Source organism: Acidimicrobiia bacterium, assembly GCA_041394025.1.
Classification (GTDB): Bacteria; Actinomycetota; Acidimicrobiia; order IMCC26256; family JAOSJL01; genus JAOSJL01.
The window spans coordinates 1,553,958-1,605,800 of the sequence record JAWKJA010000002.1 but is presented as its reverse complement, the minus strand read 5'-3'; the positions used below and the strand labels follow the sequence as shown (position 1 = coordinate 1,605,800).

At 69.5% G+C, this 51,843-nt stretch carries 49 protein-coding genes, 1 tRNA gene and 2 pseudogenes (1 of these 52 cut by a window edge); 21 read left to right on the top strand and 31 right to left on the bottom strand.

Annotated elements, in window-relative coordinates:
* The 5 genes from R3A49_07455 to R3A49_07435 all read left to right on the top strand — a co-directional run.
* The coding region (locus R3A49_07455; GenBank protein ID MEZ5170566.1) for an ABC transporter permease at positions 1-290 on the top strand (290 nt) is incomplete at its 5' end.
* Between the two features lie 182 nt (positions 291-472).
* Positions 473-544, top strand: a tRNA-Val gene (locus tag R3A49_07450).
* A 286-nt stretch (positions 545-830) separates the two neighbouring features.
* A complete protein-coding gene (locus tag R3A49_07445) occupies positions 831-2,258 on the top strand; it encodes an IS481 family transposase (GenBank protein ID MEZ5170565.1) in 1,428 nt (475 codons plus the stop codon).
* Between the two features lie 89 nt (positions 2,259-2,347).
* On the top strand, positions 2,348-2,851 hold the full coding sequence (locus R3A49_07440) for a helix-turn-helix domain-containing protein (protein ID MEZ5170564.1): 504 nt from the start codon (positions 2,348-2,350) through the stop codon (positions 2,849-2,851).
* Positions 2,852-2,910: 59 nt separating this feature from the next.
* Positions 2,911-3,387, top strand: a complete 477-nt coding sequence (locus R3A49_07435) for a DUF6036 family nucleotidyltransferase (protein ID MEZ5170563.1) — start codon at positions 2,911-2,913, stop codon at positions 3,385-3,387.
* 158 nt (positions 3,388-3,545) lie between these two features.
* On the opposite strand, the gene R3A49_07430 is transcribed toward R3A49_07435, so the two are convergent.
* The 5 genes from R3A49_07430 to R3A49_07410 form a co-directional block, all read right to left on the bottom strand.
* Positions 3,546-4,472: an LLM class F420-dependent oxidoreductase gene (locus tag R3A49_07430; GenBank protein ID MEZ5170562.1), complete on the bottom strand. Its 927-nt coding sequence runs from the start codon at positions 4,470-4,472 to the stop codon at positions 3,546-3,548.
* A gap of 63 nt (positions 4,473-4,535) precedes the next feature.
* Positions 4,536-5,339: an SDR family oxidoreductase gene (locus R3A49_07425; GenBank protein ID MEZ5170561.1), complete on the bottom strand. Its 804-nt coding sequence runs from the start codon at positions 5,337-5,339 to the stop codon at positions 4,536-4,538.
* A gap of 20 nt (positions 5,340-5,359) precedes the next feature.
* Positions 5,360-6,589 carry a hypothetical protein gene (locus R3A49_07420; protein ID MEZ5170560.1) on the bottom strand — a complete coding sequence of 410 codons (1,230 nt, stop codon included), beginning with the start codon at positions 6,587-6,589 and terminating at the stop codon, positions 5,360-5,362.
* Positions 6,590-6,591: 2 nt separating this feature from the next.
* Entirely contained in the window at positions 6,592-7,737 is a 1,146-nt protein-coding gene (locus R3A49_07415; protein ID MEZ5170559.1) for a sulfotransferase, read from the bottom strand.
* Positions 7,738-7,775: 38 nt separating this feature from the next.
* Complete coding sequence (locus R3A49_07410) at positions 7,776-8,363, bottom strand: helix-turn-helix domain-containing protein (protein ID MEZ5170558.1); 588 nt, start codon at positions 8,361-8,363, stop codon at positions 7,776-7,778.
* 102 nt (positions 8,364-8,465) lie between these two features.
* Between R3A49_07410 and R3A49_07405 the strand changes: the two genes are divergently transcribed.
* The 4 genes from R3A49_07405 (at position 8,466) to R3A49_07390 (ending at position 11,683) form a co-directional block, all read left to right on the top strand.
* Positions 8,466-9,665: a cytochrome P450 gene (locus R3A49_07405; protein ID MEZ5170557.1), complete on the top strand. Its 1,200-nt coding sequence runs from the start codon at positions 8,466-8,468 to the stop codon at positions 9,663-9,665.
* 366 nt (positions 9,666-10,031) lie between these two features.
* The gene (locus tag R3A49_07400; GenBank protein ID MEZ5170556.1) at positions 10,032-10,664 is read left to right on the top strand and encodes a hypothetical protein; all 633 of its coding nucleotides are present in this window, start codon (positions 10,032-10,034) and stop codon (positions 10,662-10,664) included.
* 100 nt (positions 10,665-10,764) lie between these two features.
* Positions 10,765-11,115, top strand: coding sequence for an extradiol dioxygenase (locus R3A49_07395; protein MEZ5170555.1), 351 nt, complete (start codon positions 10,765-10,767; stop codon positions 11,113-11,115).
* A gap of 115 nt (positions 11,116-11,230) precedes the next feature.
* Positions 11,231-11,683: a nuclear transport factor 2 family protein gene (locus R3A49_07390; protein MEZ5170554.1), complete on the top strand. Its 453-nt coding sequence runs from the start codon at positions 11,231-11,233 to the stop codon at positions 11,681-11,683.
* 121 nt (positions 11,684-11,804) lie between these two features.
* Here the strand turns inward: R3A49_07390 and R3A49_07385 are convergent, their stop codons facing one another.
* From R3A49_07385 to R3A49_07375, 3 genes are all read right to left on the bottom strand, one after another.
* On the bottom strand, positions 11,805-13,766 hold the full coding sequence (locus R3A49_07385; protein ID MEZ5170553.1) for a hypothetical protein: 1,962 nt from the start codon (positions 13,764-13,766) through the stop codon (positions 11,805-11,807).
* Positions 13,767-13,988: 222 nt separating this feature from the next.
* Positions 13,989-16,097, bottom strand: a complete 2,109-nt coding sequence (locus tag R3A49_07380) for a CocE/NonD family hydrolase (GenBank protein ID MEZ5170552.1) — start codon at positions 16,095-16,097, stop codon at positions 13,989-13,991.
* 341 nt (positions 16,098-16,438) lie between these two features.
* On the bottom strand, positions 16,439-16,993 hold the full coding sequence (locus R3A49_07375) for a DUF1697 domain-containing protein (protein ID MEZ5170551.1): 555 nt from the start codon (positions 16,991-16,993) through the stop codon (positions 16,439-16,441).
* 163 nt (positions 16,994-17,156) lie between these two features.
* Here R3A49_07375 and R3A49_07370 point away from each other — a divergent pair, with 163 nt between their 5' ends.
* The 5 genes and pseudogenes from R3A49_07370 (at position 17,157) to R3A49_07350 (ending at position 19,583) form a co-directional block, all read left to right on the top strand.
* Complete coding sequence (locus R3A49_07370; GenBank protein ID MEZ5170550.1) at positions 17,157-17,567, top strand: ferritin-like domain-containing protein; 411 nt, start codon at positions 17,157-17,159, stop codon at positions 17,565-17,567.
* On the top strand, positions 17,564-18,373 hold the full coding sequence (locus R3A49_07365; protein MEZ5170549.1) for a family 1 encapsulin nanocompartment shell protein: 810 nt from the start codon (positions 17,564-17,566) through the stop codon (positions 18,371-18,373). The genes R3A49_07370 and R3A49_07365 overlap by 4 nt, the downstream gene beginning before the upstream one ends.
* Before the next feature lie 38 nt (positions 18,374-18,411).
* Positions 18,412-18,684, top strand: a complete 273-nt coding sequence (locus R3A49_07360) for a dihydrofolate reductase family protein (GenBank protein MEZ5170548.1) — start codon at positions 18,412-18,414, stop codon at positions 18,682-18,684.
* 55 nt (positions 18,685-18,739) lie between these two features.
* Entirely contained in the window at positions 18,740-19,093 is a 354-nt protein-coding gene (locus R3A49_07355; protein ID MEZ5170547.1) for a metalloregulator ArsR/SmtB family transcription factor, read from the top strand.
* Positions 19,090-19,583 (top strand): annotated as a pseudogene (locus R3A49_07350) (SRPBCC family protein). The gene R3A49_07355 and the pseudogene R3A49_07350 overlap by 4 nt, the downstream one beginning before the upstream one ends.
* On the opposite strand, the gene R3A49_07345 reads toward R3A49_07350, so the two are convergent.
* From R3A49_07345 to R3A49_07330, 4 genes are all read right to left on the bottom strand, one after another.
* Entirely contained in the window at positions 19,577-20,392 is an 816-nt protein-coding gene (locus R3A49_07345) for an enoyl-CoA hydratase/isomerase family protein (protein ID MEZ5170546.1), read from the bottom strand. The pseudogene R3A49_07350 and the gene R3A49_07345 sit on opposite strands and share 7 nt — an antisense overlap.
* Before the next feature lie 28 nt (positions 20,393-20,420).
* Positions 20,421-20,723 carry a GNAT family N-acetyltransferase gene (locus R3A49_07340; protein MEZ5170545.1) on the bottom strand — a complete coding sequence of 101 codons (303 nt, stop codon included), beginning with the start codon at positions 20,721-20,723 and terminating at the stop codon, positions 20,421-20,423.
* A 112-nt stretch (positions 20,724-20,835) separates the two neighbouring features.
* On the bottom strand, positions 20,836-21,177 hold the full coding sequence (locus R3A49_07335) for a metal-sulfur cluster assembly factor (protein MEZ5170544.1): 342 nt from the start codon (positions 21,175-21,177) through the stop codon (positions 20,836-20,838).
* A gap of 82 nt (positions 21,178-21,259) precedes the next feature.
* On the bottom strand, positions 21,260-22,609 hold the full coding sequence (locus R3A49_07330) for a hypothetical protein (protein ID MEZ5170543.1): 1,350 nt from the start codon (positions 22,607-22,609) through the stop codon (positions 21,260-21,262).
* Positions 22,610-22,688: 79 nt separating this feature from the next.
* On the opposite strand from R3A49_07330, the gene R3A49_07325 reads away from it, so the two are divergent.
* Positions 22,689-23,126 carry a DUF2249 domain-containing protein gene (locus R3A49_07325; GenBank protein ID MEZ5170542.1) on the top strand — a complete coding sequence of 146 codons (438 nt, stop codon included), beginning with the start codon at positions 22,689-22,691 and terminating at the stop codon, positions 23,124-23,126.
* 2 nt (positions 23,127-23,128) lie between these two features.
* Positions 23,129-23,785: a helix-turn-helix domain-containing protein gene (locus R3A49_07320; GenBank protein ID MEZ5170541.1), complete on the top strand. Its 657-nt coding sequence runs from the start codon at positions 23,129-23,131 to the stop codon at positions 23,783-23,785.
* A 185-nt stretch (positions 23,786-23,970) separates the two neighbouring features.
* Here the strand turns inward: R3A49_07320 and R3A49_07315 are convergent, their stop codons facing one another.
* Genes R3A49_07315 through R3A49_07305 form a run of 3 tightly spaced genes read right to left on the bottom strand, consistent with a single transcriptional unit; the run spans position 23,971 to position 27,914 of the window.
* Complete coding sequence (locus R3A49_07315) at positions 23,971-25,380, bottom strand: FAD-binding oxidoreductase (protein ID MEZ5170540.1); 1,410 nt, start codon at positions 25,378-25,380, stop codon at positions 23,971-23,973.
* Between the two features lie 33 nt (positions 25,381-25,413).
* On the bottom strand, positions 25,414-26,784 hold the full coding sequence (locus R3A49_07310) for an FAD-binding oxidoreductase (protein MEZ5170539.1): 1,371 nt from the start codon (positions 26,782-26,784) through the stop codon (positions 25,414-25,416).
* A 41-nt stretch (positions 26,785-26,825) separates the two neighbouring features.
* Positions 26,826-27,914: an alpha/beta hydrolase gene (locus tag R3A49_07305; protein MEZ5170538.1), complete on the bottom strand. Its 1,089-nt coding sequence runs from the start codon at positions 27,912-27,914 to the stop codon at positions 26,826-26,828.
* A gap of 170 nt (positions 27,915-28,084) precedes the next feature.
* Here R3A49_07305 and R3A49_07300 point away from each other — a divergent pair, with 170 nt between their 5' ends.
* Entirely contained in the window at positions 28,085-28,891 is an 807-nt protein-coding gene (locus R3A49_07300; GenBank protein ID MEZ5170537.1) for an SDR family oxidoreductase, read from the top strand.
* Here the strand turns inward: R3A49_07300 and R3A49_07295 are convergent.
* Positions 28,881-29,759: a TIGR03619 family F420-dependent LLM class oxidoreductase gene (locus tag R3A49_07295; protein MEZ5170536.1), complete on the bottom strand. Its 879-nt coding sequence runs from the start codon at positions 29,757-29,759 to the stop codon at positions 28,881-28,883. The two genes, R3A49_07300 and R3A49_07295, sit on opposite strands and share 11 nt — an antisense overlap.
* A 3-nt stretch (positions 29,760-29,762) precedes the next feature.
* On the bottom strand, positions 29,763-30,197 hold the full coding sequence (locus R3A49_07290) for a nuclear transport factor 2 family protein (GenBank protein ID MEZ5170535.1): 435 nt from the start codon (positions 30,195-30,197) through the stop codon (positions 29,763-29,765).
* A gap of 191 nt (positions 30,198-30,388) precedes the next feature.
* Between R3A49_07290 and R3A49_07285 the strand changes: the two genes are divergently transcribed.
* The 3 genes from R3A49_07285 to R3A49_07275 all read left to right on the top strand — a co-directional run bounded on the left by R3A49_07285 (position 30,389) and on the right by R3A49_07275 (position 35,467).
* Positions 30,389-33,007, top strand: a complete 2,619-nt coding sequence (locus R3A49_07285) for a glycoside hydrolase family 38 C-terminal domain-containing protein (protein ID MEZ5170534.1) — start codon at positions 30,389-30,391, stop codon at positions 33,005-33,007.
* Between the two features lie 92 nt (positions 33,008-33,099).
* Complete coding sequence (locus R3A49_07280; protein MEZ5170533.1) at positions 33,100-33,888, top strand: MOSC domain-containing protein; 789 nt, start codon at positions 33,100-33,102, stop codon at positions 33,886-33,888.
* A 100-nt stretch (positions 33,889-33,988) separates the two neighbouring features.
* The gene (locus tag R3A49_07275) at positions 33,989-35,467 is read left to right on the top strand and encodes an MmgE/PrpD family protein (GenBank protein ID MEZ5170532.1); all 1,479 of its coding nucleotides are present in this window, start codon (positions 33,989-33,991) and stop codon (positions 35,465-35,467) included.
* A 26-nt stretch (positions 35,468-35,493) separates the two neighbouring features.
* Here the strand turns inward: R3A49_07275 and R3A49_07270 are convergent, their stop codons facing one another.
* The 12 genes and pseudogenes from R3A49_07270 to R3A49_07215 form a co-directional block, all read right to left on the bottom strand.
* Complete coding sequence (locus R3A49_07270) at positions 35,494-36,459, bottom strand: diacylglycerol kinase family protein (protein MEZ5170531.1); 966 nt, start codon at positions 36,457-36,459, stop codon at positions 35,494-35,496.
* A gap of 1 nt (position 36,460) precedes the next feature.
* Complete coding sequence (locus R3A49_07265) at positions 36,461-38,416, bottom strand: GMC family oxidoreductase N-terminal domain-containing protein (protein MEZ5170530.1); 1,956 nt, start codon at positions 38,414-38,416, stop codon at positions 36,461-36,463.
* Between the two features lie 14 nt (positions 38,417-38,430).
* Positions 38,431-40,314: a GMC family oxidoreductase gene (locus tag R3A49_07260; GenBank protein MEZ5170529.1), complete on the bottom strand. Its 1,884-nt coding sequence runs from the start codon at positions 40,312-40,314 to the stop codon at positions 38,431-38,433.
* An 83-nt stretch (positions 40,315-40,397) separates the two neighbouring features.
* Positions 40,398-40,721 (bottom strand): annotated as a pseudogene (locus tag R3A49_07255) (hypothetical protein).
* A complete protein-coding gene (locus R3A49_07250) occupies positions 40,718-41,650 on the bottom strand; it encodes a hypothetical protein (GenBank protein ID MEZ5170528.1) in 933 nt (310 codons plus the stop codon). Before R3A49_07250 ends, R3A49_07255 begins: the two are co-directional and overlap by 4 nt.
* A gap of 74 nt (positions 41,651-41,724) precedes the next feature.
* Positions 41,725-42,567: a DUF6777 domain-containing protein gene (locus R3A49_07245; protein ID MEZ5170527.1), complete on the bottom strand. Its 843-nt coding sequence runs from the start codon at positions 42,565-42,567 to the stop codon at positions 41,725-41,727.
* Between the two features lie 105 nt (positions 42,568-42,672).
* Positions 42,673-43,821 carry an acyl-CoA dehydrogenase family protein gene (locus R3A49_07240; protein MEZ5170526.1) on the bottom strand — a complete coding sequence of 383 codons (1,149 nt, stop codon included), beginning with the start codon at positions 43,819-43,821 and terminating at the stop codon, positions 42,673-42,675.
* The gene (locus R3A49_07235) at positions 43,814-44,593 is read right to left on the bottom strand and encodes an enoyl-CoA hydratase-related protein (protein ID MEZ5170525.1); all 780 of its coding nucleotides are present in this window, start codon (positions 44,591-44,593) and stop codon (positions 43,814-43,816) included. The genes R3A49_07240 and R3A49_07235 overlap by 8 nt, the downstream gene beginning before the upstream one ends.
* A complete protein-coding gene (locus tag R3A49_07230; GenBank protein ID MEZ5170524.1) occupies positions 44,586-45,635 on the bottom strand; it encodes an alcohol dehydrogenase catalytic domain-containing protein in 1,050 nt (349 codons plus the stop codon). The genes R3A49_07235 and R3A49_07230 overlap by 8 nt, the downstream gene beginning before the upstream one ends.
* A 46-nt stretch (positions 45,636-45,681) precedes the next feature.
* Positions 45,682-46,833, bottom strand: a complete 1,152-nt coding sequence (locus tag R3A49_07225) for an acyl-CoA dehydrogenase family protein (GenBank protein ID MEZ5170523.1) — start codon at positions 46,831-46,833, stop codon at positions 45,682-45,684.
* An 88-nt stretch (positions 46,834-46,921) separates the two neighbouring features.
* Positions 46,922-47,776 carry an amidohydrolase family protein gene (locus R3A49_07220; GenBank protein ID MEZ5170522.1) on the bottom strand — a complete coding sequence of 285 codons (855 nt, stop codon included), beginning with the start codon at positions 47,774-47,776 and terminating at the stop codon, positions 46,922-46,924.
* Positions 47,777-47,795: 19 nt separating this feature from the next.
* Positions 47,796-48,956 carry an acyl-CoA dehydrogenase family protein gene (locus R3A49_07215; GenBank protein MEZ5170521.1) on the bottom strand — a complete coding sequence of 387 codons (1,161 nt, stop codon included), beginning with the start codon at positions 48,954-48,956 and terminating at the stop codon, positions 47,796-47,798.
* A 154-nt stretch (positions 48,957-49,110) separates the two neighbouring features.
* On the opposite strand from R3A49_07215, the gene R3A49_07210 reads away from it, so the two are divergent.
* Positions 49,111-49,719, top strand: a complete 609-nt coding sequence (locus tag R3A49_07210) for a TetR/AcrR family transcriptional regulator (GenBank protein ID MEZ5170520.1) — start codon at positions 49,111-49,113, stop codon at positions 49,717-49,719.
* 72 nt (positions 49,720-49,791) lie between these two features.
* On the opposite strand, the gene R3A49_07205 is transcribed toward R3A49_07210, so the two are convergent.
* Both R3A49_07205 and R3A49_07200 read right to left on the bottom strand, forming a co-directional pair.
* Positions 49,792-50,265 carry an SRPBCC family protein gene (locus tag R3A49_07205; protein ID MEZ5170519.1) on the bottom strand — a complete coding sequence of 158 codons (474 nt, stop codon included), beginning with the start codon at positions 50,263-50,265 and terminating at the stop codon, positions 49,792-49,794.
* Between the two features lie 142 nt (positions 50,266-50,407).
* Positions 50,408-51,843, bottom strand: the 3' portion of a protein-coding gene (locus tag R3A49_07200) for an NAD(P)/FAD-dependent oxidoreductase (GenBank protein MEZ5170518.1). 520 nt of this gene lie beyond the right edge of the window; only the last 1,436 of its 1,956 coding nucleotides appear in the window; the start codon falls outside the window, past its right edge; the stop codon is at positions 50,408-50,410.

Genomic DNA, 51,843 nt, shown 5'->3' with positions numbered 1-51,843 from the left:
GCCTCCTCCGGACGGTGGGGATGTCGCGCCGCCAGGTCGGGGCCATGGTGCGCCGGGAGTCCCTCCTCGTCGCCGTGATCGGAGCCGTCACGGGGATCGTGACCGGCGTGATCGTGGCGTGGGCGGTGGTGTCGACCCTGGCCGACGACGGCATCGACCGGTTCGCGTTACGGCCGCTGCTCTTGTTCGGCCTGCTCGTCGCCGCCGGCGTCGTCGGTGTGGCTGCCGGCGCCCTGCCCGCCCACCGGGCCGCCCGCGCCGACATCCTCGACGCCATCGCCGAGGAGTAGCCCCTGTCTTCCCGCCGAGATGGTGCGTTCCGTGTCGCTGTGTGACATCAATCGCACCAACCCGGCGGCCCTGTCCCCGAGATGGTGCGATCGGTGTTGCTGGACGACATCAATCGCACCAACCCGGCCGGCTTCCGGGCGGTGTCGGGGCCGGACCAGCGGCGCGGTAGCCTCGTGCGCCCGGGCGATTAGCTCAGGGGGAGAGCGCTTCCTTGACACGGAAGAGGCCGGAGGTTCAAGTCCTCCATCGCCCACCCGGGAAACTGCAGGTCAGAGGGGGTGCAGGCGCACCCCCTCGTCGCGTCGGGCTTTGCTCAGGCCGCGCTCAGGCCGCGAGTCGCGCTTGTGCTGTCCCGGGTCATGGTTGACATGTTGGCTCCGGTAGGTGGGTGACAGTTCTGGGACGGGCTCCGGTTCCTGGGTGACAGTGGCTCCGGTTGCTGTGTTACGCGTGACGGTCCGCGCCTGGTGGTGCTGAGCCTTCTTCGCTGGTGACGGTTCGTCGCCGTTTCGGAGGGGGTCGTCATCGTGTTGGTGGAGCTGGGTGTGGTCGAGCAGCGGCACGCTGCGGTGTTGGCGGTCCTCAACGACGGGGATTCGGTCATCGAGGTCGCTCGAAGACACGGTGTGACGCGTCAGACGGTGCATCGGTGGTTGCGTGAGTACGCGGCGCGTGGTCTGGCCGGGTTGGTGGATCGGTCGCCGCGGCCGGATTCGTGTCCGCATCAGATGCCACCGGAGGTCGAAGCGTTGATCGTGGAGCTGCGCCGGGAGCATCCGGGTTGGGGGCCTCGGACGTTGTTGTTCCAGCTCGAGGCGCGGGGTGTGGATCGGTTGCCGGGCCGGTCGTCGGTGTATCGCTGTCTGGTTCGTCATGGTCTGATCGAACCGAAGACCCGTCGCCGCAAGAAGGCGGATTACAAGCGGTGGGAACGTTCCCGCCCGATGGAGTTGTGGCAGATGGACGTTGTGGGTGGCGTCATGCTCGCTGATGGTTGGAAGGCGTCGATCGTGTCGGGCATCGATGACCACTCGAGGTTCATCATCTCGGCTCATGTGGTGCGTCGAGCGACGGCGCGACCGGTGTGCGACGCGCTGTCCAAGGCGATGCGGGCTCATGGTGTCCCTGCCGAGGTGTTGACCGACAACGGCAAGGTCTTCACGGGGCGGTTCGGGCCGGCCAAGGGCGAGGTGTTGTTCGATCGGATCTGTCGGGAGAACGGGATCCGCCACATTCTGACGGCTCCCGGGTCGCCGACAACGACAGGAAAGGTGGAGCGGTGGCACAAGACGCTGCGACGAGAGTTCTTGAACGGCAAGGTCTTCACGTCGATCGAGGACGCCCAGACCCAGCTCGACGGGTGGGTGCGTGAGTACAACTTCGAGCGGCGGCATCAGGGCATCGGTGATGTCGTGCCGTGGGAACGGTTCCGCCTCGCCGGCGAAGACCACACCGAACCCGCAGCGTCCGACACGTCGGAGGCGGCGTCGACGACTCGCAAGGTCGGGCGGACCGGCAAGATCAGCTTCGCATCCGAGCTCTACAAGGTCGGTGTGTGGCTCGACGGTGAGACTGTCGAGGTCACCGTGGACGACGGTTTGGTCAACATCTCGCATCGAGGTGTGCTCGTCGCCACGCACGCTCAGCGGCATCGACCCGCCAAAGAGCACCAGGCGCTGCGACGCACAGCCACAGTGTCCAAGCCGCGGCCCCGTCAGGCCACGGTCGGCCAAAGCGTGACCCGCAAAGTTGACTCCTCAGGCGGCGTCTCGTTCGCTGCGGCGAACTACAAGGTCGCCAAGCGTCACGCTCGCCGTCAGGTCCAGGTCGCGATCGTCGGCGACACAGTCCAGATCTCCGCCGGTGGGGAGATCCTGCGTGTCCATCCGATCAAACACGATCGGTCGCGTGAACACGGCGCCTTCGCCAACGCCGGTGGCCGCCCATCACGATCCAACGCCGCCTAAACCTCCGCCAGGGTGTAACACGGCTACCGGAGCCAGACTGGAACACGGCTACCGGAGCTTGACAATATTCGATCAGATATACTACGCCCATGTGCAGTGTCAGAGCGATCCGTGAGTGGTCGGGGATGACCCAAGCCGACCTGGCGCGTGCTGCCGGGACGTCCCAGCCGACCATCGCGGCCTACGAGTCGGAGGCCAAGAGTCCGACGCTGCGAACAGTCAAGCGTCTGGCTGAGGCGGCCGGAGGCGAGGCCGTGATCGACGTCGTCGAGCCGATGACTCGTGAAGACCGACGCAGCCTGCTGTTACACCGCGCGATCGCAGAGCGGCTCCGCGCAGATCCGGATGGACTACTGACCCGGGCGACTCGAAACGTCCGGCGGATGCGCCGGGCGAATCCAGCGGCGGGCGCTCTACTCGATGAATGGGGCCGTGTTCTCCGTCGCCCCGTGCCGGAGATCATCGATGTCATGACCGACCCGCGATCACGCTCTCGCGAACTCCGACAGGTCACACCCTTCGCCGGAGTTCTTGATGCGTCCGAGAGGGCAGAGGTGTACCGCCGCTTTCGAGCCGGCGAGCGTCGGCGATGAACAGGTCCGACTTCGACCACGCCATTCGCGCCGCGGGAGGAGTTCTCAACGAGGACGAGGTGCTCGTGATCGGGAGCCAGGCGGTTCATGCGTCTCTGCGCGACGCCATCCCGCCCGAGGCGCAGCGATCGGTCGAGGTCGACGTCGTACCGGTAGACGATTCCGACGGTCTCAAGGCTGATCTGGTCGACGGATCGATTGGAGAGGCGTCGGCGTTTCACGAATCGTTCGGCATCTATGCGCAGGGCGTCTCGGAGACGACGGCCATTCTGCCGCAAGGGTGGCGGGATCGTCTCGTGCGGTACGAGTCGCCGGCGACGAACGGAGTCGTCGCCTGGTGTCTCGACCTCCACGACTTGTGGCTGTCGAAAGCGGTTGCCGGACGCGAGAAGGATCGCGAGTTCTGCCGCGCGATGCTGAGAGCGGAGCATGTGAAGAGGGCCGAGCTCCTGGAGCGCTTGCGGCTGCTGGTCGATCTCGAGCCCGCAGCGGCTGAACGGATTGAGTCACAGATCCAGGCTTGGTCGGGCTCATAACCCGAAGGTCGCGGGTTCAAATCCCGCCCCCGCCACCAACGAGAAGGCCCAGGTCTTTGACCTGGGCCTTCGTCGTCGTCGGGTGGCCGTCCGTGGCGCGCCATGACCGGGTCTTCCGTGACCAGACGGCCGACAGGTTGACGGCCGCGGTCGACCCCTCAGCCGCGGTGTGGCCCGATGACGGTCTCGCCGTAGCGGGCGATGGCGTCGAGAGCGGCGGCGGGTGAGGACCCGGGGAGTCCGACCTGGACCCAGGTGACGCCGAGGTGGGCCAGGTCCTCGAGTCCCGCGAGGTGTGCCTCCGGGGAGAAGTCGTGGGACCACGGTGTCCCACCCGCCGCGTTGGCGAAGGAGATGTCGATCGACGCGGCATCCCGCCCCGCGCGATCGAGGCGTTCTCGTAGGTCGTCGATCGCCGCGGCGAGCCGCTCGGGTGTGTCGAGTGCGGTGGTGCGGGCCGTGCGTGCGAGCGGCGCAGGCGCCGGGAACGGGCACCAGCCGTCGCCGAGGTCGACGACGCGCTGACGGGCCGCTGCGCTGTTGCCGCCGATCCAGATGGGCGGGTGCGGGTCGCTCACCGGCCGGGGATGTCCCGAGATACCCCGCGCACGGAAGTGGCGACCCTCGAAGGTCACGTCGTCGCTGGTCCAGACCGAGACCAGCACCTGCACGGCCTCGTCGAACAGGTCGTTGCGCTCGGCCGGGTCGACCCCGAGGGCGGCGAACTCGGACTTCAGGTAGCCGGCCCCGGCGGCCAGGGTGAACCGGCCGCCGGAGAGAACGTCGACCGTCGCGGCGGCCTTGGCCACGAGGAAAGGATTCCGGTAGGGCAGGACGGCGATGTTGGGAATGAGCCGGATGGTCGTGGTTGCTCCGGCGACGAACCCGAGAGCGACGAAGGGGTCCAGCGTCTCATGACCTCCGGCGTCGAGCCACCGTTGCGAGGGTGCCGGGTGGTCGGTGAACCCGTAGCCGTCGAAGCCGGCCTTCTCGGCGGCGCGGGCCATGGTCGCGATGGTGGCTCCGTCGACGAAGCCCGGGTCCGCCGGATGCGAGAGCAGCGGGTGTGTGATCGAGAATCTCATGGCGTGGCGCCCTCCGATGGTCGGCGGCGGCAGACTCGTGTGACCGTCTGTCGTCGCGAGCTGTCAGGTGAAGTCCGACCCGCCGTCGACGTTGAGGTTGGCGCCGGTCATATAGGTGTTGCGCCTCGAGGCGGCAAAAGCGATGACCGGGCCGATCTCGGCGGGGTCGGCGGCACGATCGAGAAACACGTGGTGACCGAAGCCTTCGCCGATGAAGCGCATGATGTCGGCGAGGTCGTTCTCGTCGACCCCGGGCATCTCGGCGAGGGCAGCCTTGAAGGACTTGGACGCAACCGTTCCCGGGCTGACGGTGTTCACCAGGATCCCATCGGGAGCGAGGGTCTGGGCGAGGTTCTTGGTGAGGCTGGTGAGTGCCGACTTCGATGCCGTGTAGGCGATGAGCGGCGGTGACTGGCGCTTGGTCGACATCGCGGACACGTTGACGATGCGGGCCCAGTCGGCGGCTCGGAGCAGTGGCAGGGCGGCACGGCAGGTGCGGACCGCGCCGACGGTCAGCCCGTCGAACACGCTGTGCCAGTCGTCGTCGGTGTAGGTCTCGAAGCTCTTGAGGCCTCCGGCCATCGGCCCGGCGGCGTTGACGAGCGCGTTGAGGTGGCCCCAGCGATCCGCGACCTCGGCGATGGCGGCATCGACCGATGCGACGTCGAACAGGTCGGTCTCGATGCCGACGGCGTCGGGGGAGCCGAGCGCGGTCAGCGCGTCGGCGGTGGCGTCGAGTTGCTCGCGGGAGCGGGCGAACACGGCCACGCGAGCGCCGTCTGAGGCGAAGCAGTCGGCCGCAGCGCGACCCATGCCGCTTGTGCCGCCACTGACGACGACGGTGGCGTCGTCCAGTCCGAGGTCCATGGTGGTTCTCCTGTGAGGGGTCAGGCGCCGAAGCGGCGTTGGACCGCGCGGCGGCGACGGACGATGGTCTCTTCCCGCTGGTCGGGGGTGACGGTGGGCGTCGACGCCGGGAGGTGATCGCGGATGCTCTCGAAGGGGACGACGGTCGTGGTGGTGGCGGGGCCGTGGTCGGCGACGACCCACCGGAAGAGCAGTGGACCCTTGGTGTGGCCCATGGTGTCAAGCCAGTTGGGGATGCCGGGGTCGCGGTGGGCGACGACGGCTCGGAAGACGCCGTCGTCGTCGAGCACGGCCTGGCTGTCGTTGATGCTGGTGTGTCGGGTGGCGTAGTCGAGGGATTCCCACCAGAAGTTGCCGATGTGGAGACTCCAGTACCGGGCTTCGGCGGGGACCGCCTCGACGATCAGCGCCTCGTCCGGGCCCAGGTCGTAGTGGCCCCAGCCGTTGATGTTCTCCTCGGCGCCTCCCATGTCGGCCTTGACGGTGGCGTCGTCGAAGGCGTTGGGACGATTCATCTGCCCGAGGACCTCGACGTCGATCCAGAACTTTGCGTTGGCCTCGAGCCACGTGGCGAGGGCGTCGAGCTGCCGGGCGACCCGGTCGGGCGTGGCGACCAGGAGGTCGTCGGCTGCACCGGGGGGTCGGGAGGAGGCCAGCTCGATCTCGAAGTGGGCCGGTTCCTCGGTGTCCCAGTCGGAGAAGAACTGCCGGCTGATGAGCATGTCGGTGCCGGCGGAGGTGGCGAGCCAGTTCCCGGGGCGTTCGTCGGGGCCGACCCACAGCTCGAAGTTGCCCGCGCTGTCGCAGTCGAGCTGGTCGTTGCGGATGTTGCCGTGGTTGGCCATCCCCTCGTTGGCCTGGAAGCTCAGGTACCGGACGGTCCCCACGTTGCCGGTGATCCGGTAGGTGAGATCCCCGCGGACGGCGGTCGTTCGGTAGGCGCAGTCCGGGCAGTCGAGGCCCCACTTGAACACGTCGGTGCGGGTGACGGCGCCGAAGGTCGGAGCGAAGGGGTCTGCGGGGAACAGGGCCTGGTTCAACCCGGTTCCGAGCAGGACCATGAGGTGTCGGTATCCGGCGGCGAGGTCGACGTCGGCGCGTGGGATGTCGTCGCGCGCGAGCTGCTCTCCCACGCGACCGACGGCCGCGGCGAACGCGGCCCACGCCGTGCCGTCGGCGATGGTCGGGTTCTCGTACTCGTCGGTGTGGAGGGCCTTGTCGATGTTGCCCGTGAACCAGTCGAACTGCATGCTCAGGGGGCCTCCTCGGCGAAACGGTCGTTGTAGAAGGCGAACTGCCGACGCAGGACCGTGAGGTCGATGCCGTACTGCTCGGGGCTGTAGTCGTGCACTCCCTGTTTGTCAGCCGGGTTCGCGGACCACCACTCGGCCATGCGCTCGGCGACCTCGTCGGTGAGCTCGACGTCGAGCCACCGGTACAGCCGGTCCATCGCGGGGATCGGGTCGGGACGGAGCTCGGAAAAGCCGAGGTCGTAGAAGCGCTCCTCGTTCCCGTCGTCTCGGTACTCGAGAGTTCCTCGCAGGGCGCTCTCCCAGTAGGCGGCCTGGTGGGCCGCGAAGTCGGGCGCAAGCCCGCCGGTCCGCAGGTGCTCGGAGGTTGCGTCGAGCAGGCTCACCACCGACGGGATCGCCTGGGCGATGTCGCGGTGTGTCATCACGAACCGCGCCTCGGGATACACCTCGACGAGCGCGCTGATCGACGCCATGTGGGCAGGCGACTTGAGCCGCCACGGGCGCGGGTCGAACTTCCACTGGAGGAGCTTGAGCACCCGCTCGTGGTACCGGTACGCGGGCACCATGTCGCAGGAGTCGAGCCAGGCGTCGTAACGCCGGTTGTCGCCCAGGGCGCCGAACATCGCCGACCGGAAGTCGAGCGCGAGGATCGGGAGGCACTCGGTGGGGCCCGTCGGCGAGGTCGGGAGCATCGCCTTGAACCTCGGTGCCATCTCGTCGATCAGGGCGATGTTCGCGGCGGCCTGCGCGATTCGGGGGTCGGTGTCGAAGGTGGCCGGATCCGGTGGCGGGGCGGGACTGTTCGTCTCCCACGTGAGCAGCGAGCGGAAGCGATGGTCCTGGGCGAGGAGGAAGCTCAGCGCCGTCGAACCGGTGCGTGGGAGCCCGAGCCCGAACAGGGGCGCCTCGATCTCCTGCTCGTCGATCTCGGGGTGGCGCCGGTACCAGTCCTCGACGGCGAGCCGATTGGCCAGGAACCCGGTCGCCTGGTCCCTCAACACGGCGATGCCGAGGTCGTTGTAGGTTCCTGCCTCCTCCGCCCCGGCGATCAGCTCGACGAGGCCCTCGTGGAACGAGTCCTCCCCGAAGTCGTCGAGACCAGTCCGGGACCGGGCGTCCGCGAGCACCTCATCGACCGTCGACATGTGACCTCCGCCCTGGCACCGGGTGCGTCACGGGACCGTCACCCCGCAGCCGTGGTGATCGAGCGCGTCGACAACCCTGCGAAGCTTCGTAGGTTGGCCAACAGGACCTCGGGCTCGGGGTGGGGGAAGAGGTAGTGGGAGTAGGCCAGGCGCAGGAACAGCTCGGCCGCGTCTTCCCCGCTGAGGTGCCCGCGCCGTACCGCGGGCACCGCGTCGAACGCGTCGCCCAGGAGCCGGACCAGCGATTCGACCTGCGGTTCCAGCGACGCGTCGAGCCACCTGATGGCGTGTCCTGGGTCGACTCCGATGGGGTCGGGACCCATGAGCCCGTCGAGATACGTAACGAGGAGCCGAATCGCCGCGTCGAGCTTCCGGCTCGCCGTGCGCTGGGCCGCGACGACGGCAGCCAGCTCGGCATCGAACCGCTCCTCCTCGTAGACGGAGAAGGCGTCGAGCAGCTGTTCCCTGGTGGGGAACCACTTGTACAGCGTCGGACGTGACACCCCGGCCGCCACGGCGACCGACGACATCGTGAAGCGCTCCGGCCCCCGCTCGGCGATCACGCCCCGCATGGCCGACAGGATCGCCTCGACGCTGGGCGTGGCCTGGGGCGCCCGTTCGCTCATGCCGTCGCATGTTTACAGACCGCGGCATGATCTGTAAACCCCCGTGCCCGCCCGCTTGGTCCGAGCACTTTACAGATTTTCAGGTGTATGTAAGCTCCCCGTGTGCCCAACGTGCCGCTCGGCAGACTCGGGATCGATCCGAGCACGCCCGGCTTCTCCCTGCGCCCCGACTACTTCGACGTCCTGGCCCGACTCCGCGCCGAGGCCCCGGTCTACGAGTACCGCCCGGGGATCAAGGCCGTCTCGCGCTACGACGACATCCGGGAGATCAGCCGGGACCCTGTCCGCTTCTGTTCGAGTCGAGGCGCGCTGGTCAACGACCCCATCCGGGAGGGAGGCTCGATCGAGGGATCGATCCTCCACATGGATCCACCCGAACACAGCGCGTGGCGCGCGGTGCTGAACCGCGAGTTCACCGTCCGGGCGGTGAACAGGATGGAGGACCGGGTCCGGGCCATCACCGGGGACCTGCTCGATGCGATTCCTCGTGAGGAGGTCGTCGACCTCGTGGAGATCCTCACCGCTCGCATCCCGGTCCTCGTGATCTGCGAGCTCCTCGGGGTGCCCGACGCCGACCGGGCGCACTTCCGCCGCTGGTCCGACGCGACGATCGTGGCGTCCGACGGCCGGGCGGCCATGTCTGAATCGGACGCAGAGGCGGTCGCGGAGATGATCGGGTATCTCACCGACCTCGCCGAGAAGAAGCTCGCCGATCCCGCCGCCGACATCATCTCGCTCCTCGTCACCTCCGACATCGACGGCAAGCGGCTCGACCCCGGCGAGCTGCTCACCTTCATCATGTCGTTGGTCGTCGCGGGCAACGAGACGACCCGGCACCTCATGAGCGGCTCGATGATCGAACTGGCGGCCCGACCCGACCAACGCGCCGTGTTGCACTCGACGCCCGAGGTGATCCCCCGGGCCGTCGAGGAGTGCCTCCGGTGGATCACGCCCATCCAGCAGTTCGCGCGCACGGTCACCGAGGACACCGACCTCTCGGGCCACGCGCTCGCGGAGGGTGACTACGTTGTCATGCTCTACGCCTCGGGCAATCGTGACGAGGTTGCGTTCGGTCCCACCGCCGACGTGTTCGACATCACGCGGGACCCACCGACGCCGAACCTGGCGTTCGGGTTCGGCGAGCACTTCTGCCTCGGCGCCGCCCTGGCCCGCCTGGAGGAGCGGGTCCTGCTCGAAGCGCTCGCCGCTCGAGAGGCCGCCTACGAGCAGGCGGGTGACGCCACGTACCTCCCGTCGAGCCTGGTTCGGGGGCCCGACCGCGCTCCGTTCGTCTTTTCCTGAGAGGGACGACCGCAAGGAGCAAGGGGGATGTATCGAATTCGCTACACTGAGGTCCGTGGGCAGAGCGGCTGAGTTGGTCTACGAGGCACGGCGGCGGTCCGGGATGAGCCAGGCCGAGTTGGCGCGCCGCTCCGGGATCGCCCGTCCCATCGTCAATGCGTACGAGCGCGGACGGCGTGAGCCTGGCGTTCGTGCGCTGGAGCGCCTCGTCGAAGCGGCCGGGTTTCGACTCGTCATGGCGCCGGCAGTCCGGTACCCGGACGCGCGGGCCGCAGGCCGAGATCTGGAGGAGTTGCTCGACTTGGCAGACGCGATTCCTCGCGGGAGGAAGCGCCGGTCCCTGTCGTTTCCTTCCTTGGCACATCGATGAACGAGCCCACGCTCGTCGTGAAGGTCCTCGCGATCCACAACGAGCTGGATACCGCCGGTGTTGGGCACGCGTTCGGTGGGGCCCTCGCACTCGCCTACTACGTCGAAGACGTTCGCGCGACCAAGGACGTCGACGTCAACATCTTCGCCCCACCGGCGGACGTCGAGAGCGTTTTCGCGGCGTTGCCGGAGGGAGTGGCCCGGAATCCCGCAGATACCGAGGCCGTCCGACGCGACGGTCAGATCCGCTTGTGGTGGGGGCACACTCCGGTCGATCTCTTCTTCGATATCGACGAGATCCATCAGCAGGCTTCGGCGCATGCGCGTATCGTGCCGTTCGCAGAGACCACGATCCCTGTACTGGGGAGCACAGAGCTGACGGTCTTCAAGTTGATGTACTCGCGCCCGAAGGACTGGGTCGACATCGCGTCGATGGTCCACGCAGGATCGGTGGACACCGAGGCGGTGTCTACTGCGTTCGCGCGCATCATGGGTCCTGAACACGAGGCCCTCACCCGTCTGGACGAACTCGTGGGGAGGACACCGCGTCCCGGCAATCGACCCGAGCCGACGTTCCGGGAGTTGCGCGACAACGGGCCGGACGCACGAGGCCACGAACGCCCGGACTGACAGGGACTCGACGAGGCCCCACCAACGGCGCGACCTCGCTGCCAGCGGTTGGCGGCTGTGATAACGACTGTCCGGATCGACCGACGGAGGAGCTGTTTCCATGCCGATCACAGGCGTTCACGCTTTGCTGTACTCAACGGAGCCCGAAGCGCTCAGAATCCTGCTGGACGACGTTCTCGGCCTCGGGCATGTCGATGACGGCCAGGATGCCGGCTGGCTGATCTTCAGACTCCCGCCTGCGGAGCTCGGTGTCCATCCCGGCGACGGGCCGGCCCACGAGCTCTGCCTGATGTGTGATGACCTCGACGTGACGATCGAGGAACTCGAAACCAAGGGTGTCGTCTTCGACGGCGACCCCGTGGATGAGGGCTGGGGTGTCGCCATCAAGATGGTCCTGCCCGGCGATGTGGAGATGCTCCTCTACGAGCCCCGGCACCGTACGGCGATCTGAGGTGGCGTCTCGTTGAAGCTCTCCAAGTACGAAGCCGTGGCGGTCGTCGCTACGGACGCTGATGTCGGATCGTTCCGGTGGCGCACCGTCCACTGATCGGGTAGGCATCCGGACTATGCACGATCACGTCGCCATCCAGGACCTGCTCGCCGAGTACTGCGAGCGCTTCGACGCCGGCGACTTCGACGCGTTCGCAGACCTCTTCTCCCACGGAACCTGGTTTGCGACCGCGGGGGAGGGGCCGGGCGCGGACCCGGTTCGCCGGTGGTGCGACGAACACATCCTTCTCTACGACGGGCTGCCCCATACCCATCACGTCACCACAAACATCCGGCTCGATGTCCACGACGACGAACGCGCCGAGGCACGTTCGTACGTGACGGTCTGGCAGGGGCTGTCGGACTTCCCCCTGCAGGCGATCTTCTGCGGGCGTTACGTCGACGAACTGGCGGTGATCGACGGTCGGTGGAGTTTCGTGGCCCGGTGGGTCCATCCCGACGTGATCGGTGACATGAGCCGACACATGCGCGAACCGTTGCCACCGGGCCCGCTGCGTACCAGGTCCTGACGTCGCCGGATCACGCCCGCGGGCTTGCGCCTGGTGGGTTCTCGGGGCGACGCGAGGCCAGCGGGGAACTGAGCGTCCGCTGGCCGTCCGTGACCGACGCGGAGCCGGGGGAGCGCCGGGGCTACGGCAGGGTCTGGCAGGGGCCACCGTCGCAGACGTCGATGATCTGTCCGTCGGGGCCGATGAACGAGACCACGAGGCCGAGAGCCTCGGGAACATCACTGAGCTTGCCGTGCGGATCCTCACCCTCGCGCGGGGGGATGTTGGCGGTCGGCGGCGCCGGAGTCCCGAAGTCCCACACGATCAGACCCGAGCCCGCATAGGGCAGTTCGGGAATGGCATCGATTCCGAAGAACGGCTCGGTAGCGGTGGACCGTCCGTCTGCCAGCGCCGGTGTGCGGATCGGCACGCCCAGGGTCCGCGCCAGCTTCTCGGTGCTGACGTTGGCGACCTGGTGGTCGCCGAAGGCCTCGAGGAGTAGGACGTTCTTGGCCGTTGCGCCGTCGTAGGTGTCTGAGGTGATGTGTTGTGCCCAGCCGGCGTTCTCGCCACGGTCCCACAACATCTCCATCATCTCCCGGGCGATGGTGCGGTCGAGAGGGTCGGCGTAGTTCTGCTCGAAGAGCGGGGCGAACTCGTCGAAGTCGATGCTGCGCGGAAGGAGCAGGTTGTAGCCGATCCCGGGGACGGCCAGGATCGTCTGGGTCCAGTCGGACGTGAGCGCCGAAGGTGCTCCGCCGAGGATCCCACCCTGGCTGGCGCCGAGGAACGCCAGTCGGTCGTGGTCGATCACGCCGGTTCCGGTTTCATCCTGGAAGGCGGGGTCGGTCGCGAATCCGGAGTCACTGGCGAGCAGCCGGCCGAGCATCAACCAGGCGAGGTGGCCCTGTTGCAGACGGTCGGGCAGGGTCCGAAACGCCGTCAGCTCCCCGAGAGCCTCGATGACCGTGGGTACGTCGGCGGCGCTCATGCCGATCCAGTCGAGGGCGCAGAACGCCACGCCCGCTCCCGCCCCCACGGTGCCGATGTCGAGCACCTCGGATCGACTTCCGAGCAGGCCGTGGCCGTACAGCACGGTGGGGACGGGTTCGGAGCCCGTGGCGGCGACCGGGACGGTGCACGTGAAATCGGCCGTCATCGACCCGTTGCGCTCCGGGATTCCGTCCGGATCGCCCTCGTTGTTGAGCACCGACCCCGTGGAACCGTCGCCGGTCAGGTAGTTGGGCATGTCGAAGCTGCCCGACACCACCCGTGCGGGCCCGACATCCTCGGCGCTGTCGACCACGAAGTCGGGCGCTCCGTCACCCAGCTCGGATTCCGTCTCGTCCCACATGTGGCGGAGCCGGCCCGACAGGGACGTACTCGACGACACGGTGAAGGACCATGCCGTGGTCATCTCGTCGGCATCGAGGCCGGCGTCGCTCAAGCCGTCGATGATCTCGGCGGTCTGCGCGTCGGGGTCGTCGAGAGCGGCCTCGTAGTCGGCAACCGGGTCGATGGGGGTCCCGTCGGAACGCTTCAGGTCCCGAAGCGCGACGACGTGGCGGTGGCCCTCGACGAGCGCCGTGGCCGGCTGGATCAGCAGCGGGGTCCGTTCCGGATCCGTGGCGGCCGAGTCGAGCTCGGCCCATGCCGGCACGCGTTCACCGGCGTCGACGTCGAACAGCACGAGGGTGGAGTCCTCGTCGAGTGACCGACCGATGTCGGTCACGGGAGGGAGTTGTGACGCTTCGACGTCGACTTCGGGAACGACGGTCACACCGATGGCGGCGGGGCTGAACCCGTCGTTGCGGTTCCATTCGTCGACGGCGATGGCCACGCCGTTTGCGTTGGCCGGCGTGCCCTCGGCCGGGAGATCGACTCTCAGGCCCGTGTCGGTGGCCGGGTCTGGTCGGGTGAACCTGTCGTTGGGCCAGGGGAGCAGGCAGGCGGCCGGATCGATCGGGTCGCACTCGCCGCGCTCAGCGCTGTCGGGTGTGGCCGCGTTGTCGCTGTCGGCCGAGGTGTCGTCGGATCCGCCGCTCGAACACGCCGCACCCAGCAGGGCGGCGGTCACGACGATCGCGAACAATGTCCGAGGCATCACGATCCTCCCTGATTGGAACCGCAGTCAAGCATCTCGACAGGTCCGATGCCAAGGTCGGCGAGATCGCGCCTCTCGGCCGGGTCAGCCGTCACCGGCAGTCGCAGACTCCCGTCCATCCCACGCTCGGGGGCAGCAACTCGGAGGCCTCGCCCTTGGGCCGGTCTCGCGACCGCGCCAGCGAAGTCTGCTCGGCCCGCATCAGACGTATGATGCCGGACGTCAGGATCCGACTTCGCTGCCGGGGGAACTGTCCTCCGGGACCATCTTCCCCCTCCGCCGTCGGGAACGTGTCACGGCGACCAGGATGGCGACGACCGCACCGGCTGCGAGCACCACCAGGATCACGGTGGTTGCGTTGTTCCCGTCGCCGGTGGAGTCCGCCATTGTCGCCTCGCCCCCCTGGGTCCCGACAGGCGTGAACTCCTGGACCTCCGGCGGCGTACCCGGCTCACCCGGGACCTCGTGGACCGGTAGCCGGAAATCCAGGTCCGAGACCGCGATCGTGAATTCGCCGTTCGACGCGCGCAGGTAGGGCGGGTCCTGGCCGAGAAGCTCGAGCTTCGGAATGTGGCCGGGGGCGAAGTGCCAGGCGTTGGCGTGGAGCTGGAAGGTCACGGAGTCCTCTGGCGCGTCGGGGTCGATGCGGTACTCACCGCGTGCTACCAGCGTGGCGGTGTCGGTTTCGGGGTCGACGTCGAAGAGCCGTGCCGCGAGGTAGGCACCCGAGCCGGTGACGTCCACATCCGCTGTCACGGTGGGCGCCCCCAGGAGTGTGTACCCCTCCCCGGTGGCGGCCGGCAGGCGGTAGGTCGCGACGCCGTCGCCCTGGTCGTTGGCGGCGACGGTCGTGCAGGCGAGCCCACCGAGGACCGGGTCGAGCGCCTCACCGATCGTCTCGTCGCCGGCATCGGAGCGGACCGACCGGCTCGGCTCGGAGTCGAAGCGGACCTCGCCGGGGTGCAGGGCAGCCCAGGTCTCGGCTTCGAACGGCCCGTCCGACGGTGCGTCGGCCGGGCACGTCTGGCTGAGTACCGTCACGCCGGTGGCAGGCTCGGGTCCCGTGCCGGCGACGTAGTGGTCGAAGAACGCGTCGATGCGCTCCACGAGCAGAGCGGCGTCGGCCGGCTTGTTCTGGGCCCGTTGGTGGCCGCCGTCGAAGAGGAACAGCGAGATCGGGCTGTCGGGATACAGCTCGCGGTCGAGGTTGTAGTAGCGCAGCGCCTCGTCGACCGGGAACACGGCGTCGGTGAACCCACCCACCACGAGCAGGGGTGGTGGCGGTTGCTCGTCGGCGCCGTAGGCGCCCGCCAGCGTGTAGTAGGGCGAGTGGTAGCGGGCACCGAGGTCGGCGACGGCGTCGGTGTCCTCACCGTACGGCTCGCCGGCGTCCATGGTCTCGAACCAGGACTGGACATCGGCCTCGGGATCCTCGCCCGCGGGCGCGTAGGAGCCGGTCGTCTGGCCGACGAGGAACAGCCCGGAACCGATCGACAGCTTCCAGATTCCCGCCGGCGACAGGTCGTCGCTCACGGAGACCACCTGCGCGTCGAGCGTCCGTCCGTTCGGCATCAGTGCGTAGAACAGATCGGAGAAGCCGAAGAGCGGGACGGCGGCGGCGATGCGGAGCGGGGTGCCGTCGGGACTCGTCCACGGGCTCAGCGACCCATCCTCCTCCACCACGCGGTCGCCGAGCGTCGCCACCGCCAGTGAGGCTCCGGCGCCGTACGACTCACCCGTGAGCCCGATCCGATCGGGATCGGCGATCTCCTCGTCGACCAGGAGACCGATCGTGTGCTGGACGTCGCGGGCTTCGTAGCGGACGTCGTCGAGGTGGATGTATCCACGTTCGCACGCGTCGGGGCTCAGGTCGCGTGATTCCTGGGTGCCGCACGACGTCCCCCAGCCTCGTGCGGTGAGTTGCACGACGGCGTAGCCCTTGGCCGCCCACGCAAGAGCGGTGGGACCGCCGTACTGCGTGTCGTCGGGCCCCGAGGGTGTCGCGCCCCAACCATGGCTTTGCACGACCAGCGGGTAGTCACCGTCGACACCCGACTCGGGCGGCGGTGGGAGGGTGACGTACACCGATAGCGGTGTGCCGTCGAAGCTCTCGAGACGGAGATCGGCGCCGTCGGGTACTGCGATGTCGCCGTGGCACACCCGGACGCCCTCGGGCCGCGGTGTGCACGGGATCGGCTCTCCGCTCACGGTGTGGCCGGCCAGCACACCGGTGACCGGGGCCGCGGGCTCGGAGGTACCACCACCGGCGACTCCCGCGCCGACGGTCGACGTCGTCGCGAGCACGACGGCCACCGCGAGGAACCTTGTCATCGTGCCCCCACCGGATCTCCCCGGCCATGGTCCATCCGCCGCGTGGGCTACCGGACTCCGCCGGGCGCCGCAGACGATCCGGCGGACGATAGCGCCGCCGCATCATGTCCACCATCTGGGCAAGGCGTGGCAACGCGGTGTATCAGCTGTCACGACCCCGTCGTGGTGCAGCACGCCGGTATCCCATGATGGTTCGCGCTCCTCATCCCGACCTGCGCGGACCGGAACCAAGCCCTCTTCGTCTGCCTGTGTGGCCTCATGCGTATCCGGAACACCACATGTAGACGACGAACGACATTGCGGCCGCTGCTTCGCCCCCAGTTCCCCTTGTGGCCTCGACGTCAGCCTGTCCGGGATTCGTCGAGGAGGCTCAGCAGCTTCGTTGTCGTGTTCCAGTTCCGGATCGTCATCCGCGCGTACTCCGCCGTGTCGGTGATGCGACTCATCCGGCTTTGCGTTCGACGCGCGCTGAGGCGTTCGAAGTACACGACCCCAGTACCGGGCCACGCCCGGTCGACGCCCTCCCGCCGTTCCAGGACGCGCATGACCCGTCGGCTCGTCAGTGGCTCCCTCAGGAACATGACGTCGGAGTGGTGCGTGCCGGGCCGGGAGCCGAAGCCGTCCGGGGCTCTTGCCACGACGTTGCGGAGTTGCCGGTGCGAGCGCAGCACGACGACGGTAACCCCGAACTGCTCGCGCAGCGCCGTCTCGACAGCGTCCTCGAGTTGCGCGCGTGGTGAGTCGGATGAGAACAGCACGTTGCCGGACTGGATGTATGTGCGGACATCGGTGTGACCCGCCGACTCGAACGCCGCACGCAGATCGGCCATCGGCACGCTGTTGCGCCCACCGACGTTGATCCCGCGTAGCAGCGCCACATAGCGCGCCGTGGCCATCCCGGGACCGTACCCCTTCGAGACGTCCGTGCGGTCGGGCGCCGGCGCGACAGCGCGCCAGGGGTCCGACGCCATGGATCACGCCACGACCCCGGCGCTACGGGGTCGGTAGGGTGGGGAGTCGGCTCGACGTTCCTGGCCGCTGCCAGACAGGAGGAGATCCATGGCGCACGAGGGCTACCACGAGCCCGTCGAGAAACTCGACGAGAAGGTCATCGACCGCCACCGGGCGATCGTGTCGATCATGGAGGAGTTCGAAGCCGTCGACTGGTACGACCAGCGTGTCAGCGCGACCGCTGATTCGGAGTTGGCCGAGGTGCTCGCCCACAACCGGGACGAGGAGAAGGAGCACGCGGCGATGACCCTCGAGTGGTTACGTCGTCGCGACGCGGTGCTCGACGAGAACCTGCGCACCTACCTCTTCACCGATGAGCCCGTCACCGAGGTCGAGGAGTCCGTCGAGGGCACCGGCCGTGGTGCGGGAGAGGAGACGCCGGGCGGGAAGTCCTCCGGGGACGGCTCGCTGGGCATCGGAGACCTCAAGGCCGATGTAGTCACGAAGGAGAACCGATGAACCATCTGTTTCGGGAGCTGGCGCCGATCACCGACGCCGCGTGGAGTGAGATCGAGACCGAGGCACAGCGCTCGCTCGAGAACTTCCTCGCGGCGCGCCGCCTCGTCGACTTCAGCGGCCCTGGCGGGTGGGCGTCGGCGGCCGTCACGCTCGGCACCGTCGAGCCTCTCGACGAGGAGCCCGTCGAGGGCGTCACGGGCGCCAAGCGCAACGTGCAGACCTATGTCGAGCTGCGGGTGTCGTTCACGTTGCAGCGCGCCGAACTCGACGCCATCGACCGTGGCCACATCTCACCCGACCTCGGCCCCGTCGTCGATGCGGCGCGCAGCATCGCCGCCGCGGAGGACAAGGCCGTCTTCCACGGCTACGCAGCCGGTGACATCATCGGCATCGCCGAGGCCTCCCCGCACGAGCCGGTTGCCCTGAGCGACGACTTCGCGAGCTATCCGACGTGGGCGGCATCCGCGGTGGCGTCGCTGCGCGATGCAGGGGTCGAAGGGCCCTACGGCATCGCTCTCGGCCCACGCTGCTACGCCGGCATCCTCGAGACCACCGAGGACGGTGGCTATCCGGTGCTCGAGCGACTCCGTCTCATCCTCAAAGGACCCGTGGTCTACGCGCCCGCCGTCGACGGTGCCGTCGTCGTGTCGATGCGCGGCGACGACTTCGAGCTCTACAGCGGCCAGGACTTCTCGATCGGTTTCGACGCGGCCGATCAGGACACGGTCGACCTCTACATCGAGGAGAGCCTGACGTTCCACGTCCACTCGTCGGAGGCCGCTGTACCTCTGCGCTACGAGAGCTGACGGGGCCGTTCCGCACCCAAGCCGACGGCAGGGGCGCCATGAAGCTCACCGCTCAGACCTTCCTGACCCTCGATGGCGTGATGCAGGCGCCCGGGGGACCCGAGGAGGACCCCAGCGACGCCTTCGACCACGGAGGCCGGCAGGCGCCCTTCGCCGACCCGGCCGCCGGCGAGTTCGTCACCGAGCTCACGAGCCATGCCGACGCGTTCCTCTTCGGCCGGAGAACCTTCGACATCTTCCGCAGTCACTGGCCCGACCAGACCGATCCGGCCCGCCCGGACGTCCATGAGTTCTTTCAACCAGTGGGTTGACAATGGCGGGAGGTCGGGCGTACCTTGTTCTCAACCGACAGGTTGAGGAGGACAGGTGTCCGACCAGGCGGTGGCGACCGTGTTCTCGGCGCTGTCCGACGGGACCAGGCTCGACATCGTGTCGCGTCTGGTCGACGGCGAGACGACGTTGAGCGAGCTGGCCGAGCATTACGACATGTCGGTGCAGGCCGTCGCCAAGCACCTGGCCGTGCTCGAGGACGCCGGGGTCGTGTCGCGCCGCCGCGAGGCACAGCGCCGTCCGGTACGACTCGAAGCCGAGGTGTTCGACCTGATGTCGCGGTGGGCCGCGCGCTACCGCGAGCAGGTCGAGGCCCGCTACCGGCGACTCGACACCGTTCTCACCGACCTCGACGCCAACGACCCGACCCACACGGAGGCCACGTCATGACCGAGACCACGACCCACGAAGCCGAGATCACCGTCGACACCGATGTCCCGGCGGTGCGGATCGTCCGCGAGTTCGATGCGCCCGCCGAGGCGGTGTACAGGGCCCACACCGACCCCGACCTGTTCGTGCGGTGGGTCGGGCCCGACAGCCTCGAGTCGAGCCGGGTCGACCGGTGGGACTGCCGTACGGGGGGGAGTGGCGCTACGTGAGCACCGCCGACGGCCAGGAGCACTGGTTCCGGGGTTGCTTCCACGAGGTACGCCCCGGCGAGCTCATCGTCCAGACCTTCACCTACGAGCCGTGGCCCGACGCCGTTTCGCTGGAGCGTCTCGTGCTCGAGGACCTGCCGGGCGGGCGGTGCCGACTCACCGCCACCTCTCTCGTCGAGAGCTTCGAGGCCCGCGACGCCTTCGTCGCCAGCGGGATGGAGGTCGGTGTGCAAGAGGGCTACCGCAAGCTCGACAGGCTGCTCACCGACCAGTGTCAATGACCTGACGACGGTGCTTCGGTGGTGGAACGGGAACGCGTCGCCAGGTAGCGGCGGGACGCCTCGACCGACTCGGGATCGCTCACCGCGCTGACCACGGCGTCGGCGTCGGCAGCGCTGCGCCCGGTTCCGGCGATCTCCTCGGTGACGGCGTTGACCTGCTGTTTGGTCGTCCGGAGTGCGAACGTCGGCTTGGCCGCCAGCTCGGTGGCCAGGGCGGTGACGGTGCGATCGAGGTCCTCCGCCGGGACCACCCGGTTCACGAAGCGCAGCGCCCGTGCCTCGGCCGCGTCGAAGGGCCGACAGGTCAGGACCAGCTCCTTGGTGACGGCGGGGCCCAACTCGCGCACGAGGCGGGGGATGCCGCCCCACGCCAGTGGTATCCCGAGGTCGACCTCCGGGATGGAGAACCGGGTGTCGTCTGCTGCGACCCGCAGGTCGCACGACGCTGCGAGCACCAGCCCGCCGCCCACGCAGTGGCCGTGGATGGACGCGATGGTGAGGGCGCGCACGTCGGTGAGCGCGTCGGCGGCTACCCGGCCGAGATCGGCCGTGTCGCGCACCGACATCCCATCCGAGGGACCGGCGAAGTCGCCGAGATCGAACCCGGCAGAGAAGGCGCGTCCCTCGCCGCGCACGACGACCACCTTGATGTGGTCCTCGTCGTCGAGCCACCGGCAGGCACGGGTCAGCTCGGCGAGGAGGACGCGCGACAGGGCGTTGAGGTTGTCGGGTCGGTCGAGCACCAGGATTGCAACAGGGTCGTCGGGCGACGACTCGATCCGTAGCCCGCTGAATCGTGGTGTGTCCATCGTGATCTCCCAATGGCCGCAAGCGGCGCTACCGCAGCTCGGTGTCCATCTCCTCGTCGACCAGGTCCCCGTACTCGTCGTGGCGGTCGATCCACCCGCGTAGGAACGGACACAGCGCAACGACCCGGTCGCCCCGACGGCGGACCTCGTCGAGGGCCCCCTTCGCCAGGGCGGAGCCGAGCCCCTTCCCCTCGTAGGCGTCGTCGATCTCGGTGTGGGTGAACACCCAGCGCCCCGAACGGTCGACGTACTCGGCCCTCCCGGCGAGCATCCCGTCGAAGAAGACCTCGAACCGGTCGGCGTCGGCGTTGTGTCGGACCTCGGTGCTCACGATCCCACCTCCCGAGCTCGCGGTGCGGACTCGACGCTCGTCGACGTCCGATGTACACCCTGTGAGACCTGTCGGTCCACGGTTGCTCCGGGGCCGGCGAATGCGACGCCGTTCATCGGGGACGGCTGAAACCGAGTTGCTCCAGGGCCGCCGGGGAGAGGCGCTCGGGTGTCCACGGTGGGTCCCACACGATGTTCAGTGTCACGTCGGCGTCGGGAACCGCGTTGCGCACGGCCGCTTCCGCCTCGGCGGGAAGCTGCTCGGACACGGGACAGCCCGGGGTGGTGAGCGTCATGTCGATCTCGAGGGCGTTGCCGTCGACGCGGATGTCGTAGACGAGCCCGAGGGAGACGACGTCGAGGCCGAGCTCGGGGTCCCAGACGTTGCCGAGCGCAGCGAGGGCGGTATCGCGGCGGTTGTCGGGCTGTTGGTCGACACCCGGTGGCACGCTCACGAGTGTGTCACCTCCACGGCTCGAGCGGACCGCTCGGTCGCCTGTCGGGCGTGGAGCGTTTCGGGGGTCGGTACGGGCCTTTTCATGTGACCTCCCTCGGGGCAGGCTCTGATGCGGTGCGAGCAGCCCGGAGCGGGCCGCTCGCGAGGTTGGTGGTGACGAGGACACCGGTGGCCGCCACGGCGACGGCGCCGATGGCGACGACGGGAGCGGAGTCCGCCAGGATCCCGGCGATGACCAGCGCGAAGCCGGCGGTGGCCCCCGCGAAGGTGAGCCGGGCGGCGCCGTGGTGAAACAGGTCGCCGAAGAGCAGCGGTCGACCGGTCGCCGCGGTGGTGACGCCGCGTGCACGCAGCGACGTGTAGGCGATGAAGGGCACGATCTTGTGGACGTGGCCGATCACGGCGAGGCCGAGCCAGGCGATCAGGGCGGCGATCTCGGCGGCGACCAGCCGGGCACGCTCCGCCGGGTCGACCGACGCGAGGGCGGCTGTGGCCGCCAGGAGGGCGGCGACGACCAGGAAGACAGCGGACGCGAACAGGAACGCGTGCAGGAGTTCGAGGGGCCGTCGGCGGTGCCGGACGACCGCGGCGAGCGAGGCGAGGTGGCAGGTGAGGCCGACGGAGACGATCAGGCCGCCGAGCCACGCCACATTCGCCCACGCGAAGAGGAGACCGACGGTGAGCACGGGAGCCCCGGCGGCGAGGAGGCCTACCGCCCATGCACCGGCGCGCGCCCGCGGCCGGTGGGCGAGCAGGAACATCGGCCAGAGCTTCTCGGCGACCGAGACGTGGGTGAGCCCCAGCCAGCCGAGCAGCCCGAGGTGGGCGTGGGCCAGTACACGGTGTGACACGAGCGGGAACCAGCCGGTCTGGCGATCGAATGCGTAGACGACACCGAACGCGACGGTGAGCACGAGGAAGGTCACCGAGAACCTCAGTCCGGCGAGCGGAACACCGCCGTCGCGAGCAGCGAGCGGCGCGGAGAGGTTCCAGGCGGCCAGCGACACCGCGAGCGCTCCGATCACGCCGCCTGCGGCCACGAGCCACTCGGGGCCGTGGCCGAAGCCCGTCGGGAGGATCACAGCGGTCGCCACCATGCCCACGAGCGTCAACCGCGCCATCGGGATCGACCGGAGCGGCCGCCGGGCGACGACCGGGGCGAACTGGTGGACGGCGCCGAGTACGGCGGTGGTGAGGAAGGCGAGCACACCCACGTGGACGGCGGCCACCGCCTCGGTCGCCGCGGGCCAGGTCACGATCCAGTCGGCGCCCCACCAGGCCACCAGCCCGAAGGCGGACAGCCCCGCACCGGCGGCGGCGAGAAAGCCCAGCGGCACCGAGGGCGGCGGCACCACGGCGGCCCCACCGGGGACGAACGGTGCGCCCGCGACGGCGCCGGGCGGCTGCGTCGGTGGGGTCTGGACGGACACGGGGCTCCTCTCCGTGATTTGTTCTAGTGTATGTTAGAAGAATTACGGTCCGAGGGTCGACGCCCGAACGGGAGGAACCATGCAGACGTTGGATGTGCGGCCGATGCCGCCGAAGGTGCGCCACGAGACCATCTTCGAGCGCCTCGACGATCTGACCCTCGGCGAGACCCTACGGCTCGTCAACGACCACGACCCCGCACCGCTGCGCTATCAGCTCGACGCCACCCGCCCCGGACACTTCGTCTGGGAGTACGTCGAGAGCGGGCCCGAGGAGTGGGAGATCGACATCACGAGCCGGGCACGCGTCGTCGACGCGCGACCGACCCTGGCCGAGGGCGGTGAGCCCTTCGCCGAGATCATGGCCGCCGCGGGAGAGATCGGCGACGGCGAGGTTCTCGTCGTCTACGCGCCGTTCGAGCCCGTGCCCCTCGAGGGGGTCCTCGGCGAGCAGGGATTCACCCACGACGCCGAGCAGCTCGACGACACCAACTGGCGTGTGACCTTCCGGCAGGTCTGACGGTGCCGCTCCAGGTTCAGGCTCGTGCCCTCGGCGACCCCACGCGCTACGCCATCTTCCGGTACCTCGCCGACGCCGACAGTCCGGTCGACGTCGCCGAGCTGACCGAGCACCTCGATCTGAACCACAACAGCATCCGTCACCACCTCGCCCACCTGGTCGCGGCCGAGCTCGTCGACGAGGCGACGGCGGAGAGCTCCGGGCGTGGTCGGCCCCGCCTTCTCTACTCGGTGTCACCGACCACCGAGAGCCGGTGGGGGGCGGTCGGCCCCTACGAGCGGCTGGCGGTCCTGCTCACCACCGTGGTGCGCACCGGCGACAGCCCGGTCGATGTGGGCAGGAGAGCCGGCGGTGACATCGCCGGTCCCGTCGACGACGACGCCGAGCCGCTCGATGTCATGGTGCAGGCGATGGCCCGTCAGGGCTTCGATCCCCTCGTGGTGCACACCGGCGACCGATGCGAGGTGGCGCTGCAGGCGTGCCCGTTCGAGGCGGCCGCGCTCGCCGATCCCGACACGGTCTGCTCCCTTCACCTCGGCATGGCCGAGGGCATCGCCGCCGCGACCGACGGCCGTGTCGTCGTCGACCGGCTTGTACCCCGCGACCCCCGCGCGGCCGGCTGCCGCCTCCACCTGGAGGTCGCGACCCGAAGCGGCTGAGCCCGGCGCCGGCCCCGCCACTCCTGACCTCGACCCCACCACCGGTCAGTATTCGGGTGCAGTGTCGTCGTCACCACGTTGCTGGGCGAAGTAGAAGTGCACGTCGGGGTCGCCGACAAGCCGGGCAGAACGATGATTCTGCCCACGGCCGCCCGAAGTGCGCGACCGTTGCAGGGGGAGCGTCGTCAGCGACTCGAACCGTCGACGTTTGCAGAGCGGCCCCGGAGCACCTTCATCATCAGCGGCTCCATCTCACCGCCACCCCTGCCGGCGTCGTTGCGGGCGTCCTGGCGCAGCAGCGCCCTCCTGCTCAGCTCCGCACCGACCCACTGGAGTGGCTCCGGTGGGAACGAGGCGACGGGGTGGTCGACGAAGCACAGCTCGGTGAGCTCGCTGTGGTGGCCGAGCACCTTGTCGCGCAGGATCTTGCCACCGGTGTGGCTGGGCGCCACGCCGTGGCCGTTGTAGCCCACACCGGTGTGGAGACGACCGTCGAGGAGCGTCGTGAAGGTCGGCACGAAGTCGACGGTGACGGCGACGGGCCCACCCCAGTGGTGGGTGAAACGCAGCGTGTCGAGCTGCGGAAAGGTCCGGTGGAACGTGGAGCGCAACCGGGCGAAGGTGCGGGCGCTGCGGTCGTGGCGCGCGGTGATACGACCGCTGTAGTGCACGATGCCGTCGCTGCCGCCCCACAGGATCCGGCCGTCGGCCGTGCGGCGGTAGTAGTGGACGTAGTTGCGCTTGTCCTCCACACCGCAGTGGCTCTCCCAGCCCACCGAGGCCCACTGGTCGTCGGTGAGTGGCTCGGTGAGGGCGATGTAGGTGTAGAGGGGAACGACGGTGCGACCCACCCAGGGCTGGTGTGCCGCCCAGGCGTTGGTCGCCAACACCACCTGGTCGGCGCTGACGCTGCCTGACGGTGTCTCGACCCGGAGGCCCGTGCCCGACTCCACGATGTCGGTGACGGGTGACCGCTCGAAGACACCGGCACCTTTCTCCTCCACGACAGCCGCGAGGCCGTGAGCCAGCTTGGCGGGGTGCAGCACACCGCAGTGGTCCTCGCGCAACGCTCCGAGGTAGGTGGGGGAGTCGACCTCGGCGCGTGCCTCGTCGCGGCTGAGTCGCGTGAAACCGTCGAGGCCCAGCTCCTCGGCGGCACGCAGGTCCAGTTCCACACGCTCGAGCTGCGCCCTGTTCGTTCCGACGACCATGAGCCCACCGTGGCGCCACTCGCAGTCGATGCGCTCCTCGCGGATCGTCGCACCGATCTCTTCGACCGATGTGGCCACGGCCCGGTGCGCGGCACGGGCGGCGTCGTCGCCGTGGTTGCGCCGCAGCAGCGCCAGGCTCATGTCGAGAAGCGTCATCGCGAACCCGCCGTTGCGCCCGCTCGCGCCGAAGCCGATCGTCTCGGCCTCGAGAACGACGATCCGCAGCGAGGGGTCGGCTGCGAGCAGGTGGTAGGCGGTCCACAGCCCGGTGTAGCCGCCACCCACGACGACGACATCGGCGTCGTGGTGGCCGCGGATCGTCGGGCGGGGGTCGCGCCGGGACGTCTCCATCCAGTAGACAGCCGAGCCGAGGAGCTCAGGCACGGGTGGTCCTCCGGTCGGTCGTGGTCGCGGTCGTCACTGGAGAATCTTCAGAGCGAGTCGCCCGAGCGGTTGCTCGGCCCGCTCGGGGTGCTCGTCGACGCCGATGAGCACCCGGTGGGAGGTGTCGAGCATGAGGCGCCGCAGCACCCTCCCCGGCGGAAGGGGGACCGGCTTCTTGGCGACGAAGGGCAGCGCGGTGAGGTCGGTGCCGTCGGTGAGCAGCATGTCGCGGACGATGGTACCGACGAGGCGGCTGGGGCCCACTCCGTGGCCCGCGTACCCGAGGGCGTAGAGGATGCGCTCACCCCGCAGCCAGTTCACCGACGCGATGCAGTCGACGGTCCCACAGACCGGGCCCGCCCAGCCACGGTCCATCGCGACGTCGTCGAGTTGCGGGAACGTCCAGCGGAACGTCTCCTCGAGGCGGTCGAAGAGACGTGGGTTGCGGTCGTGGCGTGGATTCGGGCCCGAGGGCATGAAGGGGGCGTCGCGCCCACCCCACAGGATCCGCCCGTCGGCGGTGGGCCGCGTGAAGTGGACCATGATCCGTTTGTCCTCGATCCCGCAGCGCGACGCCCACCCGACCTTGTCCCACTGCTCCTGCGTGAGGGGCTCGGTGAGCGTGATGTAGGCGTAGATCGTGAAGATGAAGCGGCGCAGCTCCGGGATGGAGTGGGCGTAGGCGTTGGTGGCCACCACGGCGCGGTCGGCGTGCACCGTGCCGAACGGCGTACGGGCCTCGACCCGCAGGCCTCCGATGTCCTCGATCGTGTCGACCGGCGTGAACTCGAGAATCCTCACACCCCGTCGCCGGGCGGCGTCGGCCAGGCCCCGTGTGAGGGCGGCAGGGTCGAGGATGAGCGTCTGATCCTCGAAGTGGCCGACCCGGAACGTCGGGCTCTGCGCGTAGTCCTGCACCTGGTCCGCGTCGAGGGGTGTGAAGGGCAGGCCCATGCGCTGCGCGGCGTCGAGATCCTGGCGGATCCGGATGTCCTGCTCGGGCCCGTTGGACACCGTGAGGTTGCCCGAGCGCCAGATGTCGGCGTCGATCCCCTCGTCGGAGGCGAAGCGCTCGATGTCGTCGATGGCGGTGTGCATCGCCCGGTACGTGGCCTGCGCCTGCGTGTCACCGACCATCTTGGCGAGTTGATGGATGTTCCGCCCGACGAGGGTCATGGCGAAGCCACCGTTGCGGCCACTGGCGCCGAAGCCGACGACCTTCTGTTCGAGAACGGTCACCTCGATTGCGGGGTCCGCCTCCTTGAGGCAGATCGCCGACCACAGCCCGGTGAAACCACCACCGATGATCACGACGTCAGCGGTCTCGTCGCCGTCGAGGCGTTCGCCGGGGGTGTAGTCACGGTGCTCGAGCCAGAAGCTACGGGTCCTCCAGTCGCCCTTCACAACGTGTGTCCCTTCCTCGTCGGTGTCGTCATCGAATCGGTTCAGGAGTGAGCATCCAGCCAGGCGGAGATCCGGGGGAAGATCTCGGCGCGTGACCTGCGGCCGGCCACGAGATCGTCGTGGCCGTAATCGACGGAGAAGCCGCCGTCGGTGCCCGCCTCGACGTAGGTCCTGTCGGACGACCCCAGCCGGTCGAAGGTGGCCCGCACCGCCTCGGCGGGTCGCTGCAGGTCGTGTGCCCCCGCCATGACCAGAACCGGCAGGGTGACCTCGTCGAGGCGCTCGCTCCACACCGTCGCTCCATCGAGGCTGCGCATCGTCCCGTGGTCGACCCAGTCGGTGAACTGGTCGGCCAGCACCTCGGACTCGTCGGGGACCCCGTTGTAGAGGTAGCGCCCGACGGCGACCGGATCCGAGTTGCCCGGTCGGAAGCTCGACTCGAGCTGGCGGGAACGTGTCAGAGCGAGCAGCGGTCCGGCGGCACGCGATCCGGCACGGAAGGGGATCCGGCCGTTGCGGCGCGAACGAGGGGGTGCGCTCACCCCCGGGACACGGGCCGACGACGGCGTGACAGCCGGAGCACCGCAGGTGATCCCCCCGCGCAGCCCGTCGGTGGTCCCCGAGATGGCAGCCGCGTACAGCGCCTGCCCGCTCATCTCGAGCCCGATCCAGAACGCCTGCTCGGAGCCAGACCGCGTGCACGCCTCCGCCACGGCGGTTGGAAGGTCGTGGTGGACGATGTCGTCGAAGCTCCACTGCGCATCGGCGACGGAGCCACCGACCGGCCTGCTGTCTCCCCGGCCGCGGATGTCGACCGTGTAGACGTCGAAACCGGCATCGGCGAGGAATCTCGCCAGACTCGTCTGCGCGGTGAGGTCCCAGATGAGGTGGCTGCCGGCGAAGCCGTGCCCGGCGACCACCGGGAACGGCCGGGCGCGTCCCTTCGCGGCGTACCGGAAGAGCGAGAGCTGCCAGCCGTCGTCGGTCTCCGCGACGATGCGCTCGTCCTCGGCGGTCTCGAACGAGAGGTCGTGGTAGAAGCGGCTGAGCCTCACCGTGGCCAGCGCACCGGCCGCCACCGCGACGGAGCCCAGACCGAGAGCCACTCTGCTCGCGAGGCGGTTCTTCATCGGTAGGCCGTGCCCGGTCGGCGGGACACTTCGGCGCGTGGGGTGGTCCTACTGCGGGAAGTTCTCATGCACGGACCTGTTCGCCGGGCGCTCTCGGCAACATACCTGCGGTATGTTCCGGCGGCAAGCGTCCTGGTCGACGCGCACACGACGGACGGGAGGAACAGAGGATGCCGTTCGAGCTGTCGGACCGGAGCGTCCTCGTCACGGGGGCATCGTCGGGTATCGGCGCGGCCGTGGCCGTGGAAGTCGCCCGTCGCGGTGCGCGCGTGGGCATCGTCGCCCGCCGGGAAACGGAGTTGGCCGCGGTCCTCGAACGCTGCCGGCGTCACACGCCGGGCTCGCAGATGTGGGTGGGCGACCTCGCTGACACCGCGCAGGCCGACGCGATGATCGACGATCTTCCCGAGCGCCTGGGTGGCGTCGACGTTCTGATCAACAACGCCGGGATCCCCAAACGTCGCCACGTGACCCGTCTCACGCCCGGCGAGGTCGACGCGGTCATGCGCATCAACTACCTGACCCCCGTCCGCCTCGCGTTGGCGTTGCTCCCGGCCATGATGGAGCGCGGCGAGGGCCGCATCGTCAACGTGGCCTCGGTGGCGGCCGTCCTGAGCTCGCCGGGTGAGAGCGCCTACAACGCCTCGAAGGCCGCCCTTGCGGTGTGGTCCGAGACGGCCGACGTGGATCTCGACGGCACAGGTGTGCGTGTCCACGTGGTGCATCCCGGTGTTGTCGACACGCCGCTCTTCGACGTGCCCGACAACGACGACCTCGCCAATCCCGTGGATCCGATTCCGGTGGAGGATGCGGCTGCCGCGGTGCTGGAGCCGCTGGAGTCCGACGCCCTGATCACCTACGTCCCCGACTACTTCGCCGACCTGGCGCGCGCCAAGGCGGACGACCCGGAGGGCTTCCTCGAGGGTGTGGCCGAATGGGTGCGCGAGGAGCGAGGGGACCGGACAGCTAGGCCTTGACGTCGGCGATGATCTCGTCGGCGTACCAGCGCAGGGCGTCGAGCTTCTCGTCGAGGGTCTGGGTGTCGGGGCCGGGCTGGTAGGCGTCGCGGAAGCCGACGATCACGTCGGTGACCCCGAGGTCCCCGAGACGGGCGATGCCGTCGGGTGTGTAGGCGTCGAGCGAGATGACGTGGGTCTCGAAGGGCTCGTCGGAGCGTCCGACCTCGTCGCGGAACCGCCGGAGTTTGGGGAGCAGGTCGGCGAGGTCTTCCGGCCCGCCGCCGGCGTGGAGCCAGCCGTCGCCTCGCCGGGCGGCCCGGCGCAGCGCGGCGTCGCTGTGGCCGCCGACGAGGATGGGGGCCGGCCGGTCGGGCACCGGGCAGATCTTGACGGAGGCCACGTCGTAGATCTCGCCGTGGTGCTCGAAGTACCCGCCGGCGCTGAGGCCGCGGATGATGTCGATGGCCTCGTCCATCCGCTGCCCCCGCTTCTCCCAGGGGACGTCGAGGATCTCGTAGTCGTCGGGCCACGGGCTCACCCCGACACCCAGGGCGAAGCGTCCGTCGGCGAGCACCGAGACGCTGGTCGCCTGCTTGGCCACGAGCACCGGATGGCGAACCGGGAGCTTCACCACGAACGTGGTGAAGCGCAGCGTCGTCGTGGCGGCCGCGAGGTAGGGGATGAGCGAGAACGGTTCGAGGAAGGGTTTGTCCTCGAGGAACTCGCGGGTGCCGTCGGGCGAATACGGGTAGGTGGAGTCGGAGACCTCCGGGTAGCAGATGCTGTCGGGCACGACGAAGCCGTCGTAGCCGGCCTCCTCGGCGGCGACGGCCAGAGGGCGCAGGAACGCCGGGTCGACCATGGCGTCGGCGAATGTGAACCGCACCGCTCAGCTACCGGTCTCGTCGGCCTCGGTGCCCGGCGCCACGAACGTCATGTCGTCCATCCCCCACCAGCCCCGCAGGCTGGCCAGGAGGCCGTCCTCGTTCACCCGGTAGGCGAACAGGCCCGTGACGACCGCCTTCGTGCCGTCCGCCAGTGTGGTCGTGAGCGTCATGTGGTGCGCCGACTCGTTGCCGGCCACCCTCGAGGTGTGCACGTCGATGGCGATCCGGTTGGGTCCGATGTTGGTGTCGAAGAACTCGCCCACCTCGCTCCTGCCCCGGGCACCGAGGCCCGTGGGATTGGTCGGAGCCTCGCCGATGGGATCCTCGATCACCACGTCGTCGGCCATCAGTGCCAACCAGGCGTCCTTGTCGCCGGCTTGCACCGCGGCCCACGAGTCGCGTGCGGCGATCATCGCCGGGTGCTCGTCCATGGTCATCGGATTCCCCTTCGATCGGTTCCGTGGATTCTGTACGGCCGCCCGGACGGGCACCAATCCGAAGGGTCCCGTGCCGACGGACGGGGACTCCCGGGCCGACGACGATGACGGCGATACAGAGTGAGGACCCCGGCTGTTTGGTCGGTCTCCACGGCTCCGGGCGTCGGGCACCGCACCCGTAGGCTCTCATCGTGGAGGATGACTCGGTGTCCACGACGCCGTCAGTCGGTGCAGGTCGGGTGGTGCTCGTCTCCCATTTCCACTGGGACCGCGAGTGGTACCGCACGATGCAGGCGTTCCGGGCCCGGTTGGTGGATTCGATCGACCGGGTGCTCGACCTGGTTGCGTCCGATCCCGCCTTTCGTTTCCTTCTCGACGGTCAGACGGTCATTCTCGAGGACTATCTCGTCGTGCGACCGCAGCGCCGTGACGAGCTGGTCGACGCCATCCGAAACGGACGGCTGGTCGTCGGACCATGGTTCGTACAGCCCGATTCGCTGCTCCCGTCGGGTGAGGCCCACGTGCGGAACCTGCTCGAGGGGCGCCGCGCGGCCGACGAGTTCGGTGCGGTGTCCTCGGTCGCCTACGTACCCGACTCGTTCGGTCACCCGGCTCAGTTTCCGCAGCTCTTCGACGGATTCGGCCTGACCGGGTTCGTCCACTGGAGGGGCAACGGCAACGAGTTCGACCGGCTCGGCGCCCGCTGGACGTGGCGCGGCCCCGACGGCAGCACGATCCCCGTCTTCCATCTGACCGACGGCTACTTCGCCGCATCGAGGCCGCCTGCCGACGAGACCGACGCCGTGGCGGGACTGGCGGAGCTCGCCCGCCGGCTGAAAGACGCCGGCGAAGACCCGGTCATCCTGATGAACGGTTTCGATCACACGCGACCCGACGACGGCATCTCCGCGCTGGTGGAGCCGCTGGCGGCCGAACTCGACACGGACGTGTGTCGCGGCACCCTCGACGACGCGGTGCAGGGGGCCACGACACCCGAGGAGCGTCCCGAGTACGCCGGCGAGCTCGTCGGCGCCCGGTCGGCCAATCTCCTGGCCGGTGTCTGGTCGGCGCGCACCGGACTGAAGATCCGGAATCGACGCATCGAGATGCTGCTCCAGAACTGGGTCGAGCCGTGGACGGCGTTCGGGCGCGAGCTGGGCCTGGCCGACGAGAGCCCGGCGGTGAGGACCGCGTGGCGGTCCCTGTTGCTCAACCAGGCACACGACTCGATCTGTGGCTGCTCGATCGACGCGGTCCACGACCGGATGGAAGCCCGCTACGACGACGCCGAGGGTTTGGCCCTCGAAACGGTCGACCGGCTGTTGGCCCGTGTCGCCGGACGCTCCACAGACCGGGAGGTCCCGCCGGTCGACGATCTGGAGGTCGCTGCGTTCAACGGATCCCCACAACCGGCAACCGGTGTCGTGAGGGTGGCGCTCGACGCGCACCCGGCGTTTCCGATGACTCTCGGGGTACCCGACATCCACTCGCTCGTGCACGCCACCACTGACCTCGGCTTCACCGTCGACGGCGTGCCGGTCCGTGTCGTCGCCTCGACCGATCCGGCGCGAGTGCGCTGGCTCCCCGACCAGCAGGCGCTCGACGTCGAGTTCGTCGCCCGCGACGTCCCCGCGTTCGGGTACAGGCGGTACCGGCTCGAACCCGCCGAACCGGCACCCGACCGGATCGACGACGGCAACGAGATCGAGGCCGACGGGCGGACACTCACCGTGGCCGACGACGGCACGATCACCCTCCGCACCGCCGCCGGGGAGTGGAGCGGGCTCTTCGGCATCTCCGACAGGGGGGATCGGGGCGACAGCTACGACGTCGACCCGGTCGGCGACGCCGTCGTGCCCGAGCCCGTGAGGACGGCCGTAGTGCGCCGCCGGCACGGGTCCGGCATCCAGCGGCTCACCGTCACCCGGCACTTCGACCTCCCGATCGGGCTCGACGCCGACCGTGCCGAGCGGGAATCGGCCACGGACGACGTGGAGATCGAGGTCGAGCTGACCCTGGCCGCCGGGGTCGAGGGCGTTCACGCCGCGGTGTCGATTGACAACCGTGTTCGGGACCATCGGCTCCGGCTGACGTTCCCGACGGGCCTCGCCACCACCACCTTCTCTGCCGCGAGCACCTTCGACGTCGTCACCCGCTCGACCGACCCGGTCGATGACAGCACGTGGATCCACCCGGCGCCGACGACCTTCTGCCAACAGGGCCATGTCGCGCTCAACGGGCTCACCGTGGCCGCCCCCGGCCTGCCCGAGGCGGAGGTGACACCCGACGGAACCCTGCTGCTGACCCTCGTTCGTTGCGTGGGGTGGTTGTCGCGCTGGGACCTGCACCGTCGACCGATGCCCGCCGGGCCGGTGATGGAGGCACCCGGCGCACAGTGCATCGGAGCGCAGCGCAGCGAACTCGTGCTGCTCACCGGCGCCGGCAGCGGTGCGGTCGAGCGGGCTGTGACCGGGCTCCGTGGAGTGATCGCCGGTCCGGATCCGGTGCTCGAAGCGGGTCGTCCTCTGCTCGGCCTCACGAGCGCAACAGACGATGACGATCACGACGACGCTGTTGTCCTCAGCGCTCTCAAGCCGACGGATGACGGCGACGGGTTCATCGTCCGCCTGCTCAACCCGACCGGTCAGACCCGAACTGTCGAGCTCACCACCGAGCTCGCGGTCTCGACGATCCAGCGGGTGCGCCTCGACGAGTCGCCCGTCGGTGACCCCGCCGACTTCCCGGGGACCGTTGCGTTGACCGTCGGCGCGCACGAGCTGAGCTCTCACCGGCTACGGGGTCCCGACTGAGTGGTGTCAGGGGTCTCTCCGAACCCGCGAGAACCGTCATGCTGACGGCGACACGAACGAAGCACGGTGAGGAGGGGAGATGAGGAGGGGAGATGACCGTCGTCGGTAGGGTTGCCGAATGTTGGCGGTACCCCGTCAAGTCGATGCAGGGTGTCGACGTCGACCACCTCGACCTCGGCCGCGATGGCATCGAGGGCGACAGGGCGTGGGGACTGATCGATCTCGACTCCCAACGATTGATGTCGGCCAAGCGGTACTCCCGGCTCCTGCACGCACGAGCTGACGACACGTCCATCACACTGCCCGACGGCACCCGGGTGGACCTCCAGGGGCCCGACGCCAACCGGTACCTCTCGCGGTGGCTGGGCCGATCCGTGGCGCTCGCTCAACCCTCACCAGACAGTGAGGTGTCGTATCAGATGACGTTCGACCCTCCCGACGACGAGGCCGACTACTACGACATCCCCGTACGCGAAGGCACGTTCCTCGACCTGAGTGCTGTTCACCTGATCACCACTGCGACGCTCGAGCACGCGCGTGCCCGACGTCCCGACCTCGACTGGAATGTCCGTCGCTTCCGACCGAACCTCGTCATCGAGCTCGACGAGCGGGTCGATGCGGACGACGGGTTCGTCGAGGATGCCTGGTGCGGTCTCGTCGCGGAGATCGGTGATGCACGCCTGCAGGCTGTGCAGTCCACGGTTCGATGCGCCATGCCGCTACGCGCCCAACCCGGGGGGCTCCGCCGTCAACCCGAGCTCTTCGGAGCCCTCAACGAGCTCAATGCTGCACGACCCAACCATCTCGGCATCTACCTCGACGTGACCGGCCCCGGGCGGGTGGTTCGTGGCGACCCGATTTCGATCGGTCCACCCGGTTGACCGGACCATCGAGGCAGCGCCGAGCGCGCGGAGTCGTCGCCGACCTCGCCGACCCGCTCCGCGCGGTACCCCTCGCCGACGCCACATAGGCTTCCCGAAGATGACCCTCACCGAGGAGCTTGCGGCCTGGGCGGCCACGATGACCCTCGACGACGTACCCGGCCGGGTCGTGGCGTTCGCCCGAAGCCAGGTGCTCTCCCAACTCGCCGCAGCTCGCGCCGCTCTCGACCATCCCCTCGGTCGGAAGGTCGTGGCGGCCTTCGGTGAGCCCACGCAGCGCGATCCCCGCCGTGGCGCGACGGTGCTGGCCTCGCTCACCATGGCCCTCGACTACGACGACACCGTCTATGCCGGTCACGTCACCCACTCCACCGTCAACGTGCCCCTTGCCTACGCCGCCTCCTGCGACCTCGACGGGCGTTCGCTGCTGGCGGCGGTGATCGCTGCCGGTGAGTGCGCGGCCAGGGTCACCGCGTCGGCCACGCTCGGACCCCACCGGGGCCAGACCGCCGCGCACGCCCACCTCGTCGGAGCGCCGGCCGCCCGGCTCCACGCAGAACACGCGCCTCCGGAGACATGGGTGAACGCGTGGGGTCTGGCGCTCGCCGCCCCGCCCTGGGCGATTCAGCGCGCCTTTCTCGGCAGCGACGCCAAGGTGTTCACCGCGTCGGTGCCGGTGGGCACGGGCCTCGACGCGTGTGACGCCGCAGCCGCCGGGCTGCGGGGTGCACCCGACATCCTCGAGCACCCGGAGGGCTTCCTCGCCCGCTTCGCCACCGAGCCGCTGCCCGAGGCGGCGGTGGCCGGCCTCGGGGAGTGGTGGCACACCGAGACCGCGTCGTTCAAGGTGTATCCGGGCTGTGCGTACCTCGACCCGGCCATCGACTGCGCTGTTGCTCTGCAGCGTGCCCTTCCCGCGTTGCGCGCCGAGGATGTGCGGGAGGTGGTCGTGCACGCCGGCATCCTCACGCTTGTGGTCGACTCCCGCGCTGCCGCCTACGTGAACGGTGCCGACTCGAGTGTCGCAGCTCTCAACTTCTCGATGGGCTACAGCGTCGCCACCGCCCTGTTGACCGGCGGTCTCACCCACAGGGACTTCTGCGCGCCACAGCTCGACGATCCGCAGCGTTGGGACCTGGCCGCCAAGGTTCGGGTCGACCACGACGACGACATCACACGGCGCTCCCTCCTGGCCACTGCTCCGCTCGGCGAGGCGCTGCGCCAGGCCGGACCCGAACGGGCCCGCGCGTGGCTCGTCTCCCAGGGAGGAGAGGCAGCAGTCGAGCCGGCGACCGAGTTGGCCACCGGCCTGGAACCCCCCGCACGCGACTTCTCGAACGCCGACAAGGCGATCGGCGGCCGCGTGGAGGTGCACCTCACCGACGGTCGGGTGCTGGAGGAGTCCTGTGAGATCCCCATCGGTGCCATCGGTCCCGCCGGGCGACGCGACCACGCTCGGCTCACGCGCGAGAAGTTCCTGGCCTGCGGCGGCTCCGCGTCGGTGGCGGATGCGGTCGCCCGTCTCGAGGACCTGACCGCCGCCGACGTCGCCGGGCTGCTCACCGCCGCGCTGTCCTGATCCCGGTTGCCGGTCCGGTACGGGGCTCAGCCGGCGACGGGTTGCAGCGGCGCCAGCATCGACACCGCCGGGGCCGCCACCTCGATCGTGACGGAGTGCTCGGCTGCGGGCCACAGATCGCCGTCGGACTCGAAGGGCAGCCGGCCGCCGTCGGTGCGCTCGACGACGACGGCGCGCCCCTGCGCGTAGTCGACTCCCGGTCGTCCGATGTGCTCACCCGCCGCCACCGCTCCGGCCAGATCGATGAATGCGTCCGGGTCGACGCCGCCGATCACGCACACGTCCAGCAGACCGTCGTCGAGCACGGAACGGGGCAGCAACGGGAGGGTCCCCGAGCGGTGTCGGGACCCACCCACCGCGACCAGGGACACGGAGCCCTCGGTGAGAACGTTCCCGTCGAGAGTGACCCGGGCGCCGAAGGGTGTGTGGGCCTCGAGTGCGGGTCCGATCGCAGCCGAGTACCGCTCCCTGCCCGACACGTCGGTCAGGTCCTCGCTGACGCGCACGATCTCGGCGACGAGTCCGGCGGTCGCTCCGAGCATCGCCGTGGCCACGGTCCCCGAGGTGCGGCCCGTGACCCTGAGCAGGTCGACCGCCCGGACCCGGACCGCAGCACCGGGGACCGAGTCGCCGAGCGCGTCGCCCAGCACGTCGGGCCACGGACGGTCCTCCCAGAGGGCCCTGTACAGCGAGTTGCCCGTACCGGCCGGCACGATGGCCACCGGTACGTCTCGCCCCGCCGCAGCCTCGGCACAGGTGCGGACAGTGCCGTCACCACCGACGGCGATCACGGCGTACCACGGCCCACCGTCGGCCAGCGCGTCGCGGATCTCCTTCACGGCTCGTCGGCGTTCGGGCGGAGCGAGGGTCACGGGCGTGCAGCCCGACTCCTGGCAGCGACGCTGCACGTCGTCGACGATCTCGGCGGCTCCGCCGCGCGCTGTCGTGTTCACCACGACCAGCACCCGTCGCTGCGCAGCGCTGCTCGTCATGTCAGCTCATGGTGTCGGCCAGACGCGCCGCACCGCGCGCGGCCATCGCCATGATGGTGATCTGGGGGTTCACGTGGGTGGACGACGGCAGCAGGGAACCGTCGAGTACCCACAGCCCGGGCACGTCCCATGTTCGACCCCACGGGTCGACCACCGAGCTCGACGGGTCACCGCCCATCCGGGCCGTGCCCATCGGGTGATAGGCGGAGACGTGCATCTCCGAGCGCTTCCAACGACCACGACGGATGTGTTCGACCTCCCGTGGCGACGAGATGGACTCCAACCCCGGCAGCATCGGGAACACCTCCCTCGCTCCGGCGGCGAAGAACAGCTCGGCGGACCGGGCGATGCCCTCCAGCACACGGAGGGCGTCGCGCGTCGACAGCCCGTATCGCACGAGAGCGTTGCCACCCACAGAGTGCACGCGGCCGTTGCCCTCGTCGCTGCAGATCGAACCCATCGACGCCACCTGCGGGTACAGCCGGAACAGATCCTTGTGGCGTCCCCAACCGGGAAGCGAGCCGGCCGAATAGCCGAGGCCGGGTGGGGGGAACGTGGCCTCCAGCAGCACGCCGTCGTTCAGATGCTCGTCGACGTACCAACTCTGCATCGTGCCGCGCCATGCGGAGAGGTCCTCGTCGAAGCGGGCGCTGGTACCCGCGCCGGGATGGATGACCAGGTTCCGCCCCAGCTGACCCGAGGAGCCGGCCAGCTTCTGGCGCATCAGCAGAGCCGCCGTGTGGACCGCGCCGGCCGCGAGCACGGTGGTGCGGGCCCTTACGCGGAGCTCGCCCCGTCGATCACCGGTCGCGGGATCGCGGACCTCCGCCGTCACGCCGACGGCCCGACCCTCCTCGACCGTGATCTCGCGCACGCGGGCGTGGGCGACGATCGTCGCACCCGACGCGACGGCGCGGGGAAGGTACGTCACGTGCATGCCCTGCTTGGCGTCGATCGGGCAGCCGAACCCGCAGGCGCCATGGCCGTGACAACCCCGGATGTTGCGCCGGATGGGTCCACCGGACCAGCCGAGAGCCTCGGCCCCACGGCGGGCGACGGATCCGTTGGCGCCGAGCACCTCCTCGGGCACGGGGGTGACCCCGAGCACCTCCTCCACCTCGTCGAAGACCGGCGCCATGGCCTCCGGTGAGACACCGGTGACCCCGCTGCGCTCCCAGCGGTGCAGCACGTCTTCGGGTGTTCGGAAGCACGTCCCCGAGTTCACGGTGGTGGTGCCACCGACGGCGCGGCCCATCGGCAGCGAGATCATCGGCGATCCCATGGCGAAGGTGAGGCCGTTGTCGCGGTAGTGGCGCAGCATTCGCTCCACCGGGCGGTCGGGCGCCTCCTCGACGGCCCGGTACGCGCCACCTTCCTCGATCACCGCGACACGGAACCCGGCGCGGGCCAGTGTGTCGGCGGCGACCGCCCCGCCGGCGCCGCTACCCACGATCACCACGTCGACGTCCAGGGACGCCGGAACATCGGGCCAGGTGCTCATCGGGAGCTCGACGGGTTCGGCAGGCTCCTCCATCGGAACGAGGGGGGAGCCGTCGTACCCGATCACCTCGACGACCTCGGGGTGGGAGGCGTAGGCGATCTGCACGATCGTCTGCAACGCGGTGAACGTCTCCCGCCGCGCGCGGTTCGCACAGTGCGCGCTGGCGTCGACCCACCGGCCCTGTTCGGCCGGTGTGAGACGGGTGAAGGGCCGAGGGCGGCGTGACAGCAGCGGCGTGAGGTCGTAGCCCACCAGCATCGCCCGGATCATTCGGCGCGAGGACGGTGAGAACGAGGCGATCCAACGCTCGATCTGCTCGGGTACGCCCAGCTCCGCGGCCCCCTCGGCAATGGCCCCTCCGGGCGGCACCATCGCGTCGCAGACGGCACGCAGCACCCGCCGCTCGAAGCCCGTCAGCCCACGGCCACCCCCGGTCGATCCCGTCGTGTCGCTCACCTCTCCTACTCCTCTTATCCCTCGGTCACGATCTCATCGGCGATGGCCAGCGCGAGGGCCATGATCGACACCTGCGGGTTCACCTCGGGACAGCTCGGCAGGACCGTGGCGTCGGCCACCCACACACCGTCGGTACCGCGGAGCCGACCGGTCTCGTCGACCGGCGACCGTTGGTCGTCGGAGCCGGCGCCTGCGGTGCCGGTCGGGTGGAACGCGGCCACATGCAGGTGCAGCGGGTCGACCGACGCGAGTGCGTCGTCGAGTTCGGCGATGGTGCGCACCGACGCTGCGTTCGGAAGAGCCGTGAACACGCTCTCGGCGCCCGCAGCGAACATGAGACGGCCCATGGCCCCCATCGCCTGCACGAGCCGGTCGGCGTCACGCCGGCTGAGGTCGTAGCGCAGCACGGGTCTACGCAGCCGCCGACCGAGCCGTCGACCCAGGACCCGACCCGACGGCTCGTCGGCGATCATGGCCCCGAACACCCCGACGTGGTCGGCGTCGGCCAGTCGGCGAACGAGCTCGGGCCCGTAGCCCGGGAGCACCATCGACCCCATGCCCGGCGGTGTGGCCGTCGCCTCGATGAGGATGCCGTGCTCGCGCTGCAGCTCGTCGACCGCCGCGCTCTGGAGCACGCCCTCCCAGGCCACCACCGGCTCGGGGAAACGTCCGGCCAGGCCGAGCGCGGGATGCAGGCTCAGGTTCCTCCCGATGCGGGGATGGTTGCCCAGTGAGCTGCGCCACAGCAGCGCCGGGGTCTCCGCAGCACCCGCCGCGACCACGACGGTGTCGGCGTGCACCTCGAGCGCCGAGCCGTCGGGACGCCTGACTGCCACGCCGGTGGCCCGCCCGTCACCGTGCAGCACCCTGGCGACGCGGGCATGGGAGATGATTCTCGCTCCGGCGTCGCAGGCCTGTGGAAGAGCGTTGAGGTGTACGCCGAACTTGGCATTGCGCGGACAGCCGATGCTGCACTGGCACGAGCCGACGCAGTCGGGGGCATTGCGTGTGATCGGGTGTGAGCTCCAGCCCTTCCCGGCCGCGCCGGTGAGCAGAAGCTCGCCGTTTCTTCCCATGACCGGTGGCGGGACCGGACCCACGCGCAGTGTCTCCTCCACGTCGTCGAGATACGGGGCGAACGCGTCGGGGTCGGCCATCGCGAGCCCGAAGTCGTCCCGCCACCGCTGCTGGACACGGACGGGTGGTCGATAGCAGGTGCCCGAGTTGACCACGGTCGTGCCGCCGACTGCCCGGCCGATCGGGAGTACGACCGGCGGTCGTCCGAGAGCGACGGTTGTGCCGCCGTCACGGTACAGACCGGCGAAGCGGTCGACGGGGTGGCCGTCACGGAACTCGGCAACCCTGAAGCGGCGGCCTTCTTCGAGGATCACCACCTCGAGCCCGGCGCGCGCCAGGCTACGGGCCGCGAACGCGCCGCCTGCTCCGGATCCGACAACGACCGCGTCGCAGCGCACCACGCTCATCTCGTCGAGTGAGGACGTGATGGTCATCTCCGCGTCGGGTCGGGCCACGGGGAGCCGCACGGCACGTCGGTGCATCTCATCGGCGTTGGCGCCGGCGCCGTGGGAGAGGAGAACGACGGCCTTCAGGCTGTCGAGGGCCATGGCGAGCTCGGGCCGTACCCCGGCGATGCGCTCGAGGACGCGCGTCCGAGCGTCGACATCGAGGTCGACAAGCGATCGACGGGTCAGGGCGCGTGCTGCACCGGCGATTCCGACGAAGCCGGCACGGATACCCGTGGCGATGCCCAGTGGCAGTTGCGCGAGGTAGCGGTCGAGATCGTCGGCGACCTCGAAGGGCACCGGTCCGCCGGCCTCGGGCGGCAACAGCGCGGAGCAGACCGCCTCGGTGCTGCGTCGCGCCGGGCGGGTGACCATCAGTTGCGTGCCGGTGTCACGCTCACAGGACCCGGTGTGGTGTCGACGCCGGAAGCTGGCGGCCCGACCGCGCGGACCGTGCCGCGGCGCCCGATGTGTCGGCCGAGCTTCAGGAACAGCGGGTAGGTGGCGTAGATCGCAGCCGAGACGACATCGGTCTTCCATCCGGCCTCGTCGGTGTTCACGCTGAACACCCCGCTGTTGACCATGAAGTCGCGGCCGTTGCTCGAGCCGAACGGCTTCCAGAACAGCCCCAGGCCCGGTGCCTCGAGGTAGAGGGCGACGGAGATCCCGATGAAGGTTCCCATCGTCGCCGCCTCCGCCAGGTCACGCTTCTCCTCGGGTAGCACCCGTTCGATCAGTACGCCCGACGCAACGAGCATCGGTGGATCCAACAGGAAGCTCATTGCCGGGTCCTCTCGTTGACCGGAGGTGCGTGGGGTGCGCGCAGGCCGACCTCGGCGTGACCGGTGCCGCGCAGCGACCACTCCCGTTCGGTCACCCATCCGCTGCGCTCACGCCTGTCGATGAGGATCTCGACGTTGGCTCGTTCGGTGTTGGTGCACACCGCCTTCTCGCCGTCGGGATCGACGTACTCGAGCGCGACACAGCGGTCGTCCGGCTGGTCCACCGTGACGCGGATGCGTCGCCGGCCGATTCGACCCGCCAGGCTCCAGCGGGGCAGCGCGATCTCGGTCGTTGTCCGTAGCGCCGGCCACGGGCCCGACGGCCAGTCCTCACCGTCGACGCGCAGCCGAAGGAACGCCATGGCCGGAAGCCGGTTCAGGACGGGCGACTGGGAGACCGCGCTCACGATCTCGAGCACATCGTCGTAGCCGAGGTCGGCGTGCAGCCACACCCAGCGCTTGGCGCTGCCGTGGCTGTAGATGTGCGCCACGGCGCCCCGGCCACCGTCGAAACGATGGACGGTGCCCGCGACGTCGATCGCACCGGTGAACGTCGCGCTCGGTGCCACGACGGTCTGGGCGCCGGGCAGGAGTTCCCGTGACCACGCGACCTTCGGGAACGTCCACAGCGGCTCCGACGTGTCCTGCCAGTTCAGCTCCCACGAAACCGCACCGGCGGTACCCGTCCAGTGGTTGGCCTCGGCGCAGGCGTCATCGGTGGCGAACCAGGGGCCGTCGGCTCCGGGGGGCTTCGTCGGCGAAGGACCGAAGCGTGCGGTCACCGGCGGATCGTCGACAGGGAACACGCTCACCCAGCCGTGTCCGTACGGTTCGCCGCCGCGATCGTCGCAGGGCGCGATCGTCTCGTAGTGCACCCACAGGCCGGCGCCGGTGACGGGCTCGGTGACGGTCGCGTACCAGACCTCCATGCGCCCGGGCGCGCCCGCCCACCGTGGTGTGGCTGCCAACGACAACGTCGACGACACGGCGATCTCCCGACCCCTCAGAGGATGTTGCCGTCGTTCGGATCGGTGCCGTTCGAGCTGTCGGGCGGCGGGCCGCTCGGCTCGCCCGGTGTGACGGGTTCGCTCGGTGTGACGGGTTCGCTCGGCTCGCTCGGTGTGACGGGTTCGCTCGGTTCTGTCGGCGTGCCCGGCTGCGTCGGGGTCGTGACCTGACTCCCGGGCCCGGTCGGTTCTGTCGTTGTCGTGGTCGTCGTCGTGGTCGGCTCCTGCGGCGTGCTGGGGTAGTAGGCCGGCAGAAGTGGATTGCCGCACTTGCAGCGCGTCACCGGTGTCTGCGGTTCGGCTGCGGTCGTCGACGGGGCGGTCTCCTCGGTCGGCGGTTCGGTGACCTCGGTGGACGGCGCGTTCGGCTCGCCGTCCAGTTCCTGGGGTGGCGGACCGGACATGAGGACGGCGGTTCCCTTCTCGAGCATCGACGGACGGGCGTAGGCGACGCCGTCGTGGAGGCCGTGGTTCGTGACCATCGTGTCGTTCTCGAGCACCGTGGGCTCGAGAGTCTCGACGTAGGCGGGAACCGATTCCTCGGGGATGTCGAGGACCGCTGCCCACGCGTGCATTGCCTCGGGTCGGTTCTGGAGCTCTTCGACGAACTTGTCCTTGTCGCAGATCCTGTCGTCGTCGGTGTCGACGGGAGGAGTGAAGGCGTCGGGCCCGATCTCACCGGAAGGCTCCTCGATGAAGCCGGCGTCCGTCGCCTGGTACGCACCCCCACCGTTGTCGCCACTGTCGGCCGCCAGGGCGACACCCATCCCGGCGGCGGCCACGATTCCGACCGCACCGACGATGAACCCTGCCATTGCCTGTTTCGTGGTAGCGGCCATGGGGACCCCCTGTTCGTCGTGCCCCGACTTCGCGGGACCTTCCGATTCATCTCGGACACTACGACCACGACCGCCCGGCGGGATAGGGTCGGAGGACCCGACGGGTCACGGGCGGTACCCGAGCACGAGGGCCTTGGCGATCATCTCGCGTTGCACCTCGTTGGCGCCTTCCCCGTACTCGAGGATCTTGCAGTCGCGGTAGTAGCGCTGCACGGGGCTGTCGGACATGAACCCCTGCGCACCGTGGAGATGCATGGCCCGCTCGCAGACGTACGTTGCTGTTTCCGAGGCCGTGAGCTTGGCGATCGAGGCGTCGGTGTCGAAGTCCCGGTCGGCGGCCATCGCAGCCGCACTGCCGTAGACGAGCGTGCGGGCGGCGCGCAGACGGGCGGTCATGTCGGCGAGGGTGAAGCGCACCGCCTGCAGCTCGGCGAGCGGACCGCCGAACTGCTCCCGGCCGACGACGTGGCTCGCAGAGGCGTCGAGAGCGGCGCCGGCGAGACCGACGGCGAGGGCGCCACCGAAGATCCTGCCTTTCGACAGCACGGCGAGGCACTGGCGAAACCCGGTTTCCTCGTCGCCGACGAGCCGGTCCGTGGGCACTTCCACTCCGTCGAAGTGGAGCTCGGCCAGCTCGGACGGCCGCATGCCGACCTTGGCCATCGGCGTTCGCGTGAGGCCGGGTGTGTCGCCGTCCACGGCGAGCACCGAGAGGCCCCGGAGCCGGCCGGGTTCGAGGCCGGTGCGGACAACGACCAGGATCACATCGGCGAAGGTGCCGTTGGTGATGTACATCTTCGAGCCGTCGAGGGTGTAGCGGTCGCCGTCGCGACGGGCCGTGAGGCGGGCGCGGGTGACGTCGGCGCCGGCGTCGGGCTCTGCGTAGGCCCAGGCGCCGGTGAGGTGGCCGGCCAGCAGGTCCGGGAGGAACCGGTCGCGCAGGTCCTGCGCGGCGATCTCCGCGAGCGCACCGGCAGCGAGTGCGGTGTGTACGTAGATGCCCAGCGCAACGCCGGCCGAGGCTCGGGCCAGCTCCTCGATCAGCAGGCACCGCTCGACCGCTTCACCGCCCGAGCCTCCCACCGTCTCGTCGAAACCGACGCCGAGCCAGCCCAACTCACCGAGGTGGGCGAACAGTTCGACGGGGTAGCGGTCGTCGGTGTCCCACGCGGTGGCGTGAGGCGCGATCTCCTCGGTGGCGAACCGGGCGACCTCGTTGCGGAAGTTCTCCTGGGGCCCGGTGAGCTCAATCACCGGTGAACTCCGGCGCCCGCTTCTCCCTGAACGCGGCGACACCCTCGGCGTGATCGGCGGTCTGGAGGCACTGGACCTGGGCGAGGATCTCGAACTCGAACTCGCCGTCCATGTCGGTGCTCACGGACCGGTGGATGGCCCGTCTCGTCCACCGGTACGCGCCCGGGGGACCGGCCGCGAACCGGGCGGCCCACTCCGCCACGGTCTCGGCGAACTCGTCGGGGTCGCAGACCTCGTGGACCAGTCCGATGGCGCGTGCTTCGTCTGCGTCGACGAGGCGACCGGTCAGCATCAGTTCGGTGGCGGTGCCGAGCCCGACGAGGCGGGGCAGGAACCAGCCCGCGGACATGTCGCACCCCGCGAGGCCGATGGGGGTGAAGGGTGCGCCGAGACGGATGCCGGACGCGGCGATACGGATGTCGGAGGCCATGGCCAGGCCGAGGCCGCCGCCGACGGTGGCGCCGTGGAGTGCGGCGATCACCGGTTTGTCCATCTCGACGATGGCCCGGATCGGGTCCAGGTAGTGGCGGACGATCCGTTCCCATTCGGCGGCGTCGCGAGGAACCATCTCGGCCTGGTCCGCGCCTGCGCAGAACGCCTTTCCCGCCCCCGCCAGCACGACGACCCGGGCAGGCGACGCGTCGGCTTCGGCGAGGGCGTCGACGAGTCGGTCGACCGTGTCGATCGCGAGCGTGTTGAGCCGGTCGGGGCGGTTGAGGGTGACCGTGGCCACCTGGTCGGCGACCTCGACGAGTACGTCGGTTTCAGGCATGGTTGCCTCCTGCGGCGTTGTGTTGTGCCCGCCCGGGCTCGATGACGGTGCGGGCCGGACCAGCGGGACCTTCGAACAGCTCGGGAACCTCGTCGAGGCCGACACGGCGCGAGATCGACCGGGACGTGTCGAGTCGTCCCTCGCCGATCAGCCCGACGACGGTGGCGATGTCGTCGAGGGTGGATCCGAAGGATCCGGCCGTCACGAGTTCCATACCGACGAAACGGATGATGGGCGGCAGGCGGGGACGGTCGTGGCCGACACCGACCACGACGAGACGGCCGCCGGGGGCGAGAGCCTCGAGACCCATCTCCACGGAGTCGGCTCGACCGACGAACTCGAACGCGGCGTCGATACCACCGACGAGCTCGCGTACGGCGCGCCCGGGTCGGTCGTGGGCCGCCGGGTCGACGACGTCGTCGGCGCCCATGGCCAGGGCGAGGTTCCGGGCCTCGGCGGAGGGGTCGACAGCGACGACACGGGCAACCCCCAGCAGTCGTGCAAGGGCGACGGCGTGGAGTCCCAGGCCTCCGGCACCGATGATGCCGACGGTTTCCCCGGGCTCGAGGTGACCGACCGCGGTGAGGGCGTGGTAGGGGGTGGCGACGGCGTCGGTCGCGATCGCACCGATCCCGAAATCCACCGTGTCGGGCAGCGCGACGAGACACGACGCGGGAACGGCGACGTACTCGGCGAAACCGCCGGGACGCACCATGCCGAAACCCTGGGGCCGAACGCAGCGGTTCTCGTGCCCGGATTCGCAGGCGCGACAGGCGCCGCAGACCACCTGGCCGTAGCAGACGACGGGATCGCCTTCCGCCCAGCCGGTGGTGCCGGCGCCGACCGCGGCGATACGTCCGGCGGTCTCGTGGCCCGGGATGGTGCCGTCGGCGACTCCGAGCTCGCCGGCCACGAGGTGGTGGTCGGTGCCGCACACGCCGACGGCGACCACCTCGACGACCACCTCACCCGGGCCGGGCGCCGGGTCGGGGAGCTCGGTGAGCTCCAGGACACCGCGTTCGCGAAAGACCAGGGCTCTCATCGGGCCCACTCCGGGAGCATGAGCCGGCCGGTGTCGAGAACCGGGTTCATCGCAGTCCGAGGTGGTGGGCGATGATGTTGCGCTGGATCTGGCTGGTGCCTCCGCCCAGTTCGCAACCGCGGGCTTCGAGGAATCGGCGCATGAACGGCGACTCGGCTGCGTATCCGTGCGCGCCGCCGGTCTGTAGCGCCCGGTCGGCGGCACGCATGGCCACGTTGTTGGCGAAGGTCTTGGCCATCGACACCTCGAAGGGACAGGGGCCCTCGAGGTCGCGCTTGGCGGCTGCGGCGTAGACGAGCAACCGGGCCGCGGCGATCTCGGCGTAGGACTCGGCGAGGGGATGTGACACCGCCTGGAACCGGCCTATCGGTCCGCCGTACTGCTCGCGCTCGGTCGCATGGGCGACCGCCAGGTCGACCGCGGCCTGGGCGACCCCGACGGCCTGGGCGGCGTTGGCGAGACGCTCGGGGTCCATGAGCCGGGCGAGGTTGATCCAGCCGTCGCCCTCGGCGCCCAGCATCGCGTCGCCGTCGACTTCGACGCCGTCGAGGATGACGTCGTCGACCATGAGGCCCCGCATGGCGGGGAACTGGCAGCGCCGGAAGCTCACGCCCGGTGTGTCGCCGTCGAGGAGAAACAGGCTGATACCCCGCCGGCGTGAGTCGGGGTCGGTGGAGGTGCGGGCTGCGCAGATGATGACCTCGGCCCGTTCCGCTCCGCTGATGGGTCCCTTGAGGCCGTCCAGGCACCAACGACCTCCCTCGAGCCGGGTGGCCCGGGTGGTCATGGCCGCGAAGTCCGAGCCGGCGCCGGGTTCGGACATGGCGAGCGCGAAACGCGCGTCGCCGCTCACCACGGCCGGCAGGTAGTGCGCACGCTGCTCGTCGGAGCCGCAGATCTCGAGGGCGTGGGAGCCGAAGATGGTGCCGGTGATGTAGAGCGTCGCGAGGGAGATGGAGGTCTTTCCGACTTCTTCGACGAACACGCACAGGTCGACGACACTGCCCCCGCGGCCGCCGAACTCCGGTGGAACCGGGATGGCGGTCCAGCCGTTCCGGGCGCAGTCCCGGTAGAAGTCGTCGGGGTACTCCTCGTTGCGCTCCATCGCCGCCACGCGCGTGGGTGGCCAGACCTCGTCGAGGTAGGTCCGCACCTCGGCGCGCAGAGCCAGCTGTTCGTCGGTCAGGTAGATGTCCATCAGCCTTCCTCCGCGTGTGGTCCCCGCCGGTCGCCGGAGTCGTCGGTGCCGACGACCCGCGTGACCGCTCCGGCGGGCCGGGACACGGTCACGTGTCGAGCCCCAGCACCCGCAGGGCGTTGCCCCGCAGCACCTTGGCCGTGGCCTCGGGCGAGAACCCGCGGTCGTAGACGTCCTGCACGGTCCGGTCGAAGGGCAGCAGTGGGTAGTCGGTGGCCCACACGACCTTGTCCTGTCCGTACCCACCGGCGAAGGCGCACAGCTCCTCCGACCAGCGTCGGGCGGGGCGGGCCGAGGTTTCGAGGTAGACGTTGGGATGCTTCCAGGCCAGGATCATCATCTCCTCCGCCCACGGGTCGCCGACATGGGTGCCCAGGATCCGGAGATCGGGGAAGGTGAGCGCGACCTCGTCCAGGTAGATCGGCCGGCCGCATTCTGAGGGCAGCAGCGGACCGGTGTGGCCGACCTGAAGCGCCACGGGGATGTCGTACTCGCAGCACGCCACGTAGAACGGCCAGTACATGCGATCCGTCGGGGGCGGCGCCGTCGTGCGGCCGTCGCCGTACTGGTAGGGCTCGAGGCGGAACACACGCATGCCGAGCTCTTCGATACAGCGGCGGAACTCCGCCATGGCGGGCATGGGGTCGCGTATGTCGACCGTGAAGCTGCCGATGAGCCGCTCGGGCGCCTCGGCCACGAACCCGGCCGTCTCGTCGTTGTCGACCACCCAGGTGTCCAGGAACTTGAACGACGACGCCACGCCGAGCTCCACGCCGGCGGCGTCCATCTCCGAGAGCACCTGATCCAGCGTGAAACCGGCCCGGAACCGCTCCTCGACGCCGTACTTGCGAAAGATGTGCCAGAACGGTTCGGGCCAGCGGTCCGCGGTGCCCGGCGGCACGATCGTCATCCAGGCGTCGACCGCCCCGACACGTTCACTCATGGCCTCTCCCCCATGTCGCTCATGGTGCGGTGAGTTGTCGCGAGATGATCTCCCGCATGATCTCGGAGGTGCCCGCCCCGACGGAGAACCCCGCCACGTCGCGGTAGTAGCGGGGGATCGGTGAGTCCTCCATCTGGCCGAACCCTCCGTGCAGCTGCATGATCTCGCGGGCCACGAACTGGACGTGGTCCGCCGCAGCCAGCTTCGCCATCGACACCGCCATCTCCCCTGACGGATCCTGCCGGCTCAACAGGTCGGCGGCGTGGTAGGTGAGCTGGCGGGATGACTCGAGGCGGGTGGCCATCTCGGCGAAGCGGTGCCGCCAGGTCTGGAACCCTGTGAGCGACTTCCCGAAGACCTGCCGGTCCCGGGCGTAGTCGAGGCCCAACTCGATGAGGTGTTCCATGATGCCGACCGCCAACGCGGCGATCACGAGCCGCTCACCGGCGAAGTGCGAGAGGATGTAGTGGATCCCGCGGCCCTCCTCGCCGACCAGGTTCGAGGCGGGGATCCGGCAGCCGTCGAAGAACAGCTCGCCGGTGTCGGACGCCCGGGCACCCAGCTTGTCGAGGCGGCGCCCGACCTCGAAGCCCGGCGTGGCAGTGGGAAAGACGACCAGCGAGATCCCGTGGGCGCCCGTCTCGCCGGTGCGGACCGCCAGCGTGATGAAGTCGGCGCGCGTGCCGTTGGAGATGAAGGTCTTCTGCCCGGAGATGACGTACTCGTCGCCGTCGCGCACCGCCCGGGTGGTGATGGCCGCCACATCGGATCCCGCACCGGGCTCGGAGACACCGATGGCACCGATCAGCTCGCCGCGGATCGCCGGTGTCATCCAGGTCTCCTTGAGGTCGTCGGAGGCTTCGTCGGCCAGGACGGAGAGAGCGAACTCCGACTGGGCCATCAGCGCCACGGCGGTGCCGACCGAGTCGCCCTTGGCGAGCTCCTCGCAGAGCACCACCGTCGCCAGGAAGTCCTCGCCCGACCCGCCGAAGCGGGGCTCGTAGCGCAGGCCCAGGAACCCCGCGTCGGCGGCCGAGACGTACAGCTCACGGGGCACCTCTCCCGCGGCTTCCCAGGCTGTGGCGTTCGGCCGGATCTCCCGGTTCACGAACGCCCCGACGCTGGTCCGGAACTGCTCGTGCTCGGGGGTGAGATGAGCCGACGGCTGCCTCGGGTACATGATGACTGACCAAACTAGAAGTTCAGTCAGCTCTCGTCAAGTCGAATGGAATTGTTATCTCGTAACGGATCCCGACGACCACGACGGTCGGCTGCGTGGCCTGACCGGGCTATCCGTCCGGTCAGGAGAGTCGCACGGCTACACTGCCCGGTCGATGGCTGTCACCCCCACGGCGACCGATTCCGAGCCCCGGCGGCGGCTGATCACCGCGGCCGAAGCGCAGTTCCGGCGTTTCGGCTACCGGCGCACCACGGTCGACGACATCACAGCCGACGCCGGCACCGGCAAGGGGAGCCTGTACCTGCACTTCGACTCGAAACAGGACCTCTACCTCGCCGTGGTCACCGAGTCCCTCGAGCGTTTCGTGTCCCAAGCGACCGCGGTGCTGGCCGGTCACGACACGGTGCCGCACCGGTTGGCGGCACTGGTCGAAGCCACGGTTCGCCACTACGGCGAGGACGAGCTGCTGCGAGCATCGCTGTTCGGCCACGACGACCTCGTCGCCGGCAGGGTGGCGGAGCTGGCCGCCGGAATCCAGCGGGAGCGGATCCGCGCGCTGCTGGCGGAGGTCCTCGCCGAGGGCCAGGTCGCCGGCACGATCCGCGCCGACCTCGACCCGCCCACCACCGCGGCAATGCTCTTCGAGATGGGTTGGGCAGTGGTCCGGGCCGAACGGGAGGGCCAGAGCGGCCTCCCGTTGGAAACGGCGCTGTGGACCCTCAACGACATCGTCGGGCGCGGCGTACTGGCCGACCCGACGTAGTCCCGCTGTCCTGCCGACGGACCGACCACGGGGATCGTCCTCGACGGCGCTGGGCGCGCTCGCGGTCGCCGACTACTCGACGCGACGGGCGAGGCTGTCGAGGCCCTTGCCGAGACTTCGGGCGAAGAGGCCCTTCACGGCCTTGAACGGCAGCCGGAACCAGCCGACGGGTTCGAGCGCCTGCGTGTAGGTGACCCGTGAGCGTCCACCGTCGAGCGTGTCGATCGTCACGCGTTCGTTGAGCGACTCGAACAGTCCGACCGACATCTCGGTCACCGTGAAGGCGAACCGCTTGCCGACGTCCCACGCCACGAACTCCTCGTGGAACTCGACACCGGGAATGCGGACCCGGCGCCGGGCTCCGACACCCGAGGCGGCGCCGGTGACGGTCACGTCCTTCACGGCGGTGAACCACTCGGGCCACGACTCGTGGTCGGCGAGGACGTCCCAGATCGCCGTCGGCGTCGCGTTGATCTCCCGTTCGGCGACACAGCGTTCGGGTGCGTTCTCGACCCAGGCGTCGGAATGCGTCTGCAGCCTCTTCACGGCCGCACTCTACGGTTTCGGGCGTCCTCCGGGAGGAACCGACAGACGCGATGCCGGGAGCCACCCGGTGGCCGGATATTGCGCGGACGGTTCCGGGCGCACGAAGCTGCTGACGTCGGAGCGCCAGGCGGTGGGTGGCTCTCTACCGGGACGCCGGCTCCACAGTGCTGAGCGTGTAGTCGTCGAGTCGGACGCGTTTGGTCATCGACCAGTACTTGTGCAGCCGCCACGGGCTCAGGATGTAGATCTCTCCCGAGTCGTTCTGGTACCAGCTCGAGCGGATGGAGTCGTGCGACCACACCATGGTGGCGAGCTCGGCCTGGAGGGCGTCGTTGTAGAAGTCGTGGACCTCCTGGCGACATTCCATGGCGTCGTTGTCGCCGCCGATCAGCTCCGCCAGGCACTCCGTGATGTAGTGCATCTGGCACTCGGCGTGGAAGATCATGCTCCCCGCACTGGCCAGGTTCGTCCCAGGCCCGTACATGATGAACAGGTTCGGGAAGTTGGGCACGGTGATCCCCATGTACGCCCGGGGCTCGTCGCCCCACTGCTCGGCGAGGACGGCACCGCCGCGTCCGGTGATCTCCATCGGCCAGAGGTAGCGGTTGGCGTCGAATCCCGTGGCGTAGACGATGAGATCGGCCTCGTGCTCCGTTCCCGTGTCGTCCATGACGCCGCGGGGGGTGATGCGGGAGATCGGCTCGGTGATCAACTCGACGTCGTCGCGGGTGAGGGCGCTCAGCCAGCTTCCGTTGTCCTGGAGGGTTCGCTTGCCGATGCACACGTAGTCGGGGACGACCTTCTCGGCGAGGTCGGAGTCGTCGCCCACCTGGGCGACCATCTGGGCGGCGAAGATCTCGCGTACGGCGTCGTTGGCGGCGCTCACGGCGCGTTCGGGATACGGCCAGTCGGGGTCGACCTCCATGGCGGCGAAGCCGCCGTCGCAGGCCGGCCAGAAGATCAGGAACCGGTACCACCGTCCGTAGAACGGCAGGTGGCGCAGGGCCCATTGGGCTCCGGGCGGGACTTCGTCGTGGTAGTGGGGGCTGGGGAACATCCACGGAGCGGAGCGCTGGAAGACGTCGACGTGCGCGGTGTCGGGAGCGATCGCCGGCACGAGTTGGAACGCGCTGGCTCCGGTTCCGATCACCGCGACCCGCTTGCCGGCGAGCTCGGTTCCCTCGACCCACTGCGCCGTGTGCATGGACTCCCCGGCGAAGGAGTCGCGACCTTCGATGTCGGGAAGCTTCGGGATGTTGAGTTGGCCCGTGGCGCTGACGAGCGCCGCCGCCTCCAGCGTCTCGACATCCCCGGACTCGTTTCGCACCTCCACGCACCACCGTGCCGTCGACTCGTCCCAGGTCGCGGCGGTGACGCTGCACGAGTAGCGGGTGTTCTCGTGAACGCCGTACTTGTCGGCGCAGTTCTCGAAGTACTCGCGCAGCTCGTCGTGCTGTGCGAAGAACTCCGACCACTCGTTGGGCTCGAACGAGTAGCAGTAGAAGTGGTTGCCGACGTCGACCCGACACCCGGGATAGATGTTCTTGCGCCAGGTGCCACCCGGACCGGCGTCCGACT

Coding starts and splice junctions, on each gene's coding strand:
- R3A49_07275 (MEZ5170532.1), top strand. CDS start 33,989: ATGACCCTCACCGAGGAGCTTGCGGCCTGGGCGGCCACGATGACCCTC.
- R3A49_07380 (MEZ5170552.1), bottom strand. CDS start 16,097: ATGACAAGGTTCCTCGCGGTGGCCGTCGTGCTCGCGACGACGTCGACC.
- R3A49_07385 (MEZ5170553.1), bottom strand. CDS start 13,766: ATGCCTCGGACATTGTTCGCGATCGTCGTGACCGCCGCCCTGCTGGGT.
- R3A49_07410 (MEZ5170558.1), bottom strand. CDS start 8,363: ATGAGCGAACGGGCGCCCCAGGCCACGCCCAGCGTCGAGGCGATCCTG.
- R3A49_07395 (MEZ5170555.1), top strand. CDS start 10,765: ATGCCGATCACAGGCGTTCACGCTTTGCTGTACTCAACGGAGCCCGAA.
- R3A49_07225 (MEZ5170523.1), bottom strand. CDS start 46,833: ATGGACATCTACCTGACCGACGAACAGCTGGCTCTGCGCGCCGAGGTG.
- R3A49_07430 (MEZ5170562.1), bottom strand. CDS start 4,472: ATGAGATTCTCGATCACACACCCGCTGCTCTCGCATCCGGCGGACCCG.
- R3A49_07290 (MEZ5170535.1), bottom strand. CDS start 30,197: ATGACCATGGACGAGCACCCGGCGATGATCGCCGCACGCGACTCGTGG.
- R3A49_07305 (MEZ5170538.1), bottom strand. CDS start 27,914: ATGAAGAACCGCCTCGCGAGCAGAGTGGCTCTCGGTCTGGGCTCCGTC.
- R3A49_07245 (MEZ5170527.1), bottom strand. CDS start 42,567: ATGGCCGCTACCACGAAACAGGCAATGGCAGGGTTCATCGTCGGTGCG.
- R3A49_07250 (MEZ5170528.1), bottom strand. CDS start 41,650: ATGGAGGTCTGGTACGCGACCGTCACCGAGCCCGTCACCGGCGCCGGC.
- R3A49_07425 (MEZ5170561.1), bottom strand. CDS start 5,339: ATGGACCTCGGACTGGACGACGCCACCGTCGTCGTCAGTGGCGGCACA.
- R3A49_07375 (MEZ5170551.1), bottom strand. CDS start 16,993: ATGGCCACGGCGCGCTATGTGGCGCTGCTACGCGGGATCAACGTCGGT.
- R3A49_07440 (MEZ5170564.1), top strand. CDS start 2,348: ATGTGCAGTGTCAGAGCGATCCGTGAGTGGTCGGGGATGACCCAAGCC.
- R3A49_07260 (MEZ5170529.1), bottom strand. CDS start 40,314: ATGGTCACCCGCCCGGCGCGACGCAGCACCGAGGCGGTCTGCTCCGCG.
- R3A49_07235 (MEZ5170525.1), bottom strand. CDS start 44,593: ATGCCTGAAACCGACGTACTCGTCGAGGTCGCCGACCAGGTGGCCACG.
- R3A49_07365 (MEZ5170549.1), top strand. CDS start 17,564: ATGAACCATCTGTTTCGGGAGCTGGCGCCGATCACCGACGCCGCGTGG.
- R3A49_07345 (MEZ5170546.1), bottom strand. CDS start 20,392: ATGGACACACCACGATTCAGCGGGCTACGGATCGAGTCGTCGCCCGAC.
- R3A49_07370 (MEZ5170550.1), top strand. CDS start 17,157: ATGGCGCACGAGGGCTACCACGAGCCCGTCGAGAAACTCGACGAGAAG.
- R3A49_07220 (MEZ5170522.1), bottom strand. CDS start 47,776: ATGAGTGAACGTGTCGGGGCGGTCGACGCCTGGATGACGATCGTGCCG.
- R3A49_07325 (MEZ5170542.1), top strand. CDS start 22,689: ATGCAGACGTTGGATGTGCGGCCGATGCCGCCGAAGGTGCGCCACGAG.
- R3A49_07300 (MEZ5170537.1), top strand. CDS start 28,085: ATGCCGTTCGAGCTGTCGGACCGGAGCGTCCTCGTCACGGGGGCATCG.
- R3A49_07230 (MEZ5170524.1), bottom strand. CDS start 45,635: ATGAGAGCCCTGGTCTTTCGCGAACGCGGTGTCCTGGAGCTCACCGAG.
- R3A49_07415 (MEZ5170559.1), bottom strand. CDS start 7,737: ATGTCGACGGTCGATGAGGTGCTCGCGGACGCCCGGTCCCGGACTGGT.
- R3A49_07210 (MEZ5170520.1), top strand. CDS start 49,111: ATGGCTGTCACCCCCACGGCGACCGATTCCGAGCCCCGGCGGCGGCTG.
- R3A49_07215 (MEZ5170521.1), bottom strand. CDS start 48,956: ATGTACCCGAGGCAGCCGTCGGCTCATCTCACCCCCGAGCACGAGCAG.
- R3A49_07400 (MEZ5170556.1), top strand. CDS start 10,032: ATGAACGAGCCCACGCTCGTCGTGAAGGTCCTCGCGATCCACAACGAG.
- R3A49_07360 (MEZ5170548.1), top strand. CDS start 18,412: ATGAAGCTCACCGCTCAGACCTTCCTGACCCTCGATGGCGTGATGCAG.
- R3A49_07270 (MEZ5170531.1), bottom strand. CDS start 36,459: ATGACGAGCAGCGCTGCGCAGCGACGGGTGCTGGTCGTGGTGAACACG.
- R3A49_07280 (MEZ5170533.1), top strand. CDS start 33,100: ATGACCGTCGTCGGTAGGGTTGCCGAATGTTGGCGGTACCCCGTCAAG.
- R3A49_07420 (MEZ5170560.1), bottom strand. CDS start 6,589: ATGCAGTTCGACTGGTTCACGGGCAACATCGACAAGGCCCTCCACACC.
- R3A49_07390 (MEZ5170554.1), top strand. CDS start 11,231: ATGCACGATCACGTCGCCATCCAGGACCTGCTCGCCGAGTACTGCGAG.